This is a genomic window from Bradyrhizobium sp. (assembly GCF_035484855.1).
Classification (GTDB): Bacteria; Pseudomonadota; Alphaproteobacteria; order Rhizobiales; family Xanthobacteraceae; genus Bradyrhizobium.
Genome location: NZ_DATHOP010000154.1, coordinates 57244 through 110116, shown reverse-complemented (window position 1 = coordinate 110116; position 52873 = coordinate 57244). Strand labels below are relative to the sequence as shown.

Genomic DNA, 52873 nt, shown 5'->3' with positions numbered 1-52873 from the left:
GATGACAGCCTTCGCCTGTGTCGTGTCCTTGCCGACGATTTCAGCGGCGTGCTCCCGGCAGAAGGCCCAGCCGCCCTCGCGAGTCTCGCTGCTCGAACCGGGTGAGATGTGGCCTTCGCCCCAGCCGATGCGGCCGTCGGCATCGCGTACCTCGACGATAACAGGCTCGAATTCGGTAAAGGTGCGATACGACAGCACATAGGGCCGGATCAGCGGAACCCGTACCATCCGCAGCGTGAGTTCTGCCAGCTTCATGGTCACCCCAGTGTGCAAGACAGATCAGGCGATCCGCTCGTTGCCCTTGATCTGGCTGCGATGCATCACGCGCCGCGTCTTCGGATCGAACGGCGCGCGCCGGTGCAGCACGGAGAGGTTATTCCACATCAAGACATCGCCGACCTTCCATTCATGGCACATGGCAAAGCGCGGCTGCGTCGCATGCGCCCACAGCGCGTCGAGCAACGCTTCGCTCTCGGCCACACCGAGGCCAAGCACATAGGCGCTGGGCCGGCGGCCGAGGAAGAGCGCCTTGCGGCCGGTCGTCGGATCGGTGCGGACCAGCGGATGATGCGCGCCCACGGTCTCGCGAACGTCGCTGACCTCCTTAAAACCCTTGCGCAGCAGCCCTGCGCTGTTGCGCGAGGCGTCGTGCACCGCGGTCTTGCCCTCGACCGCCTTCTTCAGGTCCGCGGGCAAGGTCTCGTAGGCGGCAAACATATTGGCGAAATAGGTGTTGCCGCCGGCTTCCGGCGGCGGCACTTCCAGGGCATGCAGCATCGCAGCCTTGGGCGGCACCTCGACATAGGTCATGTCGGCATGCCAAACGGCTTCGCCGTCGCCGAGGTTGCCCGTTGGCTTGCCGTTCTCGACCACGTTGGAAATGACGTTGAGTTCGGGGTGCTCTTTGTTGAACGGCTCGCCATAGGGGTTCGGTCCCGGTGGATCGAGTTCGCCAAAATTTTGGCTGAAGGCGATGAGTTGCGGATCCGAGAGGCTTTGGTCGTGGAAGACGACGACAAGCCGCTCGCGCCAGGCGGTTTCGATCGCGTCGACGTCGGCAGGCGGGATGGCCCTGGACAGATCGATGTCGTCGACTTCTGCGCCGAGCGCCGCGTCCAAATTCCTGATCCGTATCGCCATGGCATTCCCTCACAATCATTTGGCCGGCCCTTCCGGGCCTTGTTGTTTCTCGAAGCGCCGTGCCGGTTCACTCCAGCTGAATACCGCTCGCCTTGATCGGTGCCTCCCATTTCTTGACTTGGCTAGCAAGAAATTTCGCAAGATATTCCGGCGAGCGGCGCTCCGGCGCAATCGCGTCGCCCCCGATCTGCTTGAGCCGCTGCTGCACGGCAGGCGTGTCGAGCGCGGCCATCGTCGCGCGGTTGAGTTTTTGAACAATCGCCGGCGGCGTGCCGGCGGGCAGGAACAGCGCATACCAGCTCGCGGCGTCGAAATCGGTCAACCCCTGCTCATGGGCCGACGGCAGATCCGGCAGACTGGCGGACCGCTCCTTGCTCAGGATTGCGATGGGTTTGATGGCCTTGGCGGCGATCTGCGGCAGCGCCAAGGGGAGGCTGAGGCAGTCGTAATCCACCCGGCCGGCCATCACGTCCTGCATGCCCTGCACGACGTTGCGATAGGGGACGTGCGTGACTTCGATGCCGGCAGCGATATTGAACAGCATGCAGGCCAGATGATTGGAGCCGCCAACGCCCGACGAGGCGTAGTGCATCTTTTCCTGGTTGGCCTTCGCGTAGGCAATAAACTGCTGCAAATTGTCGGCGGGGAAGTCCTTGCGGGCGACCAACACCAGGGATTCGTCGGTCAGCAGCGCCACCGGCGCGAAATCCGCAACCGGATCGTAAGGCGATGTCTTGTAGAGCCAGGGGCTCTGCGCGAAGGTCCCGACATTGCCGATCACGAATTGATAGCCGTCGGGCGCGGCCTTCGCCACGCGGCGTCCGCCCAGCAGACCGCCGGTGCCGGTGACGTTCTCGATCACAACCGGCTGTTGAAGGTTGTTGCTGATTCCATCCGCGACGATACGCGCGATGGCGTCGCTCGAACCGCCGGCCGCAAACGGCACCACGAACGTCATCCCATGTGTCGGCCAGTCCTGCGCGAGCGCAGGTGCGGTCGCAGCAGAGAGCGTTGCGACGGTCGCAATCGCCCGGATGATTTGCATGCTCCCTGCCGCTCCAATGCGCATCGGACTCAATGGCACGGATACACTGAATGCATGGCGGCGGACAAGCCTTCGGATGCGCGCTTCTTCGAATATTCGGGGTGCATCTTGAGCCACGCGACAAGGCTGACGACTATCGCCGTTCTTTTTGCATTTCCCTGTTCCAAATTCGCAGCAGACGTGTCGGGCAAACAATGCTGCCCTGATTTTCCCTCCGCAATATCCGTCATCACGAAGTCCGTCATGCAATTGACGGAAACCTTGGGGCCGGCGCAGCCGCGTACAAAATCTCCTGACGTTTTGAAATTCGCCTGATTGTCAAATTCATGCAGATCGCCGCTGAACGACGGAGCAGACAACAACAGCGCCGCCATCGTGCACACCGGCGCCAAGACATGAATTGGCCGCATCGAACCGCTCCCGCAAACTTAAAAAATGTGTTCAGACCAGCTCATCGAGAAAGCGTCTGCTCATTTGCAATCCTTGTGGGTCGGCTGACACCTTCATGGCTTCGCTGTAGTCTTGCGTAACGCCTTTTCGTTTTCATACATGGTGCCAAGCAAAAATTGTGTGTGCACGTCTTCCAATTCATTGCGCGCCTCTACTTGAGGGGACCGCGTACGGCTTCCCGGGCGGTTGGCCGACCAGCGGAAAGCTTCGCACGCGCTATTTGCGATAGCAACGATTGATCAGTCAATCGGGATGGTGTTGGCATTAGCGGCGGTCGTTAGGTATCCGGAATGGTTTGAAAGTATACTTCCGGTGAAGATGCCAGATGCGCCAACCGCGCCACCAGCAGCCGGGTTACTTCGTCGGTGAACATCCGATCGGCGGGCGCGCGCAGGCGATCAAGCTGCCGCTAAGCGACATCAGTCATCGCAAACCGTTCAATGCTGGCTGCTGACGCCTCAAGCAGATGCGCAAAAGAGGCGCGTCTCGGGTCGCTTCGGAACCTCTGGAAATTCTGATCCGAATCGAAGCTGACGATATGAACTTCGATCGTGCCGTCGGAGTTGCGCAATCGCCGCTCCAGCAATCCGCCAAACTCGCTCAATAGCGGGAGTACGGCGTCCTCGTAGGCCTGAAAGCTGGCAACCCCGTCAGACGGTACGCGCGCAATCAGGACGAACGTCAAGCTTGCAGAAGTTGCGTGCCCCATCGGAAGACATGGCTCCTTCGCAGGAAGTTTGGAGGCGATCATACAGCCGGGGCGGCATCGCGGCGAGTCCGGCCATTTGCCCTCCTGCGATGTCGCACGTGCGTCAGGGTTCGGACATCGGCGTTCGCAACTGTCAGGTCCGCTTCAGGGATACCGGCGCGATGCTTCATTCCCGCCGCAAACAAAAATGGAGGCCAGCGCGCCCGCCTGGCCTCCAGTCTGGTAGTCCAAAACTCTGGTTTGATTTCAGCCGCCGCGTCTACGGCGTACGGTCGGCGGTGACCAGCCGGGCTTCCCGGATCACAGTCTTGGTACCGGCAATGCGCAGGCAGGAAGCTTCGAAATTCGGCCAGGCCTTTTGCGAGCAGCCGGGTCCGACGGTGTGGATATCGAGCCGATCGCCCTTGGCGAGCGCCTGCGGAACGCTGGCTTCAACCTGGGGGGCAAAACCGGGAAGAACGGTGAGGGCTGCGGCGACAAGCGCAGCAATAGCGATGGCGGAAAGTGCCTTGATCATGACGGTCCCCTGTCATTGGGCCTTTTGGCCCGTCGTTTCGTTAACCAACTGATACAAAGCACCGGTTTCCGGATGTCTTCGCGGCAGGCGAAAATGGTTTCTTCGGAGCCGAGTTTTGTTTCGTCGCCTTAAGCGGGACGAAACATGCTCGGCTTGCCTAGGAGACGCCCCGAACCCCCGATAGGTTCAGAGCAGGGGTCCAAATAAATCAGCAGTTTCAGGGGGAACCAGTCCGGCTTGCGGGGCCGCCCGGGGCGGGGTAGACGGGCTTATGCCCCGTATCGCGCTCTATCCCGGCTCCTTCGACCCCGTCACCAACGGCCATCTCGACGTCGTCAGGCACGCCGTCGGCCTGTGTGACCGGCTGATCGTCGCCATCGGGCTGCATCCCGGCAAGAAGCCGCTGTTTTCTGTGGAAGAGCGCCTGGCGATGGTGCGGGAGGTATTCGGGCCGGTCGCCAAGACTGCCGGATGCCAATTCGACTGCACCACCTTCGATGACCTCACCGTCACCGCCGCCAAGCGCGCCGGTGCCACCATCCTGATTCGCGGCTTAAGGGATGGCACCGATCTCGACTACGAGATGCAGATCGCCGGCATGAACGAGACCATGGCGCCGGAGGTCCACACCGTTTTCCTGCCGGCTTCCCCAATGGTCCGCCCGATCACCGCCACACTGGTGCGCCAAATCGCCGGCATGGGCGGCGACGTCTCCAAATTCGTTCCGCCAGAGGTCGCAGCCCAGCTCAAGACCAAATTCGCCAGCTAGCGTCTGTTTTCGCAAAACTGGAAACGATAATCCACCGCGCTATCCCAAACGCTTCAACCAACTCTGCCGGAGTTTCCATGATCCGAATTCTCGCCCTTATCGCAGCGCTGGTCTGTGCCGCGCCCGCGATCGCCCAGCCGCTGCCTGCCAAGCTCGACAAGCCAAATGCGATCGTGATCGACACCACCAAGGGGCGGATCGTGATCCAGCTCCGGACCGATATCGCGCCGAAACACGCCGAGATGATCAAGCTGCTGACGCGCGAGGGGTTTTACAACAACGTGCCGTTCCATCGCGTGATGGGCGGCTTCATGGCACAGACCGGCGACGGCAAGAATTTCGACGGCACCGGCCATTCCGACCATCCCAATCCGCCGGACGAATTTTCCAAGGTTTCGTTCCAGCGCGGCGTCGTCGGCATGGCCTCGACCGGTCAGCCGAACTCCTCGAACTGCCAATTTTTCATCGTGTTCGACGATGCGTCCTTCCTCGACGGCAAATATTCCGTAGTCGGGCAGGTGGTGTCGGGCATGGATGTCGCCGACAAGCTGAAAAAAGCTCCGCCGGGATCGCAAAGCGGCAGCGTCACCGATCCCGACAAGATGGTGAAGGTCCAGGTCGCCTCCGACATCAAGTGAGGCGTCCGGTCTGAATTCGAAAAGGGCGCCATGATCCGCGTTCTCGCATGTATCGCCGCCTTGCTCGCCGCTTCGCCGGCATGGGCCGAGAAACGCATTGCGCTCGTGGTCGGCAACTCGGCCTACGAGAACATCACCCCGCTGGACAATCCGCGCAACGATGCGCGGCTGATCGCGACCACGCTTGCGGGCCTCGGCTTTACGCTGGTCGGTGGCGGGGCGCAGCTCGACCTGAACAAGACCAAGCTGGAAGCGGCGATCCTTGAGTTCGGCAAAAACCTGCCGGGCGCCGACGTCGGAATGTTCTACTACGCCGGCCATGGCGTTCAGATCCGCGGCACCAATTTCCTGGTCCCGATCGGCGCCAACCCGACGCGCGAGGCGGACGCGGATTTCCAGATGATCGACGTCGGTTCGGTGCTGCGCCAGATGGAGAGTTCGGGCACCAAGCTCAACCTCGTCGTGCTCGACGCCTGCCGCAACAATCCGTTCGGCAATCGCGGCTTCCGCTCGGCCACGGGCGGGTTGGCGCAAATCCAGGTGCCCGAGGGGACCCTGATTTCCTATGCCACCCAGCCCGACAGCGTGGCCCAGGACGGCGCCGACGGGAACAGCCCGTATTCCAGGGCCCTTGCCGACATCATGCAAAAGCCGGGGCTCGGGATTTTCGACGCCTTCAATCAGGTCGGGCTTTCGGTCAAGCGGGCCACCGGCGGCGTGCAGCAGCCCTGGGTGTCGTCCTCGCCGATCGACGGCAATTTCTACTTCTCGGGCGCGCCCGGCGGCGTCGCGTCGGCATCACCGCCGGCCGCGGCCCCTGACCCCTGCGCGGCCGCGCAGGCGCATTGGGAAAGCGCCAATGCGATCGGGACGGTCGCCGCCTACCAGGACCACCTCCGGCTGTTTTCGAAATGCCCCTTTGCGGGGCTGGCCCGGGTCAAGATCGAAGAGAAGACGAAGCTCGCCGCGATCTCGCCGCCGCCGATAGCCGCGTCGTCGAAACTCGTACCGGCCGGTGTCGACCCCGCCAATGTCATCGTCATCGATACCACCAAGGGGCGGATCGTCATCAAGCTGCGAGCCGACCTCGCGCCGGCGCATGCCGAGCGGATCATTCAATTAACGCGCGAGGGTTACTACGACAACGTGCCGTTCCATCGCGTCATCGAGAACTTCATGGCGCAGACCGGTGACGGGCAGAATTTCAACGGCACCGGCGGTTCGAAACATCCCAATCTGAAGCCCGAATTCTCCAGCCTGTCTTATAGGCGCGGCATCGTCGGCATGGCGCGGGCGGCGAGTGCGGATTCCGCTAATTCGCAGTTCTTCATCATGTACGCCGACGCGCCCAGCCTGAATGGCAAGTACACCGTAATCGGCGAAGTGGTGTCGGGGATGGACGTGGTCGATAAATTGAAGCGGGCGCCTGCGGGGTCTCCGGGCGGCAACGTGCCCGATCCCGACAAGATGGTCAGGGTGCAAGTCGCATCCGACATCAAGTGAACCCGCGTGGCATCGCTTTGCGGCCGATCTGGTCTGCCGCCGCCTTGCTGCTGCTGCTGCTGTGGTCGGCCGGCGCGCGGGCCGAAGGAGGGCAGGTCAATACCATCCGCGAGGCGATCGAGAGGTTTTCGAAATGCTGGCGGCCGCCGCCGGCCTCGCTCGCCAACCCTATCGACATCACCGTGATCGTGAGCTTTAACCGCGCAGGCGAGATCCTGGGCCATCCCCGGATCACCTATGAATCGGCGGCGGCCACCGACAACGACCGCGTGCAGTACCGCATCGCCGTGATGGAGGCGTTGCAACGCTGCACGCCGATACCATTTACCGATGATATGGCCGGCGCGGTCGCCGGCCACCCCTTCGCGATCCAGTTCCACAAACCGAAACCACCACCCCAACCCGCAGAGAAGAGAGCATGGCTGACACCGAAAATACCTTGATCCTCGAAACCACGCAGGGACCGGTCACGATCGAGATGCGGCCCGATCTCGCGCCGGGTCACGTCGCGCGGATCAAGGAACTGGTGCGCGAGGGTTTTTACGACGGCATCGTGTTCCACCGCGTGATCGACGGCTTCATGGCGCAGACCGGCTGTCCGCAGGGTACCGGCACCGGCGGCTCCGGCAAGAAGCTGAAGGCCGAATTCAACAACGAGCCCCATGTCCGCGGCACCACTTCGATGGCGCGCGCGGCGAGCCCGGATTCCGGCGACAGCCAGTTCTTTATCTGCTTCGACGACGCGTCCTTCCTGAACAAGCAGTACACGGTCTGGGGCAAGGTCACCTCGGGCATGGAGAACGTCGACAAGATCAAGCGCGGCGAGCCGGTGAAAAACCCCGACAAGATCGTCAAGGCGCGGATGGCGCTGGACGAGGCGGCGTGAATGGACCTTCCGTCGTTCCGGGGCAGCCCGCAGGGCTGAACCCGGAATCTCGAGGTTCGCCGAGGTGCAATTGCACATCTGAGGTTCACGCTTCGCGTGCCCCGGAATGACGTTGTGAGACCATGCTGGAGCGCATTGGCGCCATGCGCACCGACCTCTTCGACTTCGAACTCCCAGCCGCCAGCATCGCGCTGCGCCCGGCCAGCCCGCGCGACTCCGCGCGGATGCTGGTGGTCCAGCGCGACGGTATTTTGCGCGACCAGGGTATCGCCGACCTTCCGCGATGGCTCGATCCCGGCGACCAATTGGTGGTCAACGACACCAAGGTGATATCCGCCCAGCTCAAAGGTCGCCGCATCGGCCGCGAGACTGAGCCGAAGATCGAGGCGACCCTGATCAAACGGCTCGACGGCTCGCGCTGGCAGGCGCTGGTCAAGCCGGCCAAAAAGCTTTCGACGGGCGACGTGGTTCGTTTCGGCAACGAGGGCAGGGTATGCCTGCTCGGCCATCTCGACGCGCAAGTTGAGCACAAGGGCAGTGACGGCGAGGTCACGCTGTCGTTTTCGTTTCACGGCCCCGCGCTCGACCAGGCCATCGCCGACCTCGGCAGCCCGCCATTGCCGCCCTACATCGCCTCCAGGCGGGCGCCCGACGAGCGCGACGCCAGCGATTACCAGACCATGTTCGCAGTCGAGGAGGGCGCGGTCGCGGCGCCGACCGCGGGCTTGCATTTTACCCCCGATCTGGAGACCGCCTTGCGTGCGCGCGGCATCGGGATCGTCAGGGTGACGCTGCATGTCGGCGCCGGGACCTTCCTGCCGGTCAAGGCGGAGGACACCGAGCGGCACCGCATGCATTCGGAATGGGGCAGCCTGTCGGCCGAGACGGCGGGCGTGCTGAACGCGGCGCGCGCCGCGGGCGGCCGCATCGTCGCGGTCGGCACCACCTCGCTGCGGCTTCTGGAAAGTGCCGCCGCCGAGGACGGCACCATCGAGCCGTTTTCCGGCGAGACCGCGATCTTCATCACGCCGGGCTATCGCTTTCGCGCGGTCGATATTCTCCTGACCAATTTCCACCTGCCGCGCTCGACCCTGTTCATGCTGGTGTCGGCGTTCTCAGGGCTGGCGACGATGCAACAGGCCTATGCCCACGCAATTCAAGCGGGCTACCGGTTCTATTCCTACGGCGACGCCTGCCTGTTGTTTCGTGATAAGTCGTAACGATGGCCCTTCCCAATCATTTCGAACTGCTGGCGACTGACGGCACCGCGCGCACCGGCCTTCTGACCACGCCGCATGGCGTGGTGCGCACGCCGGCCTTCATGCCGGTCGGCACCGCGGGCGCCATGAAGGGCGTGCATTGGCGCGAGGTGCGCGAAGCCGGCAGCGATATCGTGCTCGGCAACACCTATCATCTGATGCTGCGGCCGGGCGCCGAGCGGATCGCGGCGCTGGGCGGTCTGCAACACTTCACCGGCTGGAACGGCCCGATGCTGACGGACTCCGGCGGCTTCCAGGTGATGTCGCTGTCGGAGTTGCGGAAAGTGAGCGAGCACGCGGTGACCTTCCGTTCGCATATCGACGGCGAAAAAATAGAATTGTCGCCGGAACGCTCGATCGAGGTGCAGCTTCTGCTCGGCTCCGATATCGCCATGCAGCTCGACGAATGCGTAAGGCTGCCAGCCGAGCCTGATGATGTCGAGCGTGCGATGCTGCTCTCGTTGCGCTGGGCCGAGCGCAGCAAGCGCGCCTTCGAGACGGCGCCAGCGGGGTATATGCTGTTCGGCATCGCGCAAGGTGGCGACCTGTCGCAACTGCGGCGGGCCAGCGCGCGGGGCCTGGTCGAGATCGGCTTTCACGGCTATGCGATCGGCGGCCTTGCGGTCGGCGAACCTCAGGACGTCATGCTCGCCATGGTCGAAGAGGTCGCAGCAGAACTGCCCGGCGATCGCCCACGCTATCTGATGGGCGTCGGAACGCCCGAGGATCTGCTGGAGGCGGTCGCGCGCGGGATGGACATGTTCGATTGCGTGATGCCGACTCGGAACGGCCGCCACGGCATGGCGTTCACCCGTTTCGGCCAGATCAACCTGCGCAACGCCCGCCATGCCGACGATATCAGGCCGCTGGACGAGGAGAGCGCATGGCCGTCGACGCGCGGCATCTCGCGCGCCTATCTGCATCACCTTGTGCGGTCGGGCGAGACGCTGGGGGCGATGTTGTTGTCGGAAATCAACATCGCCTACTACCAACAACTGATGCAGGACATGCGGGAAGCGATCGCGCAGGGAACGTTCGAAAGTTTCCGCGAACGCGCCCGCGACGGCTGGGCACAAGGCGACATTCCGCCGCGCTAGGGCTGTGGACCCGTCAGGCGTATAATCAGGGGGATCGCCTGCGGACCCATCGAAGCGCGAGACAGGGAGCTACGACATGAGTGTCGGACTTGTTGAGTTCACGCGAGCGGCGTTGGAGAAGGGCATCGGGCGCGAGGAAATTGCCGATACCCTCAAGCGAGCGGGCTGGGCCGAACATGACATCAAGGCCGCGCTGAACGCGTTCGCCGATGTGGCGTTTCCGATCCCGGTGCCGCGGCCCAAACCCTACCTCTCGGCGCGTGAGGTTTTCATTTATCTCATTCTGTTTGCGGCCCTCTACGGCACAGCCTTCAGTATCGGTTCGCTGCTGTTCGAATTGATCAATCGAAGCTTTCCCGATCCGCTTTGGCAGAACTCCATTCAGGCGTCGAACAACAACATCCGCTGGGATATGGCCTGGATCATCGTCGCATTTCCGCTTTTCATGCTGACGTTTCGGTCGGTCAACCACGCGATCAGGACCGATCTGACGAAGCGTGCCTCGCGGCCGCGCAAATGGTTGACGTATCTGACGCTGTTCGTCGCCGGTGCGTTTTTGATCGGCGACGCCGCGACACTTATCTATAATTTGCTGGGTGGAGAACTCACCATTCGCTTCGTTCTAAAAGTTGCGACAATCGCCGTGATGGCGGGCGGCATTTTCACGTTTTTTCTATCCGAAATGCGACGGGATGAAACGGTATGAAGGTGCAATCCTCGACTGTGTTCGCCGTGTTCTGCACGATTGCCGTCCTTGCGGCGCTGGTTGGCGGATGGCTTTTTGTCGGTTCACCGAGCGAGGCGCGCTTGGCCCGTTTTGACGCGAGGCGCGCATCCGACCTTGCAACCATATCCAGAACGGTGACGAGCTATCGGCTGACGTCGGAGGCGCTGCCGCAAACCCTCGGTGATTTGCAGCGCGCGCAGCCGGCCGCAGGCCTAAGCTTCAAGGATCCGGCGGGACAAGCCTATGAGTATACGGCCAAGGATGCCTTCGCCTACGAGCTTTGCGCCAGTTTCGACACGGCGGCGGAAACGACCGAGCCATCGGTACGCCCGTATTCAGTGTTCGAGAAGCATGGGCTGGGAAGGCAATGTTTCAGCCTCGAGGCGAGACCGCCATCGCGCAGATGATCCCACGCATCGGGCAGCTACGACTGGAAATCCCTGAGTGCGGAGCGCTCAGTTACAGGCGAACCGCCGCAGCGCGTGCTTGGTCACGAAACCGTAACCGCAGGTGTCGCAGGTCCAGAGATAGCTGATGACGTTGTCGGAAAGATAGGCAGAGGCTTCCGCCGCCACCATGGAGTCAGCACAAACCGGACAGGTCGGCAAATCACAGCCACGCGGGTCGGGCGCACGCGTATCGGTCGACAGGACTTCAGCAACTGCTGACATCGTGACCTCCTTGCGATCTGAACCTGGGTTTACCATACACTATTTTCCTTGACGATGTGGCAACACAAATGCGTTGGTTTTAAGTTATTTGGCAGCTTAAACATTTTGCATCGCAGCGATTTTCGCTTTCCCGGATTCCGGCTTGCACATCGCCACTCGCTGCCCCTAATGAACGAGCAGCCTCCCCTCCGTGCACAATGTCGCCACAAGGAGTTCGTCATGGACGCGCCATCACCCACGAGTGCAGTGCACCGTCCCGGCCGGGGTCGCGTATTCGACTCCATCGTTGAGGCGGTCGGTGACACGCCGATTGTCCGCTTGCGCAAATTGCCGGAGGAGCATGGCGCGCACGCGACCATTCTCGCCAAGCTGGAATATTTCAATCCGGCGGCCAGCGTGAAGGACCGCATTGGCGCTGCGATGGTGATTGCGATGGAGAAGGCGGGACATATCAACGCCGACACCGTGCTGATCGAACCGACCTCAGGCAATACCGGCATTGCGCTGGCCTTCGTCGCAGCTTCCCGCGGTTACCGGCTCAAGCTCGTCATGCCGGACTCGATGTCGATCGAGCGACGCAAGATGCTGGCGTTTCTCGGCGCCGAACTCGTGCTGACGCCGGCGGCCCAGGGCATGAAAGGCGCAATCGCGACCGCCGAGGAGATGGTGCGGACCACGCCGAATTCGGTGATGCCGCAGCAATTCAGGAACCTCGCCAATCCCGAAATCCACCGCCGCACCACGGCGGAGGAAATCTGGAACGATACCGGCGGCAACATCGATTACTTCGTCGCCGGCGTCGGCACCGGCGGCACCATCACCGGCGTCGGCCAGGTGCTCAAACCGCGCAAACCTTCGCTGCGCGTCGTCGCCGTCGAACCGGAGGAAAGTCCGGTGCTGTCGGGTGGACAGCATTCGCCGCACAAGATCCAGGGCATCGGCGCCGGTTTCGTTCCCGACATCCTCGACCGCTCAGTGATCGACGAGATCGTCAAGATCAACAGCGCCACCGCGATCGACACCTCGCGCGCGCTGGCGCGCCACGAGGGCATTGCCGGAGGGATTTCCTCAGGTGCCGCGATCGCAGCCGCGCTGCAGATCGGCAAGCGGCCGGAAGCCGCGGGCAAGACCATCCTGGCGATTGTGCCCGACTTCGCCGAGCGTTATCTGTCGACGGCGCTGTTCGAAGGAATCTGACCATGGCAGACCAACCGAGGCGACCGAGAACGCTGAACGACGCCCGCACCGAGGCCGAGGCGGCGTTTCGGAAGACAACGACCAAGGTCGCGGAAGCGCCGCCGAAACCGACCGCGCTTCCCGGCGTGAAGGAACTGGTTTCGCTGCGGATCGATCAGGACGTTCTGGAATTTTTCCAAGAGGGTGGTCCGGGCTGGCAGGACCGTATCAACGAGGCGCTGCGCAAGGCGGCCGGGAAGTAGGATCCGGCAGGCGGCCGAGACGATAGATTCTAACCTCACGCGTCTTCGTAACGCGAACCGGTGACCATCCCGCATCGAGTGCGGGACAAGCTTCGCTTGAAAACGCCATGACAAAAAAGCCCGGGACGAACCCGGGCTTTTTCATCTCACACTTCGCTGACTTCAGCGGAACAGGCCGCCCATCATGCCGCCGATCAGGCCGCCGGGCCCGGAGGGACCGCGATAATGACGGCCGCCGCCACCGCCGCCTCCGCCCCCTCCGCCGCTATGATGGTGGTGGGAGGAGTGATCGTCGGAATCGTCGCTGGAGCTGGTTTGCGTGGTCGCCACGATCTCGGCCAGCAACGCCTTGTGCTGCAGCTTGTTGAGGTAGCCAGTCTTGGGATAGCCGCGCGCGGCCTGCCAGCGGCTTATCACCGAGCGGGTGTCCTCGTCGAACTTGCCGTTGACCTTGGTGTCGAAGCCGAGCCCGGTGAGCCGGCGCTGCACGTCGCGGCGCTGGCCCTTGTCGAGGCCGATCTGGTCCTCGGTGGTCTGGTCGGAAGCATCGGTGAAGGTGGCCGGATCGACGCCGGTGGTCAGGTTACGGGTCGTGGTCGATGGACCGTTTTCGAGCGAGGCGATCCGGGCCAGCGCCAGCGACTTGAACTGACCGTTGGGGTAGGTCGTGAGATAGGCGTTGAGTTCTTCCGGCTTGTTGGATTCCTTGACCGAGCGCCAGAATTCGAGTTCGACGTCCGAACCGCTGGAAGCAGAGGCAACCGCGGCCGGAGCCGCCGCCGCCGGAGCGCCGGCCGCCGTATTGGCGGCGGGTGCCGGCGCCGCGGCCGGATTGAGGAAGACCGAACCGATCAGGTTGGTATGTCCCCAGGGCAATTGACCCTTGTTGGTCTCTTCGTTGACCTGGGCGCGGACCTCGGTCATCGCCTGCTGGATCTCGACGCCGGGCGTCGTGATGTGGGCGATCAGGGCGCGGGTGAAGGGGCTGTTGGTGCCCTCCTGGCCGTCGAGCGCGGTCTGTCCTGGACCGGTGGCGAACGCGATCAAGGTGCCTTCACCCGACTTCATTTCGGCCAGTCCGGACTGCACCGAGACGCTACGGGTCGCGGAGTTCGATTTGATCTTGGCGGCAAAGGGATTGTCGCGGCAAGCATCGAGGAACACCAGCTTGACCTTGGCATCGCTCATGGTCTGGTCCAGCGTGAGATCGATATTGATCGCCGCGCCGAGTTTGACGTCCATTTCCGATTTGATGTCGGCATCGATCGGCAACAGATAGTTGGTGCCGGCGATGGCGATGCCGTGACCGGCATAGAAGAACACCGCGATGTCGGCGCCTTGCGCCTTCTTGCCGAAGTCGAGCAGCTTTTCCGTCATCTTGTCGCGGGTGAGGTTGGTGCCCTCGACCACCTCGAAGCCGACATTGCGAAGCGTGGAGGCCATCGCCTTGGCGTCGACCGGCGGGTTGGGAAGCTGCGCCACGTTCTTGTAAGCGCCGTTGCCGACGACAAAGGCGACACGGCGGTCGGCCTTGGCCGCATTGGCGGTGAAAATCATGCAAATCAGGGAAAGAATGACGGTAAGGTAGCGCATTTGAAATCCCCTGGTGGAATCGGGCAACGCGGCCCTCAATCGGTTGGCCGCAGAATACACGAAAAAGCCGCAACTCGCGCCACAAAAAATAAGGCGTTTGCCCGATTCTTGGTGACAGCCATCCGTAATGGGTGAGGCTATTGAATTCTCGCCAAGAAGAGCGTGATCTGGATCACAATTTCGCCGGGCGCTACCCGGAAAAAATTGGCGGATGGGTCAAGTCACCGCGCGCGCGGGAACCGGATCGGCCGATCGCAGGTTCAGGAGGTTGCCGCCAAGGATCAGCACCGCGCCCAGCACCGTGAAAGCGTCCAGCCGTTCCGAATAGACCAACCAGCCGAGCAGCGCCGTCAGTGGAACCCGCAGGAAATCCATCGGCAGCACGATGGTGGCGTCGGCATGCAGCATCGCGCGGGCCATGCAGTAGTGGGAGAAGGTGCCGCAGAAGCCGATCACGGCGATCCAGCCCCAGGTCACAGCCCCGGGCCAGCTCCAGACATAGAGGGTCGGTAACAATCCGGCCGCGGACTGGATCACCAGCATCCAGAAAATGATCGAAATCGTCTTTTCGGTGCGGGTCAGCGATTTCATCATGGCAACCGAGATGCCGAAGCCGACGGCGGCGGCCAGCGCGATCAATTGGCCGGGATTGACGACGCCGGTCGCCGGCCGGACGATGATGATGACCCCGATCACGCCGAGCACGATCGCCAGGATCTTCCAGACCGTCATGCGCTCGCCGAGAAAACTCGCGGCCAGGATCGCGGTCCAGATCGGCATGGTGAATTCGATGGCGACCACCTGGCCGAGCGGAATCAGGGTCAAGGCGAAGAACCAGCCGAGTTGGGCGGCATAGTGGATGAGATTGCGTCCGATATGCTGCAGCGGCCGCGAGGTCCGCATCGCCGAAAAGCCGCCATTGATGCGGACCAGCGGGTAGAGCATGCAAAAGCCGATGATGGTGCGCAGTTCCATGACCTGGAACACGTTGAGGTCGCGCAACGCCTCGCGCCCGGCGACCGCGACGAGCAGCATCAGGGCAAGCCAGCCCGCCATCCACAGCGCGGCCCTCGGTTTGGAAGGTGTTCGGTCCATCATCGGGAAATGCCAGAGACGGCAGGGGCCGGGCGGTTGGGGGCGGGTGCGCCGGTATCGGCGACTGGATGAGGATTTGCAACGTGCAAATCGGCTGTCACAGGGATGCGCCGGCCCTGCGATCGGTGCTAAAGATTTTGCTCGGATGGTCCGAAGGACCAGACCCGGAATCCAAGGATTCCGGGTTCGCTCGTTTCACTCGCGCCCCGGAATGACGAAAGAAGTCTGGAGATTCGCCGATGCGTATCCTGCAGCCTGCCGAATGGTCGAAGCCGCGCGGCTTCTCGCACGGCGTCGAAATTGCCGCCCCCGGCCGCTGGATCGTGCTGGCCGGCCAGACCGGCGGCGACGAGAAGGGCGACTATCCCACCGACATGGCCGCGCAGGTCGCTAGCGCTTTGCGTCGCATCATCAAGCTGTTGGCGGAAGCCGGCGCGGGTCCCCAGCACATCGTCCGGCTGACCTGGTATTTGACCAGTCGCGCCGAATATGAGGCCGCCGGCCCCGGCATCGGCGCGGCCTGGCGCGAGACGCTCGGAAAGAATTTTCCGCCCTCGACGCTGCTCTATATCGCAGGCCTGGTCGATGAACGCGCCAAGGTCGAAATCGAAGTCACGGCCTTCGTGCCGGGTGCATAGGAAGCTATCGAGATGAACACCTCCAAGCGATCGACATCAGCCGATTTCGTCAGGTCATTTGCCACCGGTTGGCCCGAGCAGGAGCCCCACATCATGGTGCTGTCGCTAACCACGGATAAGGGCGTGCAGGATTTTGCCCTGACCAAGGAGCAGGCGCTGCTGGTCGCCAAGACCATGAAGGAAACCGCGGCCCGCCTGGCGCGGCCGAAACAGGAGAGCTAGCGAGGGCCAGGGAAGGGCCGAAACGGAGGCTAATAGCGCGACAGCGTAATGTTGGCGCCCCTGAACGAGCCCTCGGAGCGGATGCCAATCGTTTGCCGGTTGCCGCGGGTCGAAAGCGAGATGTTGGCGACAAATCCGGGCGCGTTGGCAAGCACTTGAAAATTGCCGTTGGCGCCCTGGCCTTCCAGGATGCCATTGACCCCGCGGCTGGTCTCGCTCCAGGAGCCGGACAGTCTGCCGCGATCGGAGATGACATCGGCCCTGAGATCGAATTTGTAGCTGTCGCTGGCGCAAACCAGCGACAGGTTGAGGCCGGTCCCGCCGGCGCCGACGGCATAGGTCGCGCGGCATCGAAGCCGCTCGGAGGATCCGTCGTCAAGGGTGACGCCGCCGCCGCCGGACCAGTTGCCGGCCATGCCGGCGAACGGACCGGCTTGGGCGTAACTCGCAGAGCCGGATACCATCGCTACCAGCAACGTGACGACGGCGAAGATCAGCCGTCGTAGAATGGCGGCAGCGGTTCCGCCAGATTTACTGGCGGGCGGCTTCCCAGCGGCCGCTGCACGGGATGCCTGCAGAGGCTCCGTTCCATTTCCCCGATCCGCCATTGCCGCTGAGCTGGCCATTCGCATATGCACCACCGATTGAAACCCGGACGAGACCTTCCCGTCCGATGCTGCCGGTGACGTCGGCACCGGAGGCGGAAACCTTACCGTCCGAGACCATCAGCGTCGAGCGTGTCTGCGGCTCGCAGCTGCCGCTTTTTGTCACTACCGTCACGCTCCAGACCCCATCATAGGGTGACTGGGCCAGCGCGGGAGCGGTGAAGGCGGCGGCAAGAGTAGAAGCGAGAAATACGGTAGTAATGCGATTGTGGCGCATGAATCAAATCCCCGATTTTTGCGTGATGAGGGGCTTATCCGGGCACATTGTGTCCAAAATTTGCCGCGCTGCAACAACGCAGGAAGTTCCAGCCAAATCAATATTTTGATGCAGCGAAAGGTTCCCTCAAAGGGAACAAAAATTCGGTGCCTCGGGTGGAAATCCGGGTCGGCATGGACTGCGGTATTATTCTACTCCGAAAGCGCAGGCGCCTTGGTCGCAAATTGCTCGTCCTGCGGCCTGGCGGGCAGGCTGTCATGGGCTTTCGCGTAGTCGATGACTTCGCCGAGCAATTTTTGGCCGAGCGGCGCCAGTGCGCGCTCCCATAATTCGCGGGCGGTCTCGCCTTTTTTCACAAAACACCATTCCTGGGCGGCGATGGCGCCGGCATCCATGCGGTTGGCGAGATGATACACGGTGCCGCCGGCGATCGGATCGCCTTCCCGGATGGTCCATTCCACCGCGGCGATGCCGCGGTGGCGCGGCAGCAGCGAGGGATGATAGCCGATACCGCCCAGTCTCGCGGCGGCCAGCGCGTCGGAGCCGATCCGGGCGTGGCTATGCGCGGTCACGATCAGGTCGGTCCCGTCGGCGATTTCGGAGGCGACGACGAGCCTGGGATTGGCCTGCACCACGACCTCGATCCCGGCGTCGCGGGCCGCGGCCGCCAGCCGGTCTTCGGCATCGGCGACCACGACCCTGACGATGTCGACGCCATGTTGGCGCAGCATGTTCAGGGTGGTCACGCCAAAATGGCGGGAGCCGACCAGGGTGATCCGCATGGTGGTTGTTCCGTGTTGGGCCGGGCTAATCTTGCCCGTCGATAACACGCGGGAAGGCCCTGTCACGCCGGCCGCAAACGGAGAGGCGGGTTATCAACAGGGGGCGACGCGCGCCAAGAAGCGACGGGGCGGAAGCTCGCGAGGGCCGAAAATCGATTGCGCGGTGCGAGGAGGCGGGTGCGAAGCGGAACAGGCGCCTGTCAGCGCGACCAATAGCCGTCGACGGCGTGGGCGATGAATATTCCGACGCTTATGACGCCAAACAGCGCGGTGACTGCATCGAGCATGACAACGATTCCTAAGGCCCAGCGCATCCACCTAACGGCACAGGTCGTTACACAGTCAAAAGAATTCCGGGAGAAGTCGAAATTTGAAAATTGGATGATGATTTTATGCAACACGGTTGCACCAAGCTGGGACAATGGCGCTGGCGCGCGTTTTTCTTGTCCGATGCTGGAACCGACAAGTCCGGATGGCGTTGGCGAGAAGATCAATTCTGGGATGCAGGGTTTTGAAATGGCCTCACCGATCATCAATTTCCAATCCATCCTCGGATATTCGATCTCCGCGCAATACGAAAACCTGCCTGCGGGTTCGCAGGTCGTGCTGGTGAACAAGACCAGCGGCAAGCCTATGCCGAGCCCGGTTACATCGGCCTCCGGGACCGGTCCGCTTTCCATTCAGCTTCCGAACACGTTTCCGGGTGGCGCTTATTTGCTGCAGGCGCAGGACCAGTCCGGTTCCTCTTTGGCGAAAAGCGTCGAGTTCTACGTCGCCTGATCACCGGCATGAATGTGAAGTTCAACTGGGGCGGGCCGGTGGTCGCGCGGTATTAGGCGCCGCTCCGGTCGGGTCCTTGCCGACCCCGGCAAACGCTGCGCCATAGAGGATCATGCACGGGCCACGCGGTTTTTCCGCAGCGAGGCGGGTTGCGATTTCCGCGAGCGTTCCCGCCGTCACCTGAGTGAGCGGCGTGCCCAAGTTTTCGAGCACTACCGTCGGCGTCTCCCGCGACAGCCCATGGGCGATCAACCGCTCAGCCAGGCCAGCGAAGGTCGCCTTGCCCATGAATACGCAGGTCGTGGCAGCAGGATCGGCCAGTGCGGCGATATCGAGGTCGGCCGGCAGTTGGCCGTCGGCGTCGTGGCCGGTGACCATCTGGAGCCGGCGCGCCACCCCTCGTTTGGTGAGCGGAGCGCACAAATAGGCCGCCGCCGCGGTCGCCGTGGTGACCCCGGGCACGATTTCGATCGGCACGCCGGCTGAGCGCGCGGCGACAATCTCTTCGTCGGCGCGACCGAAGATCGAGGGATCGCCGGACTTGATCCGGACCACGCGCTTGCCGAGTTTGGCATAGCCGATCATCAGCCGGTTGACCTCCTGCTGTTTCGGCGAGGGATGGCCGGCGCGCTTGCCGACCGCGACCAGTTCGGTGTCGGGACGCGCGAACGACAGAATTTCGTCGCCGGCGAGGTCGTCGTAAAGGATCACGTCGGCTGCGCGCAGCCGCTCCACCGCGCGCAGCGTCAGCAGATCGACGTCCCCGGGACCGCCGCCGACCAGGGCGATGCTGCCGGACGAAGTCGGTTGGTCCGCCGTCATGACCGAGCCTCTGCCGCGTCGACCATATGGAAAAAGCTTCCGGTGACGCGGCCGCGCCGGCCGCCGGTTTCCGCCGTGCCGGCGCCAGTGGCATCGCAGATCTCGGCCAGCGGCTGGTCGGGCTGCGCCACCACACGGGCATAGTGGAATTCATGGCCGCGCAGCACGCTTCCCGGGGCGTGCCCCGGAATGGCCGCAAGCAGCGTCGCGGTCCGGTAGCCGAGATGCAAACGGCGCTGCGCAAAGTCGGTCTCGAGCCCGAGCAGTCCCAGCATCGCGTGACGGGTCCCGCCGGCGTCGATCAACCCCGCGCCGAGCGTCATGTAGCCGCCGCACTCGCCATGCACCGGATGGTTCTGCGCGAAGGCGCGGATTCCGTCGGCGAAGCGTGACGCGGCGGCGAGCCGGCCGGCGTGCAATTCCGGATAGCCGCCGGGAAGCCAGGCGACATCGCAGGAAGGGTCGGGCGGTTCGTCGGCGAGCGGCGAGAAGGGGACGATCTCGGCGCCCGCCGCGCGCCAGCCCGCTACCAGATGCGGATAGATGAAAGAAAACGCCGCGTCGCGCGCCAGCGCGACCCGTTGCCCGGGTGGAAGGAGGCGAGGTGTCGCCGTACGCGGTTGGCGCCGCGTCGGACGAGCCGCCGCTTCGAGCGCCGCCAGATCGAGATCGCGCTCGACCAGATCGGCCAGCGCCGTGAGCTTTCCAGCCAGCGAAGAGTCTTCCTGCGCCTGGACCAGTCCGAGATGGCGCTCGGGCAGGGTCAGCCCGTCGTCACGTCCGATCGCGCCGAACACGGCAACACCGCTCCGTGAAAACCCGTCGCGAACCAGCGCGGCATGGCGCGCGCTCGCGACCTTGTTGAGGATGACGCCGGCGATCGCGACGTCCTCGCGATAGCGCGCAAAACCAAGTGCGACCGCCGCTGCGGATTGCGCCTGACCGGAGACATCGAGCACCAGCACCACCGGCCAGCCGGTTGCCGCGGCAATATCGGCGGTCGAGCCGTTGCCCCAGGCGCCCGGCGTGGCGACGCCGTCGAAGAGCCCCATCACGCCCTCGGCGATGCAGATGTCTGCATCGTAGCCGGCATCCAGCAGCGCCTCGAACCGGTCGCGTCCCTGCGCCCAGGAATCCAGGTTGAACGAGGCGCGGCCGGCGGCCAGCGTGTGGAAAGCTGGATCGATATAGTCGGGACCGCATTTATAGGGCTGCACGATGCGGCCGCGGCGGCGCAGCGCGGCGAGCAGCGAAAGCGTCAGCGTGGTCTTGCCGCTGTGGGAGGCGGGTGCTGCGATGATGAGTCCCGGTGCGTTATTGCCCGCCACGCCTGTCCTCCGCTGACGGCCGGAACCGGCGATCGTAATTTGCATCATACAGAGCGCTGTCGGCGAAATCCTGCGCGGCGAGCGCCGGTCCGACCAGGATCAGCGCGGTGCGCTCGACGTTTGCGGCCCGCACCTTGGCGGCGATGGTCGACAGCGCGCCGCGAATGATCAACTGCTCCGGCCAGCTCGCGCGCACCACCACGGCTGCGGCGCCGTCGGCGCCGTAATGCGGCATCAGTGTCGCCGTCACCTCGTCGAGCACATGGATCGACAGATGGATCGCCAGCGTCGCGCCGGTTGAGGCGTAGACGGCAAGGCTTTCTCCCGCCGGCATCGCCGAGGCGCGGCCGGAGGTTCGGGTCAGCACCACGGTTTGCGCCACGCCCGGTAGGGTTAGTTCGCGTCCGAGCACGGCGGCGGCGGCGGCGAAGGAGGGCACGCCCGGCGTGACGGTGTAGGGAATGCCGTGGCTTTCGAGCCTTCGGATCTGCTCGCCCATCGCGCTCCACACCGAGAGATCGCCGGAATGCAGCCGTGCCACGTCGAGGCCAACGTCATTCGCTGCAACGAATTCGCCGGTGATCGCGTCGAGGTCGAGCGGCGCGGTGTCGACTACCCGTGCGCCGGGTGGGCACAGCGCGATGATTTCGCGCGGCACCAGCGATCCCGCAAACAGGCACACCGGACAGCGCGCCACCAGATTTTGGCCACGCACGGTGATGAGATCGGGCGCGCCGGGGCCAGCGCCGATGAAATGGACGGTCATGGCGCTCTATCCTCGACAAGGGCGACGGCGGCGGTAGCCGTTCGATCGGCCGATACGATCCGGGTGACGACGAGGCGCGCGCCTTCGCCGGCGGCGGCGAGCGCGGTCGCTTCGCAAACGCTGCCGACGCCGCGATATTTCTTCACCTGCGCCGATCGCGTGGCGACGTGTGCATCGGCCACGCCGATCGCCCCCGCGGCGACCGTCTCGATCGCAAGCTGCGCGGTTTGCGCCGCCGCAATCAGGCCGGGATGCGCGGCCTTGTCTTCGAGCACGGCAAGCAGGCTCGCCGCGCCCGGCATGGCGGCCTGGGCGCTGGCGTTGGTCACGACTTCGCCAATCGACCGGGCGCTGGCCTCGTCGCGAAAACCCACGCCTATGACCAGCCGGCTCATTTGGTCACGCTCCATTGCACCACCGGCATCGCCGGACGCCAGCCGGTGAGGCCGCCGACCGGGTCGGCGCGCTCGATCGACAGCCGCAGCAAGGCGCCGCCATGGCGGGCCTGCCAGCCGATCAGGATCGCCTCGGTTTCCAATGTCACGGAATTGACCACCAGCCGCCCGCCTGGCGGCAACGCCTGCCATGCCGCATCGAGCACGCCGTCCCGGCTGGCGCCACCGCCGACGAATACCGCGTCCGGCGTCGGCAGCCCTTTCAGCGCATCGGGCGCGGTGCCAAGCCGGAGATCGAGATGTGGCACGCCGAGTGAATCCGCATTGGCGCGGGCATTTTGCAGCCGGTCCTCGCGCGCCTCGATGCCGATGGCGCGATTGGCGGGATGGGCGAGCAGCCATTCGATGCCGATGGAGCCTGCGCCCGCGCCGACATCCCACAACAATTCGCCACCGCGTGGCGCCAGCGTCGACAGGCTGACCGCGCGAATCTCGCGTTTTGTCAGTTGACCGTCATGGGCGAATAATTCATCCGGCAATCCGACCACGCGCGGGATGACGTGTGCGCCGGGCGCCGCGACGGCCTCGATCGCGATCGCCACCGGGGCGTTGACATCGTCAAAGACGAACGCCGCGGCCGTCGCGGTGCGGATGCGCTCGCGCGGGCCGCCAAGCGTTTCGAGTATGGTGAGGCGCGATGGCCCAAAGCCCAATCCGCTGAGATAGGCCGCGACCTGTGCCGCTGCTGCGCCGTCGCGCAGCAACACGATCAGGCGTGCACCGGTCCGCAAATGCGGGCGCAGCAAGGCCAGCGGTCGTGCGTGCAGGCCGAGCGTGACGGTTTCTTCCAGCCGCCAGCGCAGCCGCGAAGCGGCCCACGCGAAACTCGACGGCGCCGGCACCACGGTCGTCTCGGCCGCCGGGATGGCGTCGGCGATCACCGAACCCGCGCCGTACCAGAACGGGTCGCCCGAGCACAGCGCGACCACGCGTTTGCCGCGATGCCTGAGCAGCATTGGGATCGAGGCGGCGAACGGGCTCTCCCAGGCCAGCGTCGGCTTGCCCAGGGATGCCACCAGCGCCAAATGCCGTGCCCCGCCGGCGACCAGTTCCGCGCCCGCGAGCCGTTCGCGCGCCGCCGCCGACAGCCCGTCGAGCCCGTCCTCGCCGATCCCGACAATGGACAACCAGGGCGCCGGCATGTCATCGCTGCCCGCCATGACATCCTCCCTGGCGACACGATTGCGCGTGCTGATCCTCGGCGGCACGGCCGAGGCCAACCGGCTCGCGCAAGTGGTGGCAAAAGATCCCCGCATCTACGCGGTATTGTCCTATGCCGGCCGCACCGAAAATCCGGCGAAACCTCCGATTGCCTGGCGCGTCGGCGGGTTCGGCGGCATCGACGGCCTGAAACATTACCTCATGGCCGAAAACATCGCGCGCGTCGTTGACGCCACGCATCCCTTCGCCGCGCAAATGAGCTCGCATGCGATTGCCGCCTGCGCCGCCGCCAATGTGCCGTTGCTGGCGCTGGAGCGCCCGCCCTGGCAGGCGGTCGCCGGCGACCGCTGGATCGAGGTCGACGATATCGGGGCTGCGGCCGCAGCCCTCGGCGCCGCGCCGCGTCGGGTGTTTCTCGGCATCGGGCGGCAGCATCTTGCGGCATTCGCCCCGCATCCACAGCACGCTTATCTGGTCCGGCTGGTCGATCCGCCGCGCGCGCCGTTGCCGTTGCGCGATGCCGAAATGGTGGTGGCGCGCGGACCGTTCGACCGCGCCGGCGAGCGCGCCATGCTGACGAAATTTTGCGCCGACATGATCGTGGCCAAGAACGCCGGCGGCAATCAGGTTTCGGCGAAAATCGACGTTGCGCGCGAACTGGCGCTGCCGGTGATAATGATCCGCCGGCCTTTTGTCCCGGCGCGGCAAAAAGTCGAGACCGTCGACGAGGTGCTGCATTGGCTCGGTCATGATGCAGCTCCGGCCGAGCGTGGCGTATAAACGAAAGCGGGGCGGCCGGAGCGCGCGATCAGCCGCGTCTGCGACGACCCGATCAGCACCAGCGTGCGCATATCGGCTCGATCGGCCATCGCATCACGCAACGTCGTCGTATCGATCGTCTCCCCGGCATCGCTGACGGCGCTTGCGAATATCACGGGAACGCTATCAGGCAATTCCCCGCGCAGCAGCTCCAAGGCGCGGCCGAGCTGCCAGGGGCGCGCTTTCGAAAGCGGATTGTAGAGCGCAATCACGAAACCAGCCTGCGCCGCCAGCCGCAGCCGGCGCTCGATCAGCTCCCACGGTTTCAGATTGTCCGACAGGTTGATGGCACAGAAATCATGCCCGAGCGGGGCGCCAATCCGCGCTGCGGCGGCGAACATCGCGCTAATGCCGGGCAGCACCCGGATGTCGAGATCGCGCCATGCGGGATCGCCGGCATCGATCGCCTCGAACACGGCGGCCGCCATCGCGAACACGCCGGGGTCGCCCGAGGAGACCACAACGACTCGTTTGCCCTGTGCCGCGAGCCGTAGCGCGAGACTAGCGCGATCGAGCTCCTCGCGATTGTCGGAGCCGTGGCAAGTCAAACCGGGGCGCGCCGGCACGCGCGCGACATAGGGTCCATAGCCGACGAGATCGGAGGCCTCGGAGAGCGCCTGCGTCACCTCCGGCGTGATCAGCTGCGCAGCTCCCGGCCCGAGGCCGGCGATGGCGAGCCAGCCGCTCATGGCCGCCGCCCGCGGCCGTGGACCAGTATCATTGAGAAATAGGGCGCCTCGTCGTCGGTCTTGTCGGCGAGCCGCATCACCTTTTCGCCGGCCATGGTGCCGCGCTCGACATAGACGGCCCGCTCCGTAAGACCCGCGGCGCACAGCGCGCGGCGCACCTTTGGCAGATTGCGGCCGAGCTTCATCACGACCAGCGCATCGATCGACCGCAGGCGTTCGCGCAGGCTCGCCTCGTCCAGCGTCGCCGGCACCACGGTCAGCACGTCGTCGCCAAAGGTAATGGGCACGCCGCTAGCGGTCCAGCAGCCGGACATGCCGGAAATGCCGGGCACCACCACGATCGGCGCGCGGCCGGTGAGACGGCTGTGCAGATGCATGAAGGAGCCATAGAGGAATGGATCGCCCTCGCAGAGCACGGCGACGTCGCGACCCTCAGTGACATGGGCCAGCAGCCGCCGCACGCAATCGTCGTAGAAGGATCGCAGCGTGTCGCCATAGGCCGGGTCTTCCAGCGCGATCTCGGTGGTGACGGGATATTCCAGGGCTTCCTCGATCACCCCGGGTGCGAGCATGCCCTCAACCAAAGTGCGGGCGTTGCCGGGCCGTCCGGGCTTTCGGAAATGAGCGATCACGCCGGTGCTCGCGATCAGCCGCGCAGCTTTGACGCTGATTAACTCCGGATCGCCGGGGCCGAGGCCGATGCCGTAGATGATGGCTGGCGCGCTCATTCGGTTTCGCTCGCAACTGCATTAAGGGCGGCGGCCGCCATGGCGCTGCCGCCGCGCCGGCCGCGCACGATGACGCTTGGCACGCGTTCACAGGCGCGCAGCGCCTCCTTGGATTCGGCGGCGCCCACGAATCCCACGGGCATGCCGATCACCGCGGCCGGCGGCGCGACGCCGGGTTCATCAAGGATTTCGAGCAGGCGGAACAGCGCGGTCGGCGCATTGCCGATCACCACGACTGATCCCGCCAATTGCTTCCGCCACAGATCTACCGCCGCGGCACTCCGGGTCGTGTCGTGGGCTGCGGCAAGCGACGGCACGCGCGGGTCGGACAGCATGCAGATCACGGCATTGTCGGCCGGCAGCCGCGTTCGCGTAATGCCATGCGCCACCATCTGGGCATCGCAAAAGATCGGCGCGCCGGCACGCAATGCCGCCGCGGCGGCGGCACTGAACGCCTTCGAAAACACGATGTCGTCGACGATATCGACCATGCCGCTGGCATGGATGATGCGCACGACGACCTTTTCATCGGCGGCAGCGAGGTGGTCCAGCTTCGCCTCGGCGCGGATGACCGCAAACGAGCGGCGGTAGATCGCGGCGCCGTCCTTTTCGTAGGCGTAACTCATGACCGAACCCCCGCGCCGGTCGATGCGACCGCAATCGTCTCGACCGCGCTGTTGCGCCGCGTCGTCCAATAGCCGGCGTCCCGCATCTGCTGGAAGCGCTGCCGCATGGCGGCTGCTGCTTCCGGATTTGCCCGTTCGATGAACTGACGCACCTCGTCGTCGCCAAGCGTTGCGCCGTAATACAGATCGAAGTGATGGCTCGCGACCGCGCCGGCCAGATGCGCAAACAGCGCCATCTGGTCGAGCGTGGAGGCGATTTCGGCGGCGCCGCGAAAGCCGTGCCGCATCTGGCCCTCGAGCCAGCGCCGGTTGGCGGCACGCCCGCGAACCACGCGCGCGATCTCCTCCGGCAGCGTCCGCATGCGCGGCGCATCGGGGTTAGATGTGTCGGCGTGGTAAAGCGCGGGCGTAGCGCCGCCGAGTTTGCGCGACGCAGCGGCGAAGCCGGCTTCGTGCGCAGCAAAATCTGGCGCGGTCAGGAGGTCGGTCTCGGGCAGATCCTGGGGGTGGACGAACGTATCGCTGAGGGCGGTGCGTTTTTCCAGCGCCGCACGCGCGGCAATGCCGTCCCGGGCGCCGCCATAGGCAAAGGCGCTGGCCGCGAGCCAGGCTTCGCCGACGTCCTCGGCTGTTGCAGGCGTAAACTCGGTGACCGTCTCGACGACGCCGACACCATAGTCGCCGGGCGCGGGCCCGAACACGCGCGGGCCGGCGGCGGCACGATAGGGATTTTCCTCATCCGGCTCGTCGCGCGCGGCCAGGGCCGCCGCCGCTTGCTCGAACATCACTGGCAGGGTCGAAAACACATCCCGGAACAGGCCGGAAATACGCAGCGTTACATCGATCCGTGGCCGCCCGAGCACGGCCAGCGTGATCACGTCGAAGCCGGTGACGCGGTCTGAGGTCGTGTCCCACACGGGTGCCACGCCCATCAGGCGCAGCGCCATAGAAAATTCCTCGCCGGCGGTGCGCATGGTCGCCGAGCCCCAGAGGTCCAGCATGACGTTGCGTGGATAGTCGCCGTGATCCTGCAGATGGCGGGTTAGCAAGGCGTCGGCGAGACGTTCGCCCTGTTCGGTGGCGCTGCGGCTTGGCACCGCGCGGGTGTCGATGGTGAAGAGATTGCGCCCCGTCGGCAGCACGTCGCGCCGTCCGCGCCATGGTGAGCCCGCAGGTCCCGGCGAGACATGCTTGCCGTCGAGTGCGGCGAGCAGGGCGGTGCGTTCGCCCAAGGCGCAGGCTTCGAACGGCATTGCGGCCTGATCCGCGACCGGCACGCGACCGAAGACGTGGAGGCCGTCGGCGACCAGCGTGGTCTTGACGTCGCAGACAAAACTATCGAGCCGTACCACGGCCTCGCGCGGCGTCATCGTGTCGGAAAGGCCGCTGTCGCGATCGAGGCCGGATTCGGCTGCGGTGTCGATGATGGCGCGCGCCAGCCGCTCGCGCCGGCGGGGATCGAGGCCCTCGGCGACGGAATATTCGTCGAGCAGGCGTTCGATCGTGTGCAGTCCCGAGGGCAATTTGCCGGCACTGATCGGCGGCGTCATGTGTCCGATGGTGACGGCGCCGAGCCGGCGTTTCGCGGCCGCAGCCTCGCCGGGATTGTTGACGATGAAGGGATAGATCACGGGCGTCGGACCGAGCAACGCCTCGGGCCAGCACGCCGACGACAGCGCCACCGATTTTCCCGGCAGCCATTCCAGCGTGCCATGGGCGCCCATATGGATCAGCGCGTCGCATTTGACGGCATGACGGAGCCACAGATAGAACGCGACGTAAGCGTGCCGCGGCGATCGCCGGGGATCGTGATATTCGGCGGCGCGATCGGCGCGCTGGCCGCGCTCCGGCTGCACTGCAATCAGCGCATGCCCGCAATGGATCGCCTTGAAGACGAAATCACCGTTGTCGAATGCCCCGTCGCTTTCCGGCGTTCCCCATTGCAACGCGAGGTCGACGACCATCGCCGGGTCAAGGCCGGCGAGGGCGGCACGGTAGCTTTGCAGCGGCCAGCGGATGGCCTCTGCTTTCAGGCGGTCGATCAGCGCTGTGCCGTCGACCGGTGGGTTGGCGATCGCGTAACCTTCATCGCGGAGGAAATTCAGTGCCTCGATGGTGCTCTCGGGCGCGTCGAGGCCGACGGCGTGCGCCATCTGGTCCTCGCGTCCCGGATAGGCCGACAGCACGACGGCAACGCGCTTGTCGGCGTGCGCGGTTCGCCGCAGCGAAAGCCAGGCCAGCGCGCGCCCGACGACGGCACTGATGCGGTCGTCGTCGCCGCGATGAATCGTGCGGGCGTAGCCCAGTTCGGGATCGGTGGTTTCGACCTGCTTGAACGAGGCGACGCCGGCGAACAGGCGGCCGTCCAGTTCCGGCAGCACGACGTGGATCGCAAGGTCGGACGGCGACAGCCCGCGGTCGGCCTCGGCCCACAGCTCACGGGTCGAGCCCGAAAGCGCCACCTGCAACACGGGCGCATCGACAACATCGAAGGGTGGGCCAGCGCCGCCATCGCCGCGCGCCGAAAACGCGGTCGCGTTGATGATCACGTCAGGCGCGATTTTCCCGATCCATTGCCGCAACCAGCCGTCGCTTTCCGGATCTTTCAGGCTGGTGGCAAACAGGCCGATCGGCCTGACGCCGCGGCGGGAAAATTCGCCGATCAGCCGATCGACCGGATCGGTGTCGGAGGCCGCGAGAATGGCGCGATAGAACACCACCAGCACGATCGCCGCGCCGCCGGCCGCAATGTCGAGATCGGCTGGCTCGATTACACCCTTGCCCGGAGCATAAAAGCCGTGGCGCGCCAGTCCTGCGCGGGCGACCGGCGGCACCGCCCGCAGGCCGGCAGCGAGCGCGAGTTGCGCCAGCGCGGCGCGCGCGCTATCCGCGCCGCCGCTGTCGCAGAGCGATTTCAGCCGGCGCAGCGTCGACGGCGGCAGGTTCGACGCCGCGTCGAGCCGCGGATCGGGCCTGCCGTCGCCGGGCACGACGGCCAGCGCTATTCCCTGGGCCGCCGCCATCGCGCTGACCTGCTCGATGCCGTAACGCCAGTAATCGACGCCGCCGAGCAGGCGAATGAGAATGCCGCGGGCGCCCGACAGGGTCTTCTCGATGTAGAGATCGACCGAAAGCGGATGGGTCAGGCGGCGCAAATTGGCCAGCCGCAGCCCGGGCAGCGTCGCGCGTCCGCCGCGCCACGCCGCCGCGAAGGCGCTGAGATCGCTATCGGCAAACGACAGCACGACGAGGTCCGCCGGCGCCTGGCCGAGATCCTCGGCGGCGGCGGTCTCCTCAAATCCATGCCGTTCCCGCAGCAGGATGTGCATGCGTCACCCCGTCAGCACAGCGGTGATCGCGCCATGATCGATGCCGCGTTCGCCGATCACGACGATCCGCGAGATGCGTTCTTCGTCGGCGCGCCAAGGCCGGTCGAACTGCGCGCGCACGCGGGTGCCGACGCCCTGCACCAACAATCGCATCGGTTTCCCCGCGATGGCGACATAACCCTTGGCGCGCAAGACGCTGTGGTCGCGCGCGATCATCTCCATCCTTGCCACAATCGTCTCGGCATTGGCGTCTGATGGCAGCGTCACCACGATGGTCTCGAAATCGTCGTGATCATGGGCGTCGTGATCCTCGTGATGGCTCGGCCGCGCGTCGAGATCGTTTTCTGCCGCCGCACCGAGGCCGAGCACGACGCGCGGATCGACGCGGCCTTCGATAACGTCCAGCACTGGAATGTTGCGCGGCGCCTCGGCCAGCACGGTCTTTCGCGCCTGCGCGAGACGGTCGGGAGTGACGAGGTCGGCCTTGTTGAGGATGACGATGTCGGCGCAGGCGACCTGATCCTCGAACACTTCGCCGAGCGGGGTGTCGTGATCGATGCTGCTGTCGGCAAGCCGCTGCCGCGCGATGGCCGCGAGATCGGGCGCGAAGCGCCCATCGGCAACCGCCTCGGCGTCCGCAACCGCAATCACGCCGTCGACCGTGATGCGCGATCGCAGGTCTGGCCATTCGAAGGCCTTCAGCAGCGGTTTTGGCAGCGCGAGCCCCGAGGTTTCGATCAGGATGTGCTCGGGCGGCTGCGGCCGCGCTAGCAGCGCCGCGATGGTTGGAATGAAATCGTCGGCGACCGTGCAGCACAGGCAGCCATTGGTGAGCTCGACGATGGCATCCTCGGGGCAATTGGCGTCGGCGCAACTTTTCAGGATTTCGCCGTCGATGCCGAGGTCGCCGAACTCGTTGACCAGGATCGCGAGCCGGCGCCCTTGCGGATTCTGCATCAGATGGCGCACCAGCGTGGTCTTTCCCGCGCCGAGGAAGCCGGTGATGATGGTGACGGGGACTTTTTCGATCGACATGAGAATTTTTCCTAAACCGGCTTCGGGGCTGGCGGGATGCGCGCGATCACGCCCTTGCGGAAGATCGTCGGACGTTCCCGCCATGGCACCAGTCCGTCAGCGGTGACCGCATAACGCGCGGCGCCGGCGAGCAGCTCGTCGACCAGGGCCGGGCTGAGATCGCCATAAACGTAAGTCCAGCGCCCCGGTCCGCTGAGGGCGACGCTGCAACCGCGATTGCAGTTGGAGAGGCACTCGACCTCGACGATGCGAAAGCGGGGCGGGCCGCCCTCGCGGCGCTGCGCGTCGGCCAGCGCGTCATGCAGCCTGCGGCCGGCGCGCGGCGCGGTTTCGCGGTCTTCACCGCCAACATCCTGGCCACGACAGGTGACGCAGACATGCATGGTCACCGCGATGTCGGATGGAGCTTCGGATGCAACAATGGCCTCGTCGCGAGGCGGGTCGAGCGCAGATTGGTCCACTTTGAAGTCCGTCAACGGATAGAAGCCGCCGAAGGGCGGCGACTAGACAAGCGGCGAACGGACCTGCACTCCGTTCGACCAACCTCCTCACTCCGGGACGCCCCGTCCGGAATGGCGAATAGGGCAGGCGACGGCAGGTTTCCTGGCTCACGGGTCAACGCCGGCACCACCTTCCCGGGTCAACGACCCAGTGGCATCAGGTGCAGGCTTTCCGCTCACAGTTGCGGGGGCAGCTCCGGCTTCGCGCCAATCCGGGAACGTCCCGAAATTTGCCGCGCCCGGTATTCCCTCTTAGTCCGGTCCGAAGACTGGACACCATCGGCTATCCGATTCAATCAGCCGGAAAGCCGGTGGAGTCAACCCTTGCGGCTGATAGAGCGCGGGCAGGTTGCCGGGACGGCCTCCCTGTGGTCCTGTCGGCGCCAGCGTGGAACCACACTGCAGGACACCATGAGCCCGACCGACACCGACGAAGCCGAGCGCCATCGCGCCAAGATGGTCAAGCGCAAGCAGGTCCAGGACGCCGAAGAGGCGTCGAAGTCGATCGAAAAAGGCCTGCTGATGGTCAACACCGGCCCCGGCAAGGGCAAGTCGACGGCGGCCTTCGGCCTTGCGCTTCGGGCGCTCGGTCATGGCTGGCGGGTCGGCGTGGTGCAGTTCATCAAGGGCAGGGCGACCGGCGAGCAGGCCGCGCTCGAATCGTTCGGCGACCGCGTGGTCTGGCACACCGCCGGCGAGGGGTTTACGTGGGAGACCCAGGACAAGGCGCGCGACATCGCCGCCTGCCAGCGCGCCTGGGGCATCGCGCTGGGCCTGATGGACGATCCGGCCATCCGCCTCGTCGTGCTCGACGAACTCAACATCGCGCTTCGTTACGACTATCTGCCGCTCGATGAAGTGGTGGCGCGGCTGACCGCGCGGCGTGACGGGCTGCATGTGATCGTCACCGGCCGCAACGCCAAGCCGGCGCTGATCGAGGCGGCCGATCTCGTCACCGAGATGGGTGCGGTGAAGCATCATTTTGCAGCCGGCGTGAAGACCCAGGCCGGCATCGAGTTCTGATGACCGCGCGGAGGCTCATGTTCCAGGGCACCGGCTCCGACGTCGGCAAATCGCTGATCGTCGCGGGCTTGTGCCGCCTGCTGACCAGTCGCGGCCTCGCCGTGCGTCCCTTCAAGCCGCAGAACATGTCGAACAACGCGGCCGTCACCGAGGACGGCGGCGAGATCGGCCGCGCCCAGGCGTTGCAGGCGCGCGCCGCGCGGGTTGCGCCATCGGTCGACATGAATCCGGTGCTGCTGAAGCCGCAAAGCGATGTTGGTTCGCAGATCGTGGTGCAGGGACGCGTGTTCGGCAACGCCCGCGCGCGCGAATATCAGTCCCGCAAGGCGGAGCTGATGCCCTACGTGCTCAATAGTTTTGCAAGAATTCGCGCGCAATGCGACATCGTGCTGGTCGAGGGCGCGGGCTCGGCGTCGGAGGTCAATCTGCGCGCCAACGACATCGCCAATATGGGGTTTGCGCGCGCCGCCGACGCACCGGTGGTGCTGATCGGCGACATCGACCGCGGCGGGGTGATCGCAAGCCTGTGCGGCACCCAGGCGGTGATTGATCCCGAGGACGGCAAACTGATCGTGGGCTTTATTGTCAACAAGATGCGCGGCGATCCCACCTTGTTTGCAACGGGCATGACGTTCGTGGCCGAGCGCACTGGCTGGGCGCCGCTCGGGCTGGTGCCGCATTTTCGCGACGCGCATCGGCTGCCGGCCGAGGATGTTGTTGGGCTTGGAGCCGGGCCGGCGCCCGTGCCCGATACCGCCGGGCGTCGCGTCCGCATCGTCGTGCCGGTGCTGCCACACATCGCCAATTTCGACGATCTTGATCCGCTGCGGCTGGAGCTAGGCGTCGATCTGGTGCTGTTGCGCAATGGCGCGGCGCTTCCTGTTGACACCGATCTCATCATCCTGCCCGGCTCGAAGGCGACGATTGCCGATCTGGCGGCGCTGCGCGCCTGCGGCTGGGACGCGGACATCATCGCATACGCCCGCCGCGGCGGGCGCGTGCTGGGATTGTGCGGCGGTTATCAGATGCTCGGCCAAAGCATCGCTGATCCCCAAGGCATCGAGGGGCCGCCGGGGTCGGCCGATGGACTGGGCCTGCTCGAGGTTTCCACGGACCTCACCGGCGACAAGTCGCTGGTCGCGGTCAAGGGCCACACCGTCACCGACAATGTCGCGGTGACCGGTTATGAAATGCATATGGGTCGGACCACCGGCGCCGGCGCAGAGCGCCCGCTGCTGCGGCTCGATGACGGCCGACCTGATGGCGCGGTCTCGGTCGATGGCCGCATCGCCGGCGCGTATCTGCACGGGTTCTTCGCCGGCGATGCGCAGCGCGCGGCCTGGCTCGCCCGGCTCGGCGCGCCCAAAAGTTCGCTCGCCTATGAGGAACTGGTCGAGCAAACCCTCGATGCGCTGGCCGCCCATCTCGCTGAGCATCTCGATATCGACAAACTGCTCAGCCTCGCGCGCTGATTGCTTGCGTTCAGGCGATCAAGAAGCCGATCGCGGCGACGATCAATAGCGTCCCGGTGAAGGCTGTGCGGTAGATCACCAGCGCCCGATCGATATCCGTAGCCGTCGCCTCCGCTCGGCCGTCGCCCATCCAGTGGTCGTCGACCACGATGCCGTCATAGACGCGCGGGCCAGCCAGCCGCAGGCCGAGCGCGCCGGCCATTGCCGCTTCCGGCCAGCCGGCATTGGGCGAGCGATGCAGCCGCGCGTCGCGCCAATAGGCCCGCCATGCCGACGATGCCGAGGCGCCCGGCACCATTGCCGCGGCGGCGATGAACATCAGCCCGGTCAGCCGCGACGCCGGCAGGTTGACGAGGTCGTCGAGCCTTGCCGCCGCCCAGCCAAAGGCGCGGTGGCGCTCGGAGAGATGACCGATCATGCTGTCGGCCGTGTTGATCGCCTTGTAGGCGATCATGCCGGGCAAACCGCCGGCGAGATACCACAGCGCCGGCGCGGTCACGCCGTCGGAGGCGTTCTCCGCAAGGCTCTCGATCGCGGCGCGGCAGATCGCGGGCTCATCAAGCGTATCAGGATCGCGGCCGACGATTTTGGCGACGCTGCGCCGTCCGCCGTCCAAACCGTCCGTTCGGAGGGCGGTTGCGACCGCGCGGACATGCCGGTCGAGATTACCGAAGGCGATCAGCGCGGCTGCGGCCAGAATGGGAATCGCTGATCCGAGATACGGAATAGCGCGCGCGACCTTTTCGAGCGCAACGCCGGTCGCGACGCTGCCGGCGAGCAGCAGCAGCACGGTCGCCACGCCGCCGACGCGGCGCAGGGCAGGGGAATACACCGGCTTGTTGAGCCCGGAATCGAGTGCGGCGATCAGCGCGCCGATCCACGACACCGGATGACCGATTGCGCGAAATGCCGCCTCGGGATAGGCCAGCACGGCTTCGATGCCGAAGGCGAGGATCAGGATCAGGACGCGGCCGGACGGATCGAACATGGATGGCAGCATGCACTCGCAGGACGAGATCGGGAAGATGGCAGCGGGCTTGCGCATTCACGGCGGCCGAATCGATACCGCGGCGCAGCTCTATCCGAAAACGCCCCAGCCGTGGATCGACCTGTCGACCGGGATCAATCCCGTCGCCTGGCCGGTGCCGCCAATCCCGCTCGCGCGCTATCAGCGCTTGCCTTTGGCGAGCGAAATAGCTGCCATGACTGACGCGGCCGCGGCTGCCTACTCATGTCCATCGAATGCCGCGATCGTGCCGGTGTCCGGAACCGAGCTTGCGATCCGCCTGATGCCGCGCATGGCCGGCCATCGCCGTGTCGGTATTCTCGCCCCGACCTACGGTTCGCACGCGGCGACCTGGCACGATGCGGGCGCCGAGGTGCATGAGCTTGCCGCGCTGCCGGACCCTGAAATCAGCGACCTTCAGACGCTGGTCGTGGTCAATCCCAACAATCCGGATGGCCGCGCGATTGCGCGCACCGATCTGGCTTCTTTCGCACGAGCCTGGACGGCGAGCGGACGGCGGTTGATTGTCGATGAAGCCTTTGCGGACGTGCGGCCCGATCTGTCGTTGCTGGCGCTGCCGGAACTGCCTGTTGGCGTCGTGGTGCTGCGCTCGCTCGGCAAGTTTTTCGGTCTCGCCGGCCTGCGCGTCGGCTTCGTGATCGCCTGCGAGCCCGAGGCGTCGGCCTGGCGCCGTTTGCTCGGCGACTGGCCGGTGTCGGGTCCTGCCTGCGAGATCGCAACCTTGGCGCTGCAGGATGCGGCATGGATCGCCGCGACGCGGACGCGCCTAGCGGCCGATCGAAGGCGGCTCGACCGCATCCTCATGGATGCGGGATGCCGGCTGCTCGGCGGCACCGATCTGTTCGCTATGTTCGAGAGCGCCAACGGCATTGATCTGCTCGACCATTTCGCCCGTGCCGGGATTTTGATCCGGGGCTTTGCCGCGGCACCGCGGCACTACCGTTTCGGACTGCCGGCGGATGCGGCCGCCTGGCTGCGGTTTGAGGCAGCCTGCCGCGCGGCCTCCTCGCCGGCGATGCGCCCGAACACGGCCGAGAGCGTGACGCCGAGGCCCGCGAGATAGCCCTCTCCAAGCACATTCGCCGCCATGATCATGCCGGCTGCGAATACGCTTGGCGCGGGCCTGCCGTCGTTGCCGACCACGCGCAGATGTTCGTCGACCGCGACGCCGAAATGCGTGAATGTGATGCCCGGCCGCAAGGGATAGGCGGCGAACGGCGGCTCGCTGAGCGGGACCGCGCCGCGCGATTTCGGCGGGGTCAGCCCGGTGGTACGACGCTCGTTCGGTGGCAGATCCCCGACAGCACCAGCGGCGGCATTGAAATCCCCAATCGTCGTTTCCAGCGCCATCGGATCGAGCCCGAGCATGGTTGCAAGCGCGGCGACGGTGTCGGCCCGGATCGGCGGCAATGCTGTCGGCAGAGCACGGCCAAACCCTTTCGCATCCAGGATCAGGTAAGCGATTTGTCCCGGACAGCCGGCGATGCGCGCGCCCCACCTGGCAAAATGCGTCTTGCGGGCGTCCTCGCCCTCGTCGTGAAATCGCCGACTATGTCGGTCGACGACGATGCCGTAGGGGATCGCGGTGATGCGGGTGACGATGCCGCCGTCGAATTTCGGCCCCCTGGCGTCGACCGCCACCATGTGACAGCGCGCGGGGTCGCCGACCGGTTTTGCGCCGGCATCGAGCAACAGGCGCAAGACCGAACCCGTGTCATAGGGCGTTCCGCGAACCATAAAACCGTCGGCGGCGGCGCCAAAACTTTCGCGCAGCCAGTCGAGATTGGCTTGGTGACCGCCGGAGCACAGCACGATCGTCTTTGCCACGACGCGTTCGATGCCGCCACCATGCGCGATCGCGGCTTCGCAATTGCGATCAGCGCCGTACGCAAGTTTTGTCAGTTCGCTGTCATAGCCCATCGTCACGCCGAGTTTCGCCGCGGTGGCATAGAGCGCGTTGATCATGGCCTTGCCGCCGCCGAGGAAGAAGGCCGTGCGCCGCGAGTAGCTCATCAGGCCGCTGGTCGGATCCTGCAGGCGTACGCCGTTGTCGCCGAGCCATTGTGCTATCGTGGCGGAGCCGCGGATCAGCATGCGCGCCAGCCGCTCGTCGGTTGCGCTCTTTGTGACGCGCTGCAGATCCCTGAAGAAGGCGTCCTCGCCATAGCTGTCGGGCACGTACCATTCGGGACGATCGTGCATCAGGCGGAAATTCCGCGCGTGACGGCTATTGCCGCCGCGCAGCGCGGCCGGCGCCGATTCGATCATCCGAACCGAGGCGCCGTTGCGCCGCGCGGCGATTGCGGCGCACAGCGCGGCGCTGCCGCCGCCGACCACCAGCACGTCGAGCGTCGGCGAGGTGATCGCTTCGCTCATGATCGCATTCGGCAATTCAGGTTCCGCAACCCACGTCCCCTCTTCACTGCAACCAAATCGCCGGACTCAATAGGAAGGGGGCAAGCGCATTGTCAACCGTGCGAGCCGGCTGGGCATGCCCGACGATTGGCCATCCGTCTGCGCTTGCGTGGGAGCGTGCATCGCCATAGCGTCGTCCGCAATCTGCAGGACCGACGCCACGGCGTCGGCGCGTGCTGTTTCGTCCTTCTTTGTTGAGCCAAGCCAAATGCAAGCCAAAGCATCAGCCGGATTGACTGCCAGCCGGATCGAACCGCTCGATCGATCGCTCGAAGTGCAATTCCGCGCCCGCATCGACGGCAAGGCCAAGCCGCTCGGTTCGCTCGGCCGACTGGAAGGTCTTGCGGTCGAGCTCGGCCTGATTTGGCACCCGCTGCCGCCGCGCACGGAGCGTGCGGCCGTCTTTGTCTTCGCCGCCGACCACGGGCTTACCGCGGAGGGTGTTTCGCTCTATCCATCGAGCGTCACCCGCGCGATGGTCGCGACTTATCTGGCCGGACGCGCCGGCGTCAACGCGCTTGCGAGAGCCTCTGGGGTGGATGTGTGGGTGGTCGATGCCGGCGTCGATGCGGAGATCGCCGCGCATCCCGAATTGATCGACGCCAAGATACGACGCGGCAGTCGCAACGCCATGCGCGAATCCGCGCTCACCGCCGAGGAGGTCGGCGATTGCCTGACGCGAGGCGCCGAGATCGTTGATACCGCGATCGATGCCGGCACCGACATCGTGGCGATCGGCGAAATGGGCATCGGCAATACGACGTCGGCGGCCCTGCTGATGCACCGGCTGGCACCGGCGCCGCTCGCCGATTGCATCGGCGCCGGCGCCGGCCTCGATGCCGCAGGCGTCGCGCGCAAGCTCGCGGTGGCGGAAAAAGCGGCCGCGCGCAGCGCTGCGACGTCGCCGCTGGAGGTGCTGGCGGAATTCGGCGGCTACGAAATTGCGATGATGGCGGGCGCGGTGCTCGGCAGTGCGCGGCGCCGCCGTCCTGTGATCATCGACGGTTTTATCGCAACCGCGGCGGCGCTGGTCGCGGTACGGCTGGAACCCGCGGCGCGCGGCTATTGCGTGTTTTCGCATCGTTCCGCCGAGCGCGGTCACACCTTGCTGCTCAAGGCTCTCGACGCAAAACCCTATCTCGACCTCGGGCTGCGGCTCGGCGAGGGCACCGGCGCCGTGATGGCGGTGCCGCTGTTGCGGGCGGCGGCTGGGATCCTGACCGAGATGGCCGACCTTTCGGACGTGCTGGCCGGAACGTTGCAGCCAGCGGATCGCGGGCATGGCTGAGCTGATTTTCCTTACCGGACCGACCCGCAGCGGCAAGAGCCGCCGCGCGGTCGAGATCGCACGCGCCTGGGGCGACCACGTGGTGTTCGTCGCGACCTATCGGCCTGACGCCGATGATGCCGAAATGGTGGAGCGGCTGCGGCGCCATCGCGCCGAGCGCCCTTTGGTGTGGCGGACGCTGGAAGCTCCGACCGATATCGTGCAGGGGCTCGCCGATTTGCGGCCGGCACCGTCAGGCGCGGTCATCGACAGTCTCGTGCTGTGGCTGTCTGATCGCCTCGATCAGGACGATGCTGACCTGATGGCCGCGTGGGAGCGCCAGCTGGACGGGTTTTGCGTGGCGGCGTATCCGGTCGTCGTCGTCGGCGACGAGATTGGCTGGGGCGAAGTACCGATGGGCCGAAAATTGCGCCGGTTTCGCGATCTGCTCGGTCTGCTCGGCCAGCGCACGGCGGCGCGGGCCTCGGAAGCCTGGCTGATGGTTGCGGGCTGCGGGGTTCGGCTGAAATGATCGGCACGATATGATGGAGCGCGAAACTCAATTGGCGATGGTCGCGTACTTCAAGGGCTGGCTCGACGATCTTCGCCTCGCGGCCGGCCTGTTGACGCGCCTGCCGGTGCCCCAACCGGATGACGCGCTGCCGCAAGGCTTGGCGCGCGCGCAACGCGCGTTCCCACTGGTCGGCGCGCTGATCGGCCTCTGCATAGGACTCATCGATCGCGCTTTGCTCGGGATCGGCATTCCATCACTCGCCGCGGCGGCGTTGGCGCTTGGCGCCAGCGCGGCCTTGACTGGCGCGATGCACGAGGATGGCCTCGCCGATGTCGGCGACGGATTTGGCGGAGGCCGTGATCGGGCTGCGAAGCTTGCGATCATGCGCGACAGCCGGCTCGGCACCTATGGTGCGCTGGTCTTGCTGGTCAGCTTCGCCGCAAGATTGTCGGCGCTGGCGAGTTTGCCCCTGGCCGCGATCGTACCTACCCTCGTGGTGGCGCACGCGCTCGCGCGTGCGGCCATTCCCGTGCTCGCAGCCAACATGCCGCTCGCCCGCGACGACGGCCTCGGCGCATCGGCGGGACAGCCGGAGACGGCAAGCGTCGTCGCGGCGGTCATCGTCGCCGCCGCGATCGCATTGCTGTGTCTGCCGGCGAAGGCGGCATTGCTGGCGATCGCGGTCACGGCTGCGGGTGCAGCGGCCATCGCCCTGCTGGCGTGGCGGCAGATCGGCGGCGTGACCGGCGACGTGTTCGGCGCGGCCGAGCAGATCGGGGAAACCGCTGTACTCGTCATGCTCGCCGCCCGGCTGTCGTGAGGACATCGCCATGAGCGAGGTCAATCGTCTGTGGCTGATCCGGCATGCGCCGGTCGCCGGCTCCCAAGGCGTGATCCACTGTAACGATGCGCCCGCCGACACCGGCGATGCCGCTGCATTCGCCGCCTTGCGGGCGAAATTGCCGGCTGAGGCAGCGCACTTCGCCAGCCCCTGCCGGCGGACCCTTGAGACGGCGGCGGCGCTGGGACTGCGGCCAAAACCCGAGCCAAACTTCAGCGAGCAGGATTTTGGCGAGTGGACCGGACGCCGTCATGACGATCTCGCGCGCGAACTTGGCGCGACCTATCATGAGTTCTGGCGCGCCCCGGCGAACGGCAGGCCGCCCGGCGGCGAAAGTTTTGCAGACCAGGTCGTCCGCGTCCGCGATGGGTTTTCGATGCTGCCTCCGGGCGACGTCGTGCTGGTCGTGCATTCCGGAACCGTGCGGGCCGCCCTTGCGATTGCGCTGGAAATGGCGCCGGAACAGGCGCTGCGTTGCGTCATCGATCCGCTATCGTTGACCCGGATCGACCGGCTGGCGGGCGGCTGGCGCGTGATCTGCGTCAACACTTGAACGCCGCGTGGATGCAACAGAGTCCGGAGGGACGGATGCGAAAGATATTCGTGATCGGCATCGGCGTCGGCGATCCCGATCAGATGACGATCCAGGCGATCAAGGCGCTGAACCAGGTCGACGTCTTCTTCATTCCCGACAAGGGGAGCGAGAAGGCTGCGTTGCGCGATTTGCGCACCGGGATATGCCGGCGCTTCATCGAAAATACCTGTTACCGGATGATCGACGTCGATATCCCGCAGCGCGCAGCCGGAGGCGACTATCTCGCCGGCGTCGACGAATGGCACGGCCGCCTCGCCGCCATCTATAGCCGGCTGTTCGAGCAGGAGCTTGCGGACGACGAAATCGGCGGCATTCTGGTGTGGGGCGATCCTGCGATCTACGACAGCACGCTGCGGATCATCGAACGGGTACGCGCCAAAGGGCTCGCGCTGGAGATCGAGGTCATCCCCGGGATCAGCAGCATACAGGTGCTGGCGGCAAGGCACCGCATCGCCCTCAACGAGATCGGCGAAAGCGTGCTGTTGACCACCGGGCGCAAGCTCGCCGATGGTTTTCCCAGCGGAGCAGGCAGCGTGGTGGTATTGCTCGACGGCGCGCAGGCCTTTGCAGGCCTGAGCGAACCGGATCTGGAGATTTTCTGGGGCGCCTATCTCGGCACCGAAGACGAAATCCTGCTGTCGGGCAAGCTCGCCGATGTCGGCGAAGAGATCAAAACCGTGCGCCGGGACGCGCGCGAAAAGCACGGCTGGATCATGGACACCTATTTGCTGCGCAAGGCCGGGCCATCATGAACCCGCGGGGCCTACGAAAGTGAAGACGATGGAACCCAACACCATTCAGACCGATTCCGGGTTTTCCGCCGGCGAGCGTGACGCGGTCTACAAATGCATCTTCAACCGCCGCGACGTGCGCGGACAATTTCTGCCGGACCCGGTTCCCGATGCCGTGCTGGCGCGCATTCTCAATGCCGCTCACCACGCACCCTCGGTCGGCTTCATGCAGCCCTGGGATTTCATCGTCGTGAGAGACGCCGCGGTGAAGCAGAGGGTGCGGGATGCCTTTGAGACGGCGAACCTGGAAGCCGCCGGCATGTTCGAGGACGAGAAACAGAAAACCTATCGCCGGCTCAAGCTGGAAGGCATCGTCGAGGCGCCGGTCGGGATCTGCATCACCTGCGACCGCAGCCGCACCGGACCGGTCGTGCTCGGGCGGACCCATCAGGCCGAGATGGATCTCTACAGCGCGGTCTGCGCGGTGCAAAACCTCTGGCTCGCCGCGCGGGTGGAAAATATCGGCGTCGGCTGGGTCAGCATCATCAGGCCGGATGATTTGCGCAGCGCGCTGGGCATCCCGCCGTCGATCCAGATCATCGCCTATCTCTGTGTCGGCTATGTCGCGCATTTTTATCAGAAGCCGGAGCTGGAAACCGCGGGCTGGCTGCCGCGGATGCCATTGTCCGAGGTGGTGTGGATCGATCGCTGGCAGGCACGCGATACGTCAGACCCGCTTCTCGGCTACCTCTGACACGGGCAGGGCGCCCGTGCTATTGCTGCGCCGCCGCGCTGCCGGTTTTCGCCGCTGGCTTCTTCGCCGCAGGCGCCTTTGCCACGGTCTTCGGTGCGTCCGCGCCGCGCGCATTGCCCCAGGGATCGGCTGGTTTAGCGTCCGGTATCTTCTTGAGTGATTCCTTGTAGGCCTTGTCGGCGGCCTGTTCCTTCTCGATCTGATCGGGCGTCTTTCGCGAGCCCATCATTTCTTCCAGGGTTGTAGGCACCTTGCTTTGGCCATAGGCCGGGCCTGCCAGTATCGCGATGACAGCCGCGGCGCAGATAATCCTCATGCGAATGGTCCCTCGATGCCGTCCGGGTGGGGAAAGTTATACTGGCTTTACCGCCGGCAGGCAAAGATCGCGGAAGACGCCCGCCGTTGCCAGGAGGCATCGCGGGCGAATATCGCGCTCGCTGCCGCTTAGGGCGAGGGTCGGCCCTGCATTGCCGCCGCCACCACGTTCCCCGTGTTCTTGAAGACCTGCTCGATCCCTTTCGAAGAGTTCATCTGCGCAAGAACAGCGGCCATCAGCTGACTATGTGGTTCGTCCGAGTTATCGACGACTTGGCCAGGCGCCGCCGAACTGAGGACGAGCATGTTCTCACTCGCTTGAATGGGTGCAAGTCCGTGCGAGTAAGCCCTGAACCGTCGCTCATAGGGATTGCGGCGTGAGGCTTCAATGACGACGAGCCGGACGCGTGCTCCGGCGGTCCTGAGTCTCGAGAGGAGGCGGTCAATGTTCACGCCCTCTCGACGGACATCATCTTCATTCCAGATTTTCGCATCGACCGGGATCAGATAATTTTGACCGTCAGACTGAACGCCATAACCGCCGAAATAGACCAGCACAGTCGAGTTCGAATGTACTCTTGCCATCAGTCGATCGATTGCGCGCGTCATGTCGGAGCGCGTCGCATTGTCAACGGCCTCCACCAGGAAACCCTGCTTGCGAACAGCATTTGCCAAACCCTCCGCATCGCGGGTCATTTGGGGAATTGGAAAGTCGGCATCGGGATAGTTTGAATTGCCAATCACGAGAGCCAGCCGATCGGTATCGATAGGCGCGGGTTCACCGGACCAGACGGGCGCGCGCAGGGGCCGGTGATGAAGCTTCTGCAGCCGCATTGCGTTGCCAAGGCCGGTTGAGAGCAACAGGACTGCGACCGCGACCAGTAGTAGTGTCCTCCGGACCGTCATTCTCATTGTGGCCTCCGTTCACCGACGAACCCCTCCTCTTGAGAAGATGGCTCGGCGCTGCTCAGCCGAAAATAGAAACAATGTAAATTCATCGTTTCTATTTTTGTCGTCCTGGCCTTTGGCCGGGAGCACGGATATCAAGGCTTTGCGTTCAGGTCTTCCCGGCCGCCTCCAGGATCAGTTTTGCGATCACCTCGGGCTGCGATATCAAGGACAGGTGGCTCGCCTTCACTTCGATGGTCTTGGCCCCCATGCGCTTGGCCATGAAGCGTTCGAGATCGGGATTGATGGTCCGGTCTTCGGTCGAAACGGCATAGAAGCTCGGCTTCGACCGCCATGCCGCATGCGTGGTCTTGCCCGTGAGCAGAGCCTTGTGGAACGGCTCCTGGACCGCATAGAGGACCTTCGCCTTCGCTTCCGGCAGGTCGCCTGCGAAATCGTGCAGGAAGGCGGCCTCGCTGAGACGTCCCTCGTCGCCATCGAACACAATGCCCGCGGACGCCGGTGGCGTCGGAAATGTCTTGGCCAATGCCGCGTAATCCTCGTCCGCATCCGGTGCCCGCGCCGCGACATAGACAAGAGCCGACACGTTCGGATGCATGCCGGCCTCTGTGACGATCATTCCAGAGAAGGAATGCCCGACCAGCACCGTCGGACCATCCTGCCGCGCGAGCACGCGCTCCGCCGAGGCTACCGCCTCAGGCAGCGTCGTCAGGGGGTTTTGCACGGCCGTGACATTGAGCCCCGCGGCCTGCAACCGCGGTATCACCTCCGACCAGGATGACCCGTCGGCGAAAAGCCCGTGCACCAGAACGACGTTTCGGGCCGCCGGCACCGGCTGGGCAGCGACCTTGGTGCCCTGGATAAGAGAGCCTGCCGCCCCCGCAGCCATCATGCTGACGAATGTGCGTCGATTCATCGGGTGCCTCGTGCTTTCAGTTGGAGTTGGTCAGGTCTGAGTGGGCCACTTGGATATGAGAACGCCTGTAACATTGGTGAGCGGTCGCAACATCGTCATCGATCGCTCCGTGATGGCCGTTCGCCGGAGCCGTTCGGGCATCCATATATTCTCGGGACGCGGCACATTGTTACGGGTGTCACGGGGTCGTGATTTTCGTGGGACGAGCGCGGTGCGGGCGGCTGCTGATATTGTGAGTGACGCCAAAGACTCGGTTTCCGGGGGCGGTTCGGAGCGTGGTGGCAGCCCATCGTCCGGGCTCGCCAATCAACAGCCCCGGCAAATGGACCCCATCGCCTTGTCGACCTTCGCTTCTTCACGGTCGATGGCAGGACTGGTGCCAAGCAGCGGCCCTTTGATGGGGCCATTGCCGACGCCGGATGACGAAAGTGCCGTGCCCAACGAGTTGGTGCCTGGCGCCGCGGCGCTGCTGCCAAACGCGCCGCCGGTGATGGACATATGAGACGATCCCATGCCGCCGCCCCGGGCCAACACGGCGCCGGTCGAAAGACCAACGCAAAGCACGACGCATAGTGCGGAAAGCATTTTCATGCGAGACTCCCTCGGATAGGCGTGACGGCTACCTCAGCTGGGCTTGAAGCTGAGGTAGGTCCGCAAGCCGCCGACACCACTAAATTCAGTGTTAATCGGGAGGGCATCCGGCATGGTGCAATCGATGCAACAGCTGGTTGAAGGACGGATCGCGTTTCGCTAATACGCCAGTGAGCTAAAGTGCCGTCTTCGATTCAACGGGAGGCCAGAATGGCCGTCTTCATCGTCTTGAAAAGACCCGGTCCGCCCACGCGCGAGGTCCTGGTGAACCTCGACGAAATCCTGATGGTCCAACCGGGGCAGGGCACCGGCTCGGCCATTCTATTTGGCCGCGAACATCTCGTCAGTTTCGAAGAGGATTTTGCGACCGTGATTCGCCGAATTCAGACCGGTCCTTACATCAAGCCCGACCACGCATCGACGAAGTAGCTCCAGCGCGGGTCGGCGAATGTCCGTCGCGGCCGGCGCGCCATGCGAGCGCGCCACCACATCACGGCAGAATCAAGGGATCGTTTCCAACCCCGCGCGCGGCCTCTTCAACATCCCCGGCAGATCGAGCGTATCGACTTGTCGACCTGCGCTTCCTCGTGGTCGATGGCAGGATTGGTGCCAAGCAGCGGTCCCTTCATGGGGGCGCCTGTGCCGGATGACGAAAGCGCCGTGCCGAGCGAGTTGGTGCCGGGCGCGGCGGGGCTGGTACCGGAAGCGCCTCCGGTGACGGATGCGTGATGCGATCCCATGCCGCCGCCCCGGGCAAATGCCGCCGGGGCGCAAACGCCAACGCAAAGCACGATGCAAACAACGGAGAGCCTTTTCATGCCGAGCCTCCTGACGCCCCTCGATGCGAATGTAAGTCCGGGTTCGGCATGCGCCAGTGCCAAACACTCTTGCGCAAGAGTTCAGGTGTTTTCGCGCCATCCGTTTTCGAACGGATACCGTAACCGGTCAGATGTCGCAACAATCGCTCGGTGACGGCGCCAACGGCGAGGCCGGCGGCGACGTCGCTTGCCCAATGCGCCAGCAGCACGATGCGGGTCAGCACCAATGCCGCGCCGACGCCCCATACCAGGCTCCGCTGTTTCGCCGGAAGCACGCTGGCGGCCGACGCCAATGCCCCGATGTGCACGGCATGCCCGGAGGGGAATGAATCGAGCCGTTTTCCCGAAAACGGGATGCCCCGCCAATGGCCGCGCACGGTGGTTCGGTCCGGCCGCTCCTGATCGAACATCATTTTCAACAGATGGGGCAACGCGGATGCAACAATCGTCGTCAGCAGGATATGGTCGCTTGCGAGGCGCCGGCCGGGGTCCTTGTTTCGGCAATAGATCCACCATGCGCCGGCCAAGGCGCCCAGCAAATGTTCGTCCGCGCCCCAGGTGAGCACTTCCGCAGCCCGCTCGGGTTGGCGCCCGGTATGCGCTGCGATGGCATCGGCGATCGCTACGTCGGCGGAGGCTGGGCGAACCTTGATCGGCGCCATTTCAAAACATCTCCGTCTCCTCGAAGTCGTTACCTTCCCGCCAGCAAGCCCAAGACAATCACCAGCAGAACTGCGCCCGCGAGTCCGGCGATGAAGACGGCGCGGCGGCCGGGCGTATTCAAGATGATCTCACCGCCTCGGGCCTTTTCGGCGGGATAAGGGACATCGGGCGACAGCGCGCGCTCGGTAGGGGTTTCTCTGGCCATGGGACACCTCTCCAATTGCAATCAAAGCGCAACGGCGGGCGATCGTTCCATCAATAGAGAACCGGCTGTGGAACCCGACCGCCCGCTCGGCATTTTCCAAATGCATGAATTGCCGGCGTGGCCGTCACAGGGACAAGTCGAATGAAATCCAAAGTCGTCGTCGAGGGCCAGGAGCGGACCTTCGTGCTGATCCTCGAGCCTGGGGAGGAAGCCTTCCGGAGCATCACCAAATTTGCGGACCGGGAAAGCATAACCGGCGCCTCGGTCACGGCGATCGGCGCGTTCGAACGCGCCAAGGTCGGCTGGTTCGACCTCGAAGCAAAACGCTACAAGCCGATTCCGGTCAGCGAGCAATGCGAGGTTCTGAGCCTGATCGGCGATCTTGCGCAAGGCGACGATGGCAAGGCCAGCCTGCACCTTCACGCCGTGCTCGGCCTCAGCGACGGCTCGGTACGAGGCGGGCACCTGCTGGAGGGGACCGTGCGTCCGACGCTTGAAGTCACCATTGTGGAGACCGCGGCACATTTGCGCCGCAGGAAACGGCCCGAACTCGGTCTCGCGCTGATCGATCCATAGCTCCGAGCAGGAGAGACAGGCTGCTTTCCCCGACTTGGCGGCCCGTAGGGCAGGTCGCGCTTCCGGGGCAGGCAAAATATCCGCCGGAGTCCAGGATAGGCGCCGCCCGGCGCGGGACCCTAAACCACGGACCTAAACCTAGGTATGCTCTTCGCAACCGAACGTAACGTGCGGATCAACCTCCGTGCAATAGCGCGCCGTTTTTCCTTGATTATGCTCAGGGTGTACCGGCCCGATGTGTCGGGCGGCGAGACAATCCGAGGAGTCCACCAATGAGAATCGCAGATGCGACCGTGTTCTCGGGCTTTGCCCGCAAAACGGCGGAGCAGGCCTCAGATTTCGCCGGCGTCGTTCGCAACCTGATCCTGGACGTACGCGACAGCTACCGGCCCGGAGTTCACGACATGCGCGGCCCCGGCTCGGAATGGCGTGCCAGGCATCGGGCATGGTCATGGCTCGATTCCGAAGCCGGACTGTCGCCGGCGCATATAGGCCGTCGCGACACGGCCCAACCCATCCGATAACCGGCGGGCGGCGCATTGCGGCAGCCAGTAGGTTCTGGAACGGCAAACGATGTTGATGCATTCCAATCGATCCGGCTCAGCCCATGTCGTCGTGCTCGGCGGCGAGAAGGGCGGATCGGGAAAATCCACCGCCGCCATGCATATCGCCGTTGCCTTGATGAAATCCGGCCAGCGCGTCGCCACCATCGACCTGGATTGCCGTCAGCAAACCTTCACCCGTTACATCAACAACCGGCGTGCCTGGGCGCGCCGCACCGGCCTCGATCTCGAGATCCCCGCGCACTCCCGCATCGCCTACGGGAAGACCATGCAGATCGCCGACAACGAGAATTCCGAGTCCCGGCAATTCATGGACGCCGTCGGCGCGGTCGAACGTAGCTTCGATTTCATCGTCATCGATACCCCGGGATCGGATAGCTATCTGATGCGGCTGGCGCACGCGATGGCCGATACGCTGGTGACGCCGATCAACGACTCTTTCCTCGATTTCGACGTGCTCGGCACCGTGGACGCCGCGACCTATTCCGTGACCGGCGCAAGCCATTATGCCGACATGGTGCGCGATACCAGGCGTCAGCGCCGCCGGTTCGACGGCGCCACCACCGACTGGATCGTGGTCCGCAACCGGCTTTCGACGATCGCCTCGCGCAACAAGCAGCTGGTCGCCGAGGGCCTCAATGCGCTGTCGTTCCGGCTCGGCTTCCGCCCGGTCGACGGTCTGGCCGAACGCGACGTCTACCGCGAGTTCTTTCCGCGCGGGCTGACCGCGCTCGACAATCTCGACGCCGCAGGGATCGGCACCCGTCCGAGCCCGGACCAGGTGACCGCGCGCAGGGAAGTGATGAGCCTGTTGCAGCAGCTGAAACTGCCGGTCGATGAACGCGGTCGCAGGCGCGCCGCCAACCGGGCCGAATGGTCCAGACAGGTCGACAAGCCGCTCGAAATCCACGACATCTTCGGCGAGCCGGCCGCGTTCCCTGCCAGTAGTCTACGGGTCGCCGCACACCATGACGCGCATTCCGCGGATTGATATGGCGCGGCGGGCTCCAACCGCCTACCGGCCGTCCGAGACGGTCGCCAGGAATCGGCTTATAGATCTCTTTGCTGCAGCCGCCGGGGGCTTTACCGCTCAGAACTACGCTGAGGGCGGTCCGCTGGTGACATCGGACCATCCGGCGGCTGTAGCACCCCGCGAACCGCCGGGGGCGCCGAGCGCGCGCGGACCGCGCCTTGGGCGCGAACCGTTGGGTTCCAATCCGCCTCATGGGCGCGCACGCCTTCGGCTCAGGGCTTTTCGTGCATTTCAGTGGAACGGAATCGCCTTTCCCGCGTCACGTCTATGGGAACAGGGTAACTGCAAGGGATGCGCGATGCGCGGCAGTCAAATCAAGCTCCAATCGGAGAGTCCCGCCATCGGCGGTATTTATCTCGGCGTGACCGTCTCTGGCGTGTCAGCCCTGGTAGCGATGGGGGTCGTCGTTCTCGCGCTTATGTGACAGAGCGCGGTCTCGTGAAAGCTGAGGCGAGCGCGGGTTTTCGCGCTCGCGTCTGATTGGCCCCGTCAATGGAACCAACCGGCAAGCGCCGGCATTGAAAAAGCGTGGGCGCAAGAAAAGAGCAGATGTCATGCACCTCGGATATGTCCGACCGTTTTCGTTTCAGATCGGGCGCCGTCCCGAAATGAAGGTTTCCGGTATCCGTCACGGCGTCACCGAGATCTCGCTGAGCGATGGTCGGTTGGTGCGCGCGACGTTGCACGTGAAGTCCGTCAGGACCGATCCGGAAAAGCCGGGTGCGATCGACGTGTCGTATAACGTTGTCACGGAAATCATGGACGCTCCGGAAACGCGCATTTCCGACGTTCACGAAACCATCCAGTAGTGATCCACATGCGCGCTTGAGCGCAGCGCCACGAAGCCTTGCTCTTTTATCAGCGGTAGCAGGCAACCTTGCCGCCTGCTCGCGAGACCCCGAGCACCCCCGATCAGCGGCAAAGAAACGGCCCCAGCCGGGGGACGCCGGGGCCGTTTCAGTCGGGGACTTATGCCGGGGGCGGCCCGGCATGATTTTGATGTAGGTTTGCGATCCGCCACTGCCATTAACATCTGCGTGAGCGCGGCCAGCAATCGAATGGGGCAGGAGTGCTCTCGCCACCTCCATCAAGGCCTGCCAGCGAAATGTCCGGCGATCCGCGGAAACGTTAGTGTTTCTTGCGATCGCGACGGGATGTATTCTTTTCCGGGGCGGCGAGCACGGCGTGCAATGATCGGCGCGGCGCCGGGCGATCCGGCAAGGGTCGCTTTCGGGAAAGCGCGGGGTGAGCTTCATGGAAAACGGCATTAGCGACGGAGTCATTCTCGCGGCACGCCTTTTTCTCGCGGCACTGTATTTGATTTTCGGCTGGAGAAAACTGACGGACTATTCCGGCACGGTTGCTCGCATGGTGCAGGACGGCGCTCACCTTCCGGTACCGGCTAGTGCGGTCGCGATCTTCATGGAGCTTCCGGTTGCGTTCGCGGTCGCCATCGGAGCGTTCACGCGTCCTGCAAGCGCGCTGATGGCTTTGTACACGCTGGGAACGGCGCTCATTGCGCATCACTATTGGACAATGACGGGTGCGAAAAAAGTCGACAGCCTGGAAAGCTTCTACAAGAACCTCAGTATCGTGGGAGGCTTTCTGCTGCTTTGCATCACGGGCGCGGGAAAATATTCGATCGATGCCCTGTTGGGATGGTGAGAGTTCTTCCCGCAATGGCGGCCCCTGGAGATGGAACCGCCCCCGCGATAACCCGACATCACTGCCGGGTCACGCTCACCGAAGTTGTGAGACGCTGACGAGGCGGGGGCGGCGGGTCCGATATAGCGAAACGGCTCGGGGTTGGCGAGGCGAGGTGAGAAAAATTCAAAGGAATTAGCGTGAGCGCACTCAACTGTCGTTGCGCCGCGCTCCGCGATTGTCGACTTTCCGAATTGAGCGCACCAGACCGTAATTCCGTCACCGCAATTGGCGAGTTGCCTCTGCTTCCGGGAATAGGCAGGCAGCGTTGTAAATTCGAAACAACAGTGAACTTTCTCGCCACGTTGATCGACAAAGTAATGGAAAGATGAAACGCGCGCAGGATGCGGGCGAAGGTCGGTTACCATGGGGTCATTTTCGATTTGGCATTGGGTCATAATGGCCATGGTCATCGCCATGGGCGCGAGCCCGATTTTGGGGATTATTCGAGGCGCCAGGAACGGCGCCGTCGTTCATGCAGTCCTGTCATATTTCGTACCTGCGTATGGACTGATCTACTTCTTCGCGGCAAGACAGCCCCGGAAATGAGGGGTGCGGCGACGCTAGAGTCAACTGTCGTGCTGCTGCGTTACTGGCAACGTAATACTATATGTAAACGCCGAGCAGCGGCAGAACTCTCTGCAGGATAGCCGCGATGCAGATCAGCACCACCAGCAGCTTGAGCAGCTGCGCCAGGCGACGATCAGCGGCAAACTTGTCGATCGCCCAAAAACAGATGGCGCCGATGACGACGATAATCAAAACACCAATCAAAGCCGAAAGCATCGCGCACCCCCTTTTCCGTGATAGCGCACTCCATCACACCAAAGCATAGCCCGGGGTTCCCTGCACGCGAAAGGTTTTCCCAAGCGGGGGCGGGGGCTTCGGTCCGCGCCCCTGGTAGCTGTCGATTAACCTTGCCGGCGCAAAGCCTGCGCTGACGTCATGAGGAACCGCGGACGAACATAATTGGCCCGCAATGCTCGTTGAACGATCATGCATGGGTATTGCGCATATCTATCGGCAGATCGCGGGGCTTGCTGCTGGAACGGCGCTGTTGTTGAGCCTCGCGCTCGGCGGCTGCGCGACTTCTACGGCTGGATCATCGCTGATGGACGCGCGGGCTGAGGCACCGGCGCCTCCGAAAGCAAGCGCTTATCTCCCGGTGGAAGATCTGCCGCCGAAGCGCGAAATGCCGGCGATGACACCCGACGAACGATCGAAGCTCCAGAAGGAATTGATCGCCGCGCGCGACCGCCAGTCGGCGGCCGCCAAAGCTCAAGGCGCTACGCCCGCTGAACCGGCGAAACCCTAGCTCATCGGGTGGTTGGCCGAAGGCGTGACCCACCTGTTCATCGGCGGTGAATGGCGGATTACGCCGGAGCCTGTCATCTGGTAGCGCTATGCGCACGCCCGTTGGGCTCCAATCCGCCCCGCGTATCTGCTGTCGTCTCGAATTACGCGCCCCCATTATCGACCGGCGGAGAGGTTATTTTGGTTATCGCCATCGAGGATTGAGCCAACGAGCAACATATATCCTGATAAGTGCCGGCGGCGCTTGCACCTTTTTCCAGCGGCCGGGCCGGAGAAAGATCAACCCTTGTGGAAGAAACGTCGAGCGACGATGGCGTCTTCCTGTTGGCCGGAAGAAGCAGCTGAGTCCCACGAGCCGTTGTGACGATGATATCGAATTCCGATTCATTCGTGATGCGATAGATTGCAAGGTAGACTGCAGCTACTCCCGCAGGCTCGAAGAAAATTATCGTCAGCTTCTGGTGTTCGTCAGTAAGCAGCCAGTTGGCTTGGTCGTATTGCGTGGTCATCTCATCCCCCGCTTAATCGCTATGCCGAGCTATTCGATCGAAATTTCGGTCGCTTTAGGCTTCTAGCGCTGTTGCAGCTGCATCATCCGCGTTATCGTCTTACGATGCAAGGCGAGATTTTACATCTTCTGATAGATATCCAATCTGTAGGCCCGGACGAAAATAGCTCGTAGCGTGGGTCAGCCGGGGCCGTTTCTTTTGCTATGTGGAGGGCCGAGCCAGCGAGTCGGGCCTATTCCATCATCCCGGACAGGGCTTTTGTCCTAATTTCGAATCGCGGCAGCGCAGCAACAAACGTCTGCTCCTGAATCGGAACCGCGCTTTTAGAGATTTACGTCGGGCGCAACGGCATCACGAGTCCGTCAAAAGTCGCGATGAAAAGTTACCGAAGCGGGACTGAACTTTTTACACCAAAGTGGTCTAGTCGCCGCGTGTTTTACGTTCAGCTTTCAAAAGCAAAAAACGGAGGATCATATCATGCGACTTATTTTGGCCACTTCGTCCATTCTTGTCCTCACTGGCACCGTAATGGCTGACCAGTCAGTCCAGACCGATGTTAAGGGAGCGCAGCACCACTACCGCGACGCCAACGCTTCCGTTCCCTGCAGCAACGCCAACGCTTCGCTTCCCGAGCATTTCGTCGATGCCAATGCTCACGACATGTACATCAAGAACCTGCGCGACTCCGGATATAACCCTGCCTGTGGCCGCGATGCCAACGGCAACGTACTTATGGCGAATATGTACCGATTGAAACGCATCTGGCGCCCGAAAATGAATACGCCATGATCGACAGCACCATTGTGCGCGCGCACCAGCACAGCTCGCAGGGTGGGTTAGCCGAAGGCGTAACCCACCTTTCTATCGCCGGTGAACGGCGGATTACGCCTTCGGCTTCCAATCCGCCCTTGTGCGAAAGTTAGGTGCCGGGCGGACGTTGCCCTTCAAATTGGATGCCGCATTTTTTCGCGATCGAGGCTTGTTCGATCGCGACCATCTGCCCCTTCATTTGGGATAG

65 protein-coding genes, 2 pseudogenes and 1 riboswitch (2 of these 68 running past the window's edge) are annotated in these 52873 nt (G+C 64.4%); of the genes and pseudogenes, 32 read left to right on the top strand and 35 right to left on the bottom strand.

Annotation, left to right across the window (positions count from 1 at the left end; genetic code table 11):
• The 6 genes from VK804_RS17450 to VK804_RS17425 all read right to left on the bottom strand — a co-directional run.
• On the bottom strand, positions 1 to 255 hold the start of the coding sequence (locus VK804_RS17450; protein WP_325372448.1) for a mandelate racemase/muconate lactonizing enzyme family protein. The gene continues 843 nt to the left of window position 1, outside the view; only the first 255 of its 1098 coding nucleotides appear in the window; it begins with the start codon at positions 253 to 255; the stop codon falls past the left edge of the window.
• Between the two features lie 24 nt (positions 256 to 279).
• Positions 280 to 1140: a TauD/TfdA family dioxygenase gene (locus tag VK804_RS17445; RefSeq protein ID WP_325372446.1), complete on the bottom strand. Its 861-nt coding sequence runs from the start codon at positions 1138 to 1140 to the stop codon at positions 280 to 282.
• Between the two features lie 67 nt (positions 1141 to 1207).
• On the bottom strand, positions 1208 to 2185 hold the full coding sequence (locus tag VK804_RS17440) for a tripartite tricarboxylate transporter substrate binding protein (protein WP_325372444.1): 978 nt from the start codon (positions 2183 to 2185) through the stop codon (positions 1208 to 1210).
• 29 nt (positions 2186 to 2214) lie between these two features.
• Complete coding sequence (locus VK804_RS17435) at positions 2215 to 2595, bottom strand: hypothetical protein (RefSeq protein ID WP_325372442.1); 381 nt, start codon at positions 2593 to 2595, stop codon at positions 2215 to 2217.
• Between the two features lie 449 nt (positions 2596 to 3044).
• Positions 3045 to 3320: a hypothetical protein gene (locus VK804_RS17430; RefSeq protein WP_325372440.1), complete on the bottom strand. Its 276-nt coding sequence runs from the start codon at positions 3318 to 3320 to the stop codon at positions 3045 to 3047.
• Positions 3321 to 3603: 283 nt separating this feature from the next.
• On the bottom strand, positions 3604 to 3861 hold the full coding sequence (locus VK804_RS17425; protein WP_325372438.1) for a hypothetical protein: 258 nt from the start codon (positions 3859 to 3861) through the stop codon (positions 3604 to 3606).
• Positions 3862 to 4132: 271 nt separating this feature from the next.
• On the opposite strand from VK804_RS17425, the gene coaD reads away from it, so the two are divergent.
• From coaD to VK804_RS17375, 9 genes are all read left to right on the top strand, one after another.
• Positions 4133 to 4630: a pantetheine-phosphate adenylyltransferase gene (gene coaD / locus VK804_RS17420; RefSeq protein ID WP_325372436.1), complete on the top strand. Its 498-nt coding sequence runs from the start codon at positions 4133 to 4135 to the stop codon at positions 4628 to 4630.
• Between the two features lie 77 nt (positions 4631 to 4707).
• The gene (locus tag VK804_RS17415; RefSeq protein WP_325372434.1) at positions 4708 to 5268 is read left to right on the top strand and encodes a peptidylprolyl isomerase; all 561 of its coding nucleotides are present in this window, start codon (positions 4708 to 4710) and stop codon (positions 5266 to 5268) included.
• 30 nt (positions 5269 to 5298) lie between these two features.
• The gene (locus VK804_RS33040) at positions 5299 to 6771 is read left to right on the top strand and encodes a peptidylprolyl isomerase (RefSeq protein ID WP_414642806.1); all 1473 of its coding nucleotides are present in this window, start codon (positions 5299 to 5301) and stop codon (positions 6769 to 6771) included.
• Positions 6772 to 6815: 44 nt separating this feature from the next.
• Positions 6816 to 7214 carry a hypothetical protein gene (locus VK804_RS17400; RefSeq protein ID WP_325372432.1) on the top strand — a complete coding sequence of 133 codons (399 nt, stop codon included), beginning with the start codon at positions 6816 to 6818 and terminating at the stop codon, positions 7212 to 7214.
• On the top strand, positions 7190 to 7657 hold the full coding sequence (locus tag VK804_RS17395; protein WP_325372430.1) for a peptidylprolyl isomerase: 468 nt from the start codon (positions 7190 to 7192) through the stop codon (positions 7655 to 7657). The genes VK804_RS17400 and VK804_RS17395 overlap by 25 nt, the downstream gene beginning before the upstream one ends.
• 143 nt (positions 7658 to 7800) lie before the next feature.
• Positions 7801 to 8877, top strand: coding sequence for a tRNA preQ1(34) S-adenosylmethionine ribosyltransferase-isomerase QueA (gene queA, locus VK804_RS17390; protein ID WP_325372510.1), 1077 nt, complete (start codon positions 7801 to 7803; stop codon positions 8875 to 8877).
• 2 nt (positions 8878 to 8879) lie between these two features.
• Entirely contained in the window at positions 8880 to 10013 is a 1134-nt protein-coding gene (gene tgt / locus VK804_RS17385) for a tRNA guanosine(34) transglycosylase Tgt (protein ID WP_325372428.1), read from the top strand.
• Positions 10014 to 10125: 112 nt separating this feature from the next.
• Positions 10126 to 10719 (top strand): DUF5671 domain-containing protein, encoded by a 594-nt coding sequence (locus VK804_RS17380; protein ID WP_325372426.1) that lies wholly within the window; start codon positions 10126 to 10128, stop codon positions 10717 to 10719.
• A gap of 17 nt (positions 10720 to 10736) precedes the next feature.
• The gene (locus VK804_RS17375) at positions 10737 to 11147 is read left to right on the top strand and encodes a hypothetical protein (RefSeq protein WP_325372424.1); all 411 of its coding nucleotides are present in this window, start codon (positions 10737 to 10739) and stop codon (positions 11145 to 11147) included.
• Positions 11148 to 11195: 48 nt separating this feature from the next.
• Here VK804_RS17375 and VK804_RS17370 read toward each other — a convergent pair whose 3' ends face one another.
• Entirely contained in the window at positions 11196 to 11411 is a 216-nt protein-coding gene (locus VK804_RS17370) for a hypothetical protein (protein WP_325372422.1), read from the bottom strand.
• A 219-nt stretch (positions 11412 to 11630) separates the two neighbouring features.
• On the opposite strand from VK804_RS17370, the gene cysK reads away from it, so the two are divergent.
• Entirely contained in the window at positions 11631 to 12608 is a 978-nt protein-coding gene (gene cysK, locus VK804_RS17365) for a cysteine synthase A (RefSeq protein ID WP_325372420.1), read from the top strand.
• A 2-nt stretch (positions 12609 to 12610) separates the two neighbouring features.
• On the top strand, positions 12611 to 12850 hold the full coding sequence (locus tag VK804_RS17360) for a BrnA antitoxin family protein (protein ID WP_325372418.1): 240 nt from the start codon (positions 12611 to 12613) through the stop codon (positions 12848 to 12850).
• A 162-nt stretch (positions 12851 to 13012) separates the two neighbouring features.
• Here the strand turns inward: VK804_RS17360 and VK804_RS17355 are convergent, their stop codons facing one another.
• Entirely contained in the window at positions 13013 to 14443 is a 1431-nt protein-coding gene (locus VK804_RS17355) for a caspase family protein (protein WP_325372416.1), read from the bottom strand.
• A gap of 216 nt (positions 14444 to 14659) precedes the next feature.
• Complete coding sequence (locus VK804_RS17350; protein ID WP_325372508.1) at positions 14660 to 15538, bottom strand: DMT family transporter; 879 nt, start codon at positions 15536 to 15538, stop codon at positions 14660 to 14662.
• A 239-nt stretch (positions 15539 to 15777) separates the two neighbouring features.
• On the opposite strand from VK804_RS17350, the gene VK804_RS17345 reads away from it, so the two are divergent.
• Positions 15778 to 16176 carry a RidA family protein gene (locus VK804_RS17345; RefSeq protein ID WP_325372414.1) on the top strand — a complete coding sequence of 133 codons (399 nt, stop codon included), beginning with the start codon at positions 15778 to 15780 and terminating at the stop codon, positions 16174 to 16176.
• Between the two features lie 12 nt (positions 16177 to 16188).
• On the top strand, positions 16189 to 16398 hold the full coding sequence (locus VK804_RS17340; RefSeq protein WP_325372412.1) for a hypothetical protein: 210 nt from the start codon (positions 16189 to 16191) through the stop codon (positions 16396 to 16398).
• Positions 16399 to 16427: 29 nt separating this feature from the next.
• On the opposite strand, the gene VK804_RS17335 is transcribed toward VK804_RS17340, so the two are convergent.
• The 3 genes from VK804_RS17335 to VK804_RS17325 form a co-directional block, all read right to left on the bottom strand.
• On the bottom strand, positions 16428 to 16862 hold the full coding sequence (locus VK804_RS17335; protein WP_325372410.1) for a hypothetical protein: 435 nt from the start codon (positions 16860 to 16862) through the stop codon (positions 16428 to 16430).
• A gap of 67 nt (positions 16863 to 16929) precedes the next feature.
• Positions 16930 to 17280 (bottom strand): hypothetical protein, encoded by a 351-nt coding sequence (locus tag VK804_RS17330; protein ID WP_325372408.1) that lies wholly within the window; start codon positions 17278 to 17280, stop codon positions 16930 to 16932.
• Positions 17281 to 17471: 191 nt separating this feature from the next.
• The gene (locus VK804_RS17325) at positions 17472 to 18062 is read right to left on the bottom strand and encodes a formyltransferase family protein (protein ID WP_325372406.1); all 591 of its coding nucleotides are present in this window, start codon (positions 18060 to 18062) and stop codon (positions 17472 to 17474) included.
• Between the two features lie 234 nt (positions 18063 to 18296).
• Here VK804_RS17325 and VK804_RS17320 point away from each other — a divergent pair, with 234 nt between their 5' ends.
• Positions 18297 to 18842, top strand: coding sequence for a hypothetical protein (locus tag VK804_RS17320; protein WP_325372404.1), 546 nt, complete (start codon positions 18297 to 18299; stop codon positions 18840 to 18842).
• A 21-nt stretch (positions 18843 to 18863) separates the two neighbouring features.
• Here VK804_RS17320 and cobA read toward each other — a convergent pair whose 3' ends face one another.
• Genes cobA through cbiE form a run of 5 tightly spaced genes read right to left on the bottom strand, consistent with a single transcriptional unit; the run spans position 18864 to position 23373 of the window.
• The gene (gene cobA, locus VK804_RS17315) at positions 18864 to 19664 is read right to left on the bottom strand and encodes a uroporphyrinogen-III C-methyltransferase (RefSeq protein WP_325372402.1); all 801 of its coding nucleotides are present in this window, start codon (positions 19662 to 19664) and stop codon (positions 18864 to 18866) included.
• Positions 19661 to 20992 carry a cobyrinate a,c-diamide synthase gene (locus VK804_RS17310; RefSeq protein ID WP_325372400.1) on the bottom strand — a complete coding sequence of 444 codons (1332 nt, stop codon included), beginning with the start codon at positions 20990 to 20992 and terminating at the stop codon, positions 19661 to 19663. The genes cobA and VK804_RS17310 overlap by 4 nt, the downstream gene beginning before the upstream one ends.
• Positions 20979 to 21758, bottom strand: a complete 780-nt coding sequence (gene cobM / locus VK804_RS17305; RefSeq protein ID WP_325372398.1) for a precorrin-4 C(11)-methyltransferase — start codon at positions 21756 to 21758, stop codon at positions 20979 to 20981. Before cobM ends, VK804_RS17310 begins: the two co-directional genes overlap by 14 nt.
• Positions 21755 to 22153 carry a cobalamin biosynthesis protein gene (locus VK804_RS17300; RefSeq protein WP_325372396.1) on the bottom strand — a complete coding sequence of 133 codons (399 nt, stop codon included), beginning with the start codon at positions 22151 to 22153 and terminating at the stop codon, positions 21755 to 21757. Before VK804_RS17300 ends, cobM begins: the two co-directional genes overlap by 4 nt.
• Entirely contained in the window at positions 22150 to 23373 is a 1224-nt protein-coding gene (gene cbiE, locus VK804_RS17295) for a precorrin-6y C5,15-methyltransferase (decarboxylating) subunit CbiE (protein WP_325372394.1), read from the bottom strand. The genes VK804_RS17300 and cbiE overlap by 4 nt, the downstream gene beginning before the upstream one ends.
• On the opposite strand from cbiE, the gene VK804_RS17290 reads away from it, so the two are divergent.
• Complete coding sequence (locus VK804_RS17290) at positions 23354 to 24154, top strand: cobalt-precorrin-6A reductase (RefSeq protein WP_325372392.1); 801 nt, start codon at positions 23354 to 23356, stop codon at positions 24152 to 24154. The two genes, cbiE and VK804_RS17290, sit on opposite strands and share 20 nt — an antisense overlap.
• On the opposite strand, the gene cobJ is transcribed toward VK804_RS17290, so the two are convergent.
• From cobJ to VK804_RS17260, 6 genes are read right to left on the bottom strand one after another with little or no spacing between them, the layout of a single operon-like run.
• Entirely contained in the window at positions 24121 to 24882 is a 762-nt protein-coding gene (cobJ, locus tag VK804_RS17285) for a precorrin-3B C(17)-methyltransferase (protein ID WP_325372390.1), read from the bottom strand. The genes VK804_RS17290 and cobJ overlap by 34 nt on opposite strands.
• Positions 24879 to 25610 (bottom strand): precorrin-2 C(20)-methyltransferase, encoded by a 732-nt coding sequence (locus VK804_RS17280; RefSeq protein ID WP_325372388.1) that lies wholly within the window; start codon positions 25608 to 25610, stop codon positions 24879 to 24881. The genes cobJ and VK804_RS17280 overlap by 4 nt, the downstream gene beginning before the upstream one ends.
• Positions 25607 to 26236, bottom strand: a complete 630-nt coding sequence (locus VK804_RS17275) for a precorrin-8X methylmutase (protein ID WP_325372387.1) — start codon at positions 26234 to 26236, stop codon at positions 25607 to 25609. Before VK804_RS17275 ends, VK804_RS17280 begins: the two co-directional genes overlap by 4 nt.
• Complete coding sequence (gene cobN / locus VK804_RS17270; RefSeq protein ID WP_325372386.1) at positions 26233 to 29565, bottom strand: cobaltochelatase subunit CobN; 3333 nt, start codon at positions 29563 to 29565, stop codon at positions 26233 to 26235. The genes VK804_RS17275 and cobN overlap by 4 nt, the downstream gene beginning before the upstream one ends.
• 3 nt (positions 29566 to 29568) lie before the next feature.
• The gene (gene cobW, locus VK804_RS17265) at positions 29569 to 30600 is read right to left on the bottom strand and encodes a cobalamin biosynthesis protein CobW (RefSeq protein ID WP_325372384.1); all 1032 of its coding nucleotides are present in this window, start codon (positions 30598 to 30600) and stop codon (positions 29569 to 29571) included.
• Between the two features lie 11 nt (positions 30601 to 30611).
• Positions 30612 to 30995: a DUF1636 domain-containing protein gene (locus VK804_RS17260; RefSeq protein ID WP_325372506.1), complete on the bottom strand. Its 384-nt coding sequence runs from the start codon at positions 30993 to 30995 to the stop codon at positions 30612 to 30614.
• A 181-nt stretch (positions 30996 to 31176) separates the two neighbouring features.
• Positions 31177 to 31396: riboswitch (cobalamin riboswitch) on the bottom strand.
• A 115-nt stretch (positions 31397 to 31511) separates the two neighbouring features.
• Between VK804_RS17260 and cobO the strand changes: the two genes are divergently transcribed.
• Together cobO and VK804_RS17250 are read left to right on the top strand one after the other, a co-directional pair.
• On the top strand, positions 31512 to 32123 hold the full coding sequence (gene cobO, locus VK804_RS17255) for a cob(I)yrinic acid a,c-diamide adenosyltransferase (RefSeq protein WP_325372382.1): 612 nt from the start codon (positions 31512 to 31514) through the stop codon (positions 32121 to 32123).
• Entirely contained in the window at positions 32123 to 33595 is a 1473-nt protein-coding gene (locus tag VK804_RS17250; RefSeq protein ID WP_325372380.1) for a cobyric acid synthase, read from the top strand. Before cobO ends, VK804_RS17250 begins: the two co-directional genes overlap by 1 nt.
• Positions 33596 to 33605: 10 nt before the next feature.
• Here VK804_RS17250 and cbiB read toward each other — a convergent pair whose 3' ends face one another.
• Positions 33606 to 34583 (bottom strand): adenosylcobinamide-phosphate synthase CbiB, encoded by a 978-nt coding sequence (gene cbiB / locus VK804_RS17245; RefSeq protein WP_325372378.1) that lies wholly within the window; start codon positions 34581 to 34583, stop codon positions 33606 to 33608.
• Between cbiB and cobD the strand changes: the two are divergent.
• Positions 34534 to 35559 (top strand): annotated as a pseudogene (gene cobD / locus VK804_RS17240) (threonine-phosphate decarboxylase CobD); the annotation flags it as partial. The gene cbiB and the pseudogene cobD sit on opposite strands and share 50 nt — an antisense overlap.
• On the opposite strand, the gene tcuA reads toward cobD, so the two are convergent.
• Positions 35559 to 36998 carry an FAD-dependent tricarballylate dehydrogenase TcuA gene (gene tcuA / locus VK804_RS17235; RefSeq protein ID WP_325372376.1) on the bottom strand — a complete coding sequence of 480 codons (1440 nt, stop codon included), beginning with the start codon at positions 36996 to 36998 and terminating at the stop codon, positions 35559 to 35561. The pseudogene cobD and the gene tcuA sit on opposite strands and share 1 nt — an antisense overlap.
• Before the next feature lie 247 nt (positions 36999 to 37245).
• Between tcuA and cobT the strand changes: the two genes are divergently transcribed.
• The 6 genes from cobT to bluB are packed head-to-tail and all read left to right on the top strand — an operon-like array spanning position 37246 to position 41739.
• Positions 37246 to 38325 carry a nicotinate-nucleotide--dimethylbenzimidazole phosphoribosyltransferase gene (cobT, locus tag VK804_RS17230; protein WP_325372374.1) on the top strand — a complete coding sequence of 360 codons (1080 nt, stop codon included), beginning with the start codon at positions 37246 to 37248 and terminating at the stop codon, positions 38323 to 38325.
• Positions 38318 to 38836 (top strand): bifunctional adenosylcobinamide kinase/adenosylcobinamide-phosphate guanylyltransferase, encoded by a 519-nt coding sequence (locus tag VK804_RS17225; RefSeq protein ID WP_325372372.1) that lies wholly within the window; start codon positions 38318 to 38320, stop codon positions 38834 to 38836. The genes cobT and VK804_RS17225 overlap by 8 nt, the downstream gene beginning before the upstream one ends.
• A 37-nt stretch (positions 38837 to 38873) precedes the next feature.
• On the top strand, positions 38874 to 39638 hold the full coding sequence (gene cobS, locus VK804_RS17220; RefSeq protein ID WP_325372504.1) for an adenosylcobinamide-GDP ribazoletransferase: 765 nt from the start codon (positions 38874 to 38876) through the stop codon (positions 39636 to 39638).
• 10 nt (positions 39639 to 39648) lie between these two features.
• A complete protein-coding gene (locus VK804_RS17215) occupies positions 39649 to 40212 on the top strand; it encodes a histidine phosphatase family protein (RefSeq protein WP_325372370.1) in 564 nt (187 codons plus the stop codon).
• 35 nt (positions 40213 to 40247) lie between these two features.
• Positions 40248 to 41006: a precorrin-6A synthase (deacetylating) gene (gene cobF, locus VK804_RS17210; protein ID WP_325372368.1), complete on the top strand. Its 759-nt coding sequence runs from the start codon at positions 40248 to 40250 to the stop codon at positions 41004 to 41006.
• Positions 41007 to 41025: 19 nt separating this feature from the next.
• The gene (bluB, locus tag VK804_RS17205) at positions 41026 to 41739 is read left to right on the top strand and encodes a 5,6-dimethylbenzimidazole synthase (protein WP_414642805.1); all 714 of its coding nucleotides are present in this window, start codon (positions 41026 to 41028) and stop codon (positions 41737 to 41739) included.
• 19 nt (positions 41740 to 41758) lie between these two features.
• On the opposite strand, the gene VK804_RS17200 is transcribed toward bluB, so the two are convergent.
• From VK804_RS17200 to VK804_RS17185, 4 genes are all read right to left on the bottom strand, one after another.
• The gene (locus tag VK804_RS17200) at positions 41759 to 42055 is read right to left on the bottom strand and encodes a hypothetical protein (RefSeq protein WP_325372364.1); all 297 of its coding nucleotides are present in this window, start codon (positions 42053 to 42055) and stop codon (positions 41759 to 41761) included.
• Between the two features lie 128 nt (positions 42056 to 42183).
• Complete coding sequence (locus tag VK804_RS17195) at positions 42184 to 42966, bottom strand: caspase family protein (RefSeq protein ID WP_325372362.1); 783 nt, start codon at positions 42964 to 42966, stop codon at positions 42184 to 42186.
• 145 nt (positions 42967 to 43111) lie between these two features.
• Complete coding sequence (locus VK804_RS17190) at positions 43112 to 43879, bottom strand: alpha/beta hydrolase (protein ID WP_325372360.1); 768 nt, start codon at positions 43877 to 43879, stop codon at positions 43112 to 43114.
• Between the two features lie 306 nt (positions 43880 to 44185).
• A complete protein-coding gene (locus VK804_RS17185; RefSeq protein WP_325372358.1) occupies positions 44186 to 44470 on the bottom strand; it encodes a hypothetical protein in 285 nt (94 codons plus the stop codon).
• Positions 44471 to 44680: 210 nt separating this feature from the next.
• Here VK804_RS17185 and VK804_RS17180 point away from each other — a divergent pair, with 210 nt between their 5' ends.
• Positions 44681 to 44899, top strand: coding sequence for a hypothetical protein (locus tag VK804_RS17180; RefSeq protein WP_325372356.1), 219 nt, complete (start codon positions 44681 to 44683; stop codon positions 44897 to 44899).
• A 107-nt stretch (positions 44900 to 45006) separates the two neighbouring features.
• Here the strand turns inward: VK804_RS17180 and VK804_RS17175 are convergent, their stop codons facing one another.
• From VK804_RS17175 to VK804_RS17165, 3 genes are read right to left on the bottom strand one after another with little or no spacing between them, the layout of a single operon-like run.
• Complete coding sequence (locus VK804_RS17175; RefSeq protein WP_325372354.1) at positions 45007 to 45288, bottom strand: hypothetical protein; 282 nt, start codon at positions 45286 to 45288, stop codon at positions 45007 to 45009.
• Positions 45285 to 45950: a phosphatase PAP2 family protein gene (locus VK804_RS17170; protein ID WP_325372352.1), complete on the bottom strand. Its 666-nt coding sequence runs from the start codon at positions 45948 to 45950 to the stop codon at positions 45285 to 45287. The genes VK804_RS17175 and VK804_RS17170 overlap by 4 nt, the downstream gene beginning before the upstream one ends.
• Positions 45951 to 45979: 29 nt before the next feature.
• A complete protein-coding gene (locus VK804_RS17165) occupies positions 45980 to 46156 on the bottom strand; it encodes a peptide ABC transporter permease (RefSeq protein ID WP_325372350.1) in 177 nt (58 codons plus the stop codon).
• Between the two features lie 141 nt (positions 46157 to 46297).
• Between VK804_RS17165 and VK804_RS17160 the strand changes: the two genes are divergently transcribed.
• The 5 genes and pseudogenes from VK804_RS17160 to VK804_RS17140 all read left to right on the top strand — a co-directional run bounded on the left by VK804_RS17160 (position 46298) and on the right by VK804_RS17140 (position 49993).
• Complete coding sequence (locus VK804_RS17160) at positions 46298 to 46732, top strand: PPC domain-containing DNA-binding protein (RefSeq protein ID WP_325372348.1); 435 nt, start codon at positions 46298 to 46300, stop codon at positions 46730 to 46732.
• A 272-nt stretch (positions 46733 to 47004) separates the two neighbouring features.
• Positions 47005 to 47256 carry a hypothetical protein gene (locus VK804_RS17155; RefSeq protein ID WP_325372346.1) on the top strand — a complete coding sequence of 84 codons (252 nt, stop codon included), beginning with the start codon at positions 47005 to 47007 and terminating at the stop codon, positions 47254 to 47256.
• Between the two features lie 49 nt (positions 47257 to 47305).
• Positions 47306 to 48217, top strand: a pseudogene (locus VK804_RS17150) (division plane positioning ATPase MipZ); the annotation flags it as partial.
• A 629-nt stretch (positions 48218 to 48846) separates the two neighbouring features.
• On the top strand, positions 48847 to 49137 hold the full coding sequence (locus VK804_RS17145) for a hypothetical protein (RefSeq protein WP_325372344.1): 291 nt from the start codon (positions 48847 to 48849) through the stop codon (positions 49135 to 49137).
• A gap of 445 nt (positions 49138 to 49582) precedes the next feature.
• A complete protein-coding gene (locus VK804_RS17140; RefSeq protein ID WP_325372342.1) occupies positions 49583 to 49993 on the top strand; it encodes a DoxX family protein in 411 nt (136 codons plus the stop codon).
• Positions 49994 to 50638: 645 nt separating this feature from the next.
• Here VK804_RS17140 and VK804_RS17135 read toward each other — a convergent pair.
• Positions 50639 to 50818 carry a hypothetical protein gene (locus VK804_RS17135; protein WP_325372340.1) on the bottom strand — a complete coding sequence of 60 codons (180 nt, stop codon included), beginning with the start codon at positions 50816 to 50818 and terminating at the stop codon, positions 50639 to 50641.
• A 214-nt stretch (positions 50819 to 51032) separates the two neighbouring features.
• Here VK804_RS17135 and VK804_RS17130 point away from each other — a divergent pair, with 214 nt between their 5' ends.
• Positions 51033 to 51347: a hypothetical protein gene (locus tag VK804_RS17130; RefSeq protein WP_325372338.1), complete on the top strand. Its 315-nt coding sequence runs from the start codon at positions 51033 to 51035 to the stop codon at positions 51345 to 51347.
• 142 nt (positions 51348 to 51489) lie between these two features.
• On the opposite strand, the gene VK804_RS17125 is transcribed toward VK804_RS17130, so the two are convergent.
• Positions 51490 to 51855, bottom strand: a complete 366-nt coding sequence (locus VK804_RS17125; protein WP_325372336.1) for a hypothetical protein — start codon at positions 51853 to 51855, stop codon at positions 51490 to 51492.
• Positions 51856 to 52332: 477 nt separating this feature from the next.
• Here VK804_RS17125 and VK804_RS17120 point away from each other — a divergent pair, with 477 nt between their 5' ends.
• Positions 52333 to 52644 (top strand): hypothetical protein, encoded by a 312-nt coding sequence (locus VK804_RS17120; protein WP_325372334.1) that lies wholly within the window; start codon positions 52333 to 52335, stop codon positions 52642 to 52644.
• A gap of 130 nt (positions 52645 to 52774) precedes the next feature.
• Here the strand turns inward: VK804_RS17120 and VK804_RS17115 are convergent, their stop codons facing one another.
• Positions 52775 to 52873, bottom strand: partial view of a hypothetical protein gene (locus tag VK804_RS17115; RefSeq protein WP_325372332.1) — the end only. 279 nt of this gene lie beyond the right edge of the window; 99 of the gene's 378 nt are visible here — the last part of the coding sequence; its start codon lies beyond the right edge, outside the window; the stop codon is at positions 52775 to 52777.

Coding starts and splice junctions, on each gene's coding strand:
- VK804_RS17445 (WP_325372446.1), bottom strand. CDS start 1,140: ATGGCGATACGGATCAGGAATTTGGACGCGGCGCTCGGCGCAGAAGTC.
- VK804_RS17440 (WP_325372444.1), bottom strand. CDS start 2,185: ATGCAAATCATCCGGGCGATTGCGACCGTCGCAACGCTCTCTGCTGCG.
- VK804_RS17435 (WP_325372442.1), bottom strand. CDS start 2,595: ATGCGGCCAATTCATGTCTTGGCGCCGGTGTGCACGATGGCGGCGCTG.
- VK804_RS17425 (WP_325372438.1), bottom strand. CDS start 3,861: ATGATCAAGGCACTTTCCGCCATCGCTATTGCTGCGCTTGTCGCCGCA.
- coaD (WP_325372436.1), top strand. CDS start 4,133: ATGCCCCGTATCGCGCTCTATCCCGGCTCCTTCGACCCCGTCACCAAC.
- VK804_RS17415 (WP_325372434.1), top strand. CDS start 4,708: ATGATCCGAATTCTCGCCCTTATCGCAGCGCTGGTCTGTGCCGCGCCC.
- VK804_RS33040 (WP_414642806.1), top strand. CDS start 5,299: ATGATCCGCGTTCTCGCATGTATCGCCGCCTTGCTCGCCGCTTCGCCG.
- VK804_RS17395 (WP_325372430.1), top strand. CDS start 7,190: ATGGCTGACACCGAAAATACCTTGATCCTCGAAACCACGCAGGGACCG.
- queA (WP_325372510.1), top strand. CDS start 7,801: ATGCGCACCGACCTCTTCGACTTCGAACTCCCAGCCGCCAGCATCGCG.
- tgt (WP_325372428.1), top strand. CDS start 8,880: ATGGCCCTTCCCAATCATTTCGAACTGCTGGCGACTGACGGCACCGCG.
- VK804_RS17370 (WP_325372422.1), bottom strand. CDS start 11,411: ATGTCAGCAGTTGCTGAAGTCCTGTCGACCGATACGCGTGCGCCCGAC.
- cysK (WP_325372420.1), top strand. CDS start 11,631: ATGGACGCGCCATCACCCACGAGTGCAGTGCACCGTCCCGGCCGGGGT.
- VK804_RS17360 (WP_325372418.1), top strand. CDS start 12,611: ATGGCAGACCAACCGAGGCGACCGAGAACGCTGAACGACGCCCGCACC.
- VK804_RS17355 (WP_325372416.1), bottom strand. CDS start 14,443: ATGCGCTACCTTACCGTCATTCTTTCCCTGATTTGCATGATTTTCACC.
- VK804_RS17350 (WP_325372508.1), bottom strand. CDS start 15,538: ATGGACCGAACACCTTCCAAACCGAGGGCCGCGCTGTGGATGGCGGGC.
- VK804_RS17345 (WP_325372414.1), top strand. CDS start 15,778: ATGCGTATCCTGCAGCCTGCCGAATGGTCGAAGCCGCGCGGCTTCTCG.
- VK804_RS17340 (WP_325372412.1), top strand. CDS start 16,189: ATGAACACCTCCAAGCGATCGACATCAGCCGATTTCGTCAGGTCATTT.
- VK804_RS17335 (WP_325372410.1), bottom strand. CDS start 16,862: ATGGTATCCGGCTCTGCGAGTTACGCCCAAGCCGGTCCGTTCGCCGGC.
- VK804_RS17330 (WP_325372408.1), bottom strand. CDS start 17,280: ATGCGCCACAATCGCATTACTACCGTATTTCTCGCTTCTACTCTTGCC.
- VK804_RS17325 (WP_325372406.1), bottom strand. CDS start 18,062: ATGCGGATCACCCTGGTCGGCTCCCGCCATTTTGGCGTGACCACCCTG.
- VK804_RS17320 (WP_325372404.1), top strand. CDS start 18,297: ATGAATATTCCGACGCTTATGACGCCAAACAGCGCGGTGACTGCATCG.
- cobA (WP_325372402.1), bottom strand. CDS start 19,664: ATGACGGCGGACCAACCGACTTCGTCCGGCAGCATCGCCCTGGTCGGC.
- cobM (WP_325372398.1), bottom strand. CDS start 21,758: ATGACCGTCCATTTCATCGGCGCTGGCCCCGGCGCGCCCGATCTCATC.
- VK804_RS17300 (WP_325372396.1), bottom strand. CDS start 22,153: ATGAGCCGGCTGGTCATAGGCGTGGGTTTTCGCGACGAGGCCAGCGCC.
- VK804_RS17290 (WP_325372392.1), top strand. CDS start 23,354: ATGTCATCGCTGCCCGCCATGACATCCTCCCTGGCGACACGATTGCGC.
- cbiE (WP_325372394.1), bottom strand. CDS start 23,373: ATGGCGGGCAGCGATGACATGCCGGCGCCCTGGTTGTCCATTGTCGGG.
- cobJ (WP_325372390.1), bottom strand. CDS start 24,882: ATGAGCGGCTGGCTCGCCATCGCCGGCCTCGGGCCGGGAGCTGCGCAG.
- VK804_RS17280 (WP_325372388.1), bottom strand. CDS start 25,610: ATGAGCGCGCCAGCCATCATCTACGGCATCGGCCTCGGCCCCGGCGAT.
- VK804_RS17275 (WP_325372387.1), bottom strand. CDS start 26,236: ATGAGTTACGCCTACGAAAAGGACGGCGCCGCGATCTACCGCCGCTCG.
- cobN (WP_325372386.1), bottom strand. CDS start 29,565: ATGCACATCCTGCTGCGGGAACGGCATGGATTTGAGGAGACCGCCGCC.
- cobW (WP_325372384.1), bottom strand. CDS start 30,600: ATGTCGATCGAAAAAGTCCCCGTCACCATCATCACCGGCTTCCTCGGC.
- cobO (WP_325372382.1), top strand. CDS start 31,512: ATGAGCCCGACCGACACCGACGAAGCCGAGCGCCATCGCGCCAAGATG.
- VK804_RS17250 (WP_325372380.1), top strand. CDS start 32,123: ATGACCGCGCGGAGGCTCATGTTCCAGGGCACCGGCTCCGACGTCGGC.
- cbiB (WP_325372378.1), bottom strand. CDS start 34,583: ATGTTCGATCCGTCCGGCCGCGTCCTGATCCTGATCCTCGCCTTCGGC.
- tcuA (WP_325372376.1), bottom strand. CDS start 36,998: ATGAGCGAAGCGATCACCTCGCCGACGCTCGACGTGCTGGTGGTCGGC.
- cobT (WP_325372374.1), top strand. CDS start 37,246: ATGCAAGCCAAAGCATCAGCCGGATTGACTGCCAGCCGGATCGAACCG.
- VK804_RS17225 (WP_325372372.1), top strand. CDS start 38,318: ATGGCTGAGCTGATTTTCCTTACCGGACCGACCCGCAGCGGCAAGAGC.
- cobS (WP_325372504.1), top strand. CDS start 38,874: ATGGTCGCGTACTTCAAGGGCTGGCTCGACGATCTTCGCCTCGCGGCC.
- VK804_RS17215 (WP_325372370.1), top strand. CDS start 39,649: ATGAGCGAGGTCAATCGTCTGTGGCTGATCCGGCATGCGCCGGTCGCC.
- cobF (WP_325372368.1), top strand. CDS start 40,248: ATGCGAAAGATATTCGTGATCGGCATCGGCGTCGGCGATCCCGATCAG.
- VK804_RS17200 (WP_325372364.1), bottom strand. CDS start 42,055: ATGAGGATTATCTGCGCCGCGGCTGTCATCGCGATACTGGCAGGCCCG.
- VK804_RS17195 (WP_325372362.1), bottom strand. CDS start 42,966: ATGAGAATGACGGTCCGGAGGACACTACTACTGGTCGCGGTCGCAGTC.
- VK804_RS17190 (WP_325372360.1), bottom strand. CDS start 43,879: ATGAATCGACGCACATTCGTCAGCATGATGGCTGCGGGGGCGGCAGGC.
- VK804_RS17185 (WP_325372358.1), bottom strand. CDS start 44,470: ATGAAAATGCTTTCCGCACTATGCGTCGTGCTTTGCGTTGGTCTTTCG.
- VK804_RS17180 (WP_325372356.1), top strand. CDS start 44,681: ATGGCCGTCTTCATCGTCTTGAAAAGACCCGGTCCGCCCACGCGCGAG.
- VK804_RS17175 (WP_325372354.1), bottom strand. CDS start 45,288: ATGAAAAGGCTCTCCGTTGTTTGCATCGTGCTTTGCGTTGGCGTTTGC.
- VK804_RS17170 (WP_325372352.1), bottom strand. CDS start 45,950: ATGGCGCCGATCAAGGTTCGCCCAGCCTCCGCCGACGTAGCGATCGCC.
- VK804_RS17165 (WP_325372350.1), bottom strand. CDS start 46,156: ATGGCCAGAGAAACCCCTACCGAGCGCGCGCTGTCGCCCGATGTCCCT.
- VK804_RS17160 (WP_325372348.1), top strand. CDS start 46,298: ATGAAATCCAAAGTCGTCGTCGAGGGCCAGGAGCGGACCTTCGTGCTG.
- VK804_RS17155 (WP_325372346.1), top strand. CDS start 47,005: ATGAGAATCGCAGATGCGACCGTGTTCTCGGGCTTTGCCCGCAAAACG.
- VK804_RS17140 (WP_325372342.1), top strand. CDS start 49,583: ATGGAAAACGGCATTAGCGACGGAGTCATTCTCGCGGCACGCCTTTTT.
- VK804_RS17135 (WP_325372340.1), bottom strand. CDS start 50,818: ATGCTTTCGGCTTTGATTGGTGTTTTGATTATCGTCGTCATCGGCGCC.
- VK804_RS17130 (WP_325372338.1), top strand. CDS start 51,033: ATGGGTATTGCGCATATCTATCGGCAGATCGCGGGGCTTGCTGCTGGA.
- VK804_RS17125 (WP_325372336.1), bottom strand. CDS start 51,855: ATGACCACGCAATACGACCAAGCCAACTGGCTGCTTACTGACGAACAC.
- VK804_RS17120 (WP_325372334.1), top strand. CDS start 52,333: ATGCGACTTATTTTGGCCACTTCGTCCATTCTTGTCCTCACTGGCACC.